The sequence below is a fragment of the Sphingomonas glacialis genome, from assembly GCF_006439055.1.
GTDB lineage: Bacteria > Pseudomonadota > Alphaproteobacteria > Sphingomonadales > Sphingomonadaceae > Sphingomonas > Sphingomonas glacialis_A.
In genome coordinates this window covers 508,224-561,726 of the sequence record NZ_RCZC01000003.1, presented here as the reverse complement: position 1 = coordinate 561,726, position 53,503 = coordinate 508,224, and the positions used below count along the sequence as shown (strand labels likewise).

Sequence of the window (53,503 nt, the reverse complement as noted above, 5' to 3'; positions counted from 1 at the left end):
GCCGTCTAGCCCGGTCGCCCAGTCGCCGGCTTGGAATTCCACGCGATCGGCAAGGCCGAGCGTGGCGGCGTTGCGCCTCGCATAAGCGAGCGCGTCTGGCGAAGCGTCGATGCCGAGCCCGGTCGCGCCCGGCCATTGGTCGAGCGCGGCGAGCAACAGCGTGCCCGGGCCGGTGCCGAGGTCGAGGATGCGGCGCGGCGCGCCCTTGCCGAAATGCGCGAGGGCGGCGTCGAGCAGCGTCTCGCTATCAGCGCGCGGCACGAGCACGCCGGGGCCGACCGCGAGTTCGATCGTCCAGAAGGCGCGGGCGCCGGTGATATAGGCGATCGGCTCGTGCGCGAGGCGACGCGCGAGCAGCGGGCCGAAGCTGTGCGGCGTCGCGGAGTCGAGGCGGTTGAGCAGGAGTTGCTCGCGCGCGATGCCGAGCGCGTGCGCCATCAGGAGCTCGGCGTCGAGGCGGGGCGTTTCGCTGACGCTGGCAAGAAAAGTCGTGGCGGCGGCGAGCGCCAACCGAATCCTCCCCTCCCCTTCAGGGGAGGGGTTGGGGGTGGGGGAGGCCTCGCAGAGCGCTGGCGTGCCGCACTTCCCCACCCCAACCCCTCCCCTGAAGGGGAGGGGCTTTTCGTCCTTCTCAGCCATCGAGGGCGGCCAGCCGCTCGGCCTCATCCTGCGCGATCAATGCGCCGACCAGCTCATCCATCTCGCCCTGCAAAATCTCGGGCAACCGGTGCAGCGTCAGGTTGATGCGGTGATCCGTCACCCGCCCCTGCGGGAAATTGTACGTCCGAATCCGCTCCGAGCGATCCCCCGACCCGACCATCGATTTGCGCGCACCCGCGCGCTCCTGATGCAACCGGTCGCGCTCGGCCTCGTACAGCCGCGTGCGCAGCACGCGCATCGCCTTGGCCCGGTTCTTGTGCTGCGACTTCTCGTCCTGCTGGATGACGGTGAGGCCGGTCGGGATATGGACGATCCGCACCGCCGAATCGGTGGTGTTGACCGACTGCCCGCCCGGCCCTGACGAGCGGTAGACGTCGATCCGCAGATCCTTGTCGTCGATCTTGACGTCGACCTCCTCGGCCTCGGGCAGCACCGCGACGGTTGCCGCCGAGGTGTGGATGCGCCCCTGCGCCTCGGTCGCCGGCACGCGCTGGACGCGGTGGACGCCGCTTTCGAACTTCAATTTGGCGAACACGCCCTTGCCTTCGACCGAGGCGATCGCTTCCTTGAAGCCGCCGCTTTCGGAGCTGGAGGCGGAGATCAGCTCGACCCGCCATCCCTGCGCTTCGGCATAGCGCTGGTACATGCGGAACAGGTCGGCCGCGAACAGCGCCGCCTCGTCGCCCCCGGTGCCGGCGCGGATTTCGAGCATCGCAGCGCGCTCATCGGCGGCGTCGCGCGGCAGCAGCGAGAGCGCGAGCGCACGCTCGGCATCGGGGAGCGTGTCGCGGATCGTCGCGATCTCCTCGCGCGCCATCAGCTTGATCTCGGGGTCGCTCTCCTCCTCCATCGCGGCGAGCACGTCGAGTTCGGCGCGGAGCCGCCGCACCTCGCCCGCCGCGCGCGCGATCGGTTCGAGCTCGGCATAGTCCTTCGAGACCTGGACGAAGCGGTCGGACGGGAGGTCGCCCGACGCCATCAGCGCCGACAGCTCGTCGCGCCGGGCCTCGATCTGCAGGATGCGTTCGGGGGAGATCGAGGTCATGCTATGGCGTTGTAAATGGGATCAAGGATAGTTCTGAAGCTCTCAGAATTGAACACGCCTCTATGGCCGCGTTCGACAAGGCTGGCTTCGCCGTCTTTCCGCGAGAGTACCACGGTCCATGCCGGATTCATCTTCAGAGCCTTATCGTAACGCTTCTTGGGGCTACCGGTCACCACTGACGCCGACGAATATCCAGCTCGGCGCAATTCCGCGGTCATTTTGAAAGCGGCAAGTTCAAACTCGTCAGCTTCAGCGACAACGACAACGTCCGGCGTCTCGACCGCAGGCTCTTCCAGCAGCATCGCCAACCGCTCGATCCCAGCCGCCCACCCGACGCCCGGCGTCTCGGGGCCACCGAGGCTCCCGATGAGGCCATCATAGCGCCCGCCTGCCAGCACGGTACCCTGCGAACCGAGCCGATCGGTGACGAACTCGAACGCGGTGTGGCGGTAGTAATCCAGCCCACGCACCAGCCGCGCGTTGCGCGTCCACGCCACGCCCGCCGCATCGAGCCCCGCCGTCACCGCGTCGAAGAAGGCGCGCGCCTCGGGCGTCAGATAGGCGTCGATGTCGGGCGCGCTATCGGCCACCGGCCGATCGCGCGGGTCCTTCGAATCGAGGATGCGGAGCGGGTTCTTGTCGAGCCGCGCGAGGCTGTCCTCGCTCAGCACGTCACGGTGCGCCTCGAAATGCGCGACCAAAGCCGCGCGCCACGCGTCGCGCGTCTCGGCGTCGCCGAGCGTGTTGAGCTGCAGCGTCACGCCATCGGCGATGCCGAGTTCGTGGAGCAACTGGTCGGCCAGCACGAGCAGTTCGACGTCCGCCGCCGGCTCGCCCGCGCCGATCACCTCGGCGTCGATCTGGTGGAACTGGCGGAAGCGCCCCTTTTGCGGGCGCTCGTAGCGAAACACCGGGCCGTGCGTCGCGATCTTGAGCGGCGCATATTGCTGCCAGCCCTCGGTCAGATAGGCGCGCGCGATGCCCGCGGTGAATTCGGGGCGCAGCGTCAGCGAATCGCCGCCGCGATCCTCGAAGGTGTACATCTCCTTCGACACGACGTCGGTCGTCTCGCCGAGCGAGCGTGCGAACACGGCCGTGCTCTCGAACACGGGGATATCGACGCGCTGGAAACAATAGAGCCGGCGGACGCGCTCGAACGTCTCGACGATGTGTGCAAAGCGGCGCTGCTCCTCGCCGAAGATGTCCTGCGTGCCGCGGATGCGTTTTGGGGTTTCTATACGGGCCATAAGGCTGCGTTCTCTATGCGAGCGTTGGGGCAAGCGCCAGATGGTTGTGCGTGGGCCCTGCCCTCCCTGAAACGGAAGGACTGCCCCTCTTCCTCCCCTCCCTGGAAGGGAGGGGTCGGGGGTGGGTCGGCCTAGGGCGGGCGTCGACCTCTCCGCGGGCGGACCTACCCCCAGCCCCTCCCTTCCAGGAAGGGGAGGTGCGAGCCGCTTGACACGTCCGGCTCCCGCACCGCAGCATGGGCGCAACGGGGGCGGTTACAGTTCCCTTTTCAGCATCTGCAGGATCTCACCGGCTCGTTTCGGAAAGGTCGCCATGCGTCTGTCTTCCATGTCCGTTTTCCTCTTGAGTGCAAGTGTATGAGCCTCGTCCTCGCCTGGGCTCCCGTCATCATCGCCATGCTCGCCGCCGGATTGTTCGCGGGCTTTGCCGCCGGACTGTTCGGGATCGGCGGCGGCTTCGTCGTCGTACCCGCGATGATCGCGCTGCTGCCGCTACTCGGCGGCGCGAAGGGCGAATATACGCATGTCGCGATCGGCACGTCGTTCGCGACGATCGTCGTCACCGCGCTCCGCTCGACGCTCAGCCACCACAAGCGCGGCGCGGTCGATTTCGAGATCCTCAAGACCTGGGCGCCGTGGATCATCCTCGGCGTCGGGATCGGCGTGCTGCTGGCACAGCGCATGACCGGGCAGACGCTGACCTTCATCTTCGCGGGCGGAATCGTGCTGATGTCGATCAACTTCCTCGTGCCGAAGCTCGCGCGGCGCCAGGTCAGCGACACGATGCCGACCGGCCTGCCGCGCGCGGCGATCGCCGGCGGGCTCGGCCTCTTCTCCTCGCTGCTCGGAATCGGCGGCGGGACGGTCGCGGTGATCGTGATGACGCTGTGCGGGCGCACGATCCACAAGGCGATCGCCACAGCCTCCGGGTTCGGCTTCATCATCGCCGTACCCGGCACGATCGGCTGGATCCTGATCGGGCTCGGCAAGCCCGGCCTGCCGGTCGGCTCGCTCGGCTATGTCAACGTGCTCGGCGCGGTCGTCATCACCTCGATGTCGATCCTCACCGCGCCGCTCGGCGTCGCCGCCGCGCATGCGCTGCCGGCCGAGCCGCTCAAGCGCGTGTTCGGCGTGTATCTGCTGTTCATCGCCGGGGTGATGGCGAACCGCGCGCTCCATATGTGACAGAAACGTTATGTTTTCGCGAGCATTTCGCGGTGCGCAAAAGCGCGGTAGCACGCGTCCATGAGCCTGAACCTCGGCAAGAAAGTCGCCCCGCCCCGCTTCATCCTGTTCGCGATCCTGTTCGCGGGCGGCCTGTTCGTGGCGATCCCCCCGCTCGGCTGGGGGCGCGGCGCGATGGCGGCGTTCGACGTCGCCGCCGCGGTGTTCCTGCTCGCCGTCTCGACGCTGCTCGGGCACGGCGAGGCCGACCGGATGCGCAAGTCGGCCGAGGACAATGACGCCAACCGCGTCGGGCTGCTCGTGCTCACCGGGGTGACGATGCTCGTCATCCTCACCTCGGTCGCCAAGGAATTGCAGGGCAAGACCGATATCGCCGCCACCGTGCTGGTGATCGTGACGCTGGTGCTGGCCTGGCTGTTTTCGAACACCGTCTATGCGCTGCATTACGCGCATCTCTTCTATTCGGATTGCGACGATGACGGGCAGGATTCGGGCGGGCTCGATTTCCCGAAATGCGCCGAGCCCGATTATTGGGACTTCCTCTATTTCAGCTTCACGCTCGGCATGACCTTCCAGACCTCCGACGTCGAAATCTCGTCGCGCCGGATGCGGCGCGTGTCGCTCGGCCAGTGTCTCGCGGCGTTCGTGTTCAACATCGGCGTGCTCGCCTTTACGATCAACGTGCTCGGCAGCAGCAGCGGATCGTAGCGCAATCCCGCGGCGAAGGGGTGGACGCGGAGCGAATCACCCGCTTAAACCACCACCACAGCCGCTCTTCCCAAGAAAGCTCCCCTGCATGATCCGTCGCGTCGCGTTCACCGCCCTGTTGCTCGCCACCACCGCATCGCCGGTGCTGGCCGAAAATTCCAAGCCGCAGCCGGTGCCGATCGTCGACACGATCCCGGCCGCGCGCGACACCCCGTTCCCCGGCACGATCAGCCTCGACATCGACGCGACCGACACGACGCGCGGCATCTTCACCACGCGCGAGACGATCAGCGGCGTGAGCGCGGGGCACATGGTGCTGCTCTTCCCGAAATGGCTGCCGGGCAACCATTCGCCGACCGGCCAGCTCGACAAGCTCGCCGGCCTGCACATCCGCGCCGGCGGCAAGGAAGTCGCGTGGACACGCGATCCGGTCGACGTCTATGCCTTCCACATCGACGTGCCGGCGGGCGCGAAGAGCCTCGACATCGATTTGCAGTTCCTCTCGGCGACCGCACCCGACCAGGGCTCGGTGGTAATGTCCCCGAACATGCTGCGACTGCAGTGGAATTCGATGAGCCTGTATCCGGCGGGCTATTTCACGCGGCAGATCCCGGTCAAGGCGGTGGTGAAGTACCCGACCGGCTTCACCGCCTCGTCGGGTCTGCCGTCGAAGGCGAACGGTTCGACCTACGCCTATCAGCTCACCAATTACGAAGTGCTGGTCGATTCGCCCGTCCTCGCCGGGCGTTATTACAAGCAGTGGCCGCTCTCGCCGCGCGTCAATCTAGACGTCTATGCGGATAACGCCGCCGAGCTCGTCGCGACCCCCGAGCAGATCGACGCGCACAAGCGGCTCGTCGACCAGGCGGTCAAGCTCTACGGCGCGCAGCATTACGACACCTACGAGTTCCTGCTGTCGATCTCCGACGTGATGGGCGGGATCGGGCTAGAGCACCACCGCTCGTCCGAGGACGGCGTGAAGCCCGGCTATTTCACCAAGTGGAAGGACGGCCCGGGTTCGCGCAACCTGCTGCCGCACGAATATAATCACAGCTGGGACGGCAAGTTCCGTCGTGGTGCCGACCTGTGGACCCCCGATTTCCGCATGCCGATGCGCGGCAGCCTGCTCTGGGTCTATGAAGGCCAGACGCAGTTCTGGGGCTATGTGCTGCAGGCACGCTCGGGGATCGTTTCGAAGCAGGACACGCTCGACGGTTATGCCGCGATCATGGCCGAGCTCGACAACCGTCCGGCGCGCAACTGGCGCGACATGGTAGACACGACCAACGACCCGACGATCTCGCAGCGCCGCCCCAAGGGCTGGACGAGCTACCAGCGCTCGGAGGATTATTACAACGAAGGCCTGCTGGTGTGGATGGAGGTCGATTCGATCCTGCGCCAGCAATCGGGTGGCAAGAAATCGATCGACGATTTCGGCCGCGCTTTCTTCGGCCTCGACGACGGCGATTATGGCGAGGTCACCTACACGTTCGACGACGTGGTGAAGACGCTCAACACGATCCAGCCCTATGACTGGGCCGGTCTGCTGACCAAGCGGCTGACCGAGACCGGCGCGCCTGCTCCGCTGAAGGGCTTCGAGGCGAACGGCTACAAGCTGATCTACACCGAGGAGCCGACGCTCGCCTTCAAGAACGCCGAGGCGGCGCGCAAGAACACCAACCTCACCTTCTCGCTCGGCCTGACGGTCGACAAGGACGGCAAGCTCACCGGCGTCGGCTGGGACTCGCCCGCATATAAGGCCGGGCTGACGATCGGCGACAGCATCGTCGCGATCGACGGCACCGCTTTCTCCGACAGCGCGCTGAAGGGTGCGGTCACCGCCGCCAAGACGCGCAAGACGCCAATCGTTCTACTGGTCAAAAGCAACGACCAGATCAGCCCGGTCAGCATCGACTATCACGGTGGTCTGCGCTATCCGCACCTCCAGAAGATCGGCAGTGGAGAGGGTGGGCTGGACCGTTTGCTGACACCGCGTTAAGGCCGATTCGATTCTATATTATCCAGTGTAGTTAAGGACTTACTATGCGTATCGACATGATCCCGGTCGGCAAGGGCCCGCCGGACGACCTCAACGTGATCATCGAAGTCCCGACCGGCGGCGAGCCGGTCAAGTATGAGTTCGACAAGGCGTCGGGCGCGCTGTTCGTCGACCGCATCCTGCACACGCCGATGCGCTACCCGGCGAATTACGGCTTCGTGCCGCACACGCTGTCGCCCGATGGCGATCCGCTCGACGCGCTCGTCGTCGCGCGTTCGCCCTTCATCCCGGGCTGCGTCGTGCGTGCGCGTCCGATCGCGGTGTTGAACCTCGAGGACGAAGCCGGCGGCGACGAGAAGCTCGTCTGCGTGCCCGTCGATTCGACCTTCCCTTACTATTCGAACGTCAACGAGCGCGGCGACATGCCCGAGATCGTGTTCGAGCAGATCGAGCATTTCTTTACGCACTATAAGGACCTCGAAAAGAAGAAGTGGGTCCGCGTCGGCAAGTGGGGCGACCGCGACGAAGCGCGCAAGGTCGTGATCGAGGCGATCGCGCGCTACGACGCCGCCAAGGCTGCGGGCGATCCCGCACCGGGCCTGGTCGCGCAGGAAGACTGAGCCGCTTGAGCCCCTCCCCTTCAGGGGAGGGGTTGGGGTGGGGCCGTCACGGGCGCCGGTCTCGGTGAGACACCCCCCACCCCCTGCCCCTCCCCTGAAGGGGAGGGGTGGAAGCATGTTAAGTCCGCTTCTTCTTAATCGGCGCGCGCATGCCTGCCGCCACGCCAAGGCTGGCCCATTCGCGCAGCGCATCGGCGTCATCGTACACATCATCAGGCGCGCGGCGATAGTTCATCGAGCCTTCGCGCCCCTCGCCCATCGTGTAGGTGAAACGCGGGCACCCGGCCTCGTCCCACACCGCATCGCTCGCCGCATCCGCCTTGATCCACAGCCCGTCCTCGAAGGCGATCGCGAAGATCGTGCCGTCGAGATAGAGCGTCGCCCCACCCATCATCGCGCGCTTGGTCACCGTGCCGATCGGTGCGAGCGCTTCCTCGATCCAGGCGAGCAGGCCCGAATCGACCGCCATCAGCCCTGCCCCGCCAGCTTGGCGAGCGCGTCGCCGGTGACGCGGTAGACGGTCCACTCCTCCATCGGCGCGGCGCCCATCGAACGGTAGAAAGCGATCGCCTTCTCGTTCCAGTCGAGCACCGACCATTCGAAGCGCGTGCAGCCGCGCTCGACCGCGAGTTTGGCAAGATGCTGTAGCAACGCCTTGCCGACGCCCGCGCCGCGTGCCTCGGGCGTGACGTAGAGATCCTCGAGATACAGCCCGCGCCAACCGGTCCAGGTCGAGAAATTGTGGAAGAACAGCGCCATCCCGACGGGCTTTCCGTCGAGCTCGGCGATCACCGCCTCGGCGGCCGGATGCGGCCCGAAGAGCGCGTCGTGGAGCAACGGCTCGGTCGCGACGACCTTGTCGGCGGCGCGCTCGAACTCGGCGAGCTCGCGGACGAGATGCAGGATCAGCGCGACGTCGGCTGGGGTGGCGGTACGGATCTCGATCATGCGGCGGCCTCGGTTTGTGGAGCGGGTGCGGCATGGCCGCGCACGGCGAGGACGCATCCCAGGATGATCAGCGCCGCGCCGAGCGCGGTGTAGAGCGAGACGACCTCATGGAAAACCCACCAGCCGAACAGCGACGCCCAGACGAACGCGGTATATTCGACCGGCGCGAGCACTTGCGCCTCGGCATGGCTGTACGCCCAGGCGAGCGCCATCGCCGAGATCGACCCCAGCACCGCCGCAGCCCCGATCGACGGGAGCTGCGCGGTGGTCGGCAGCCCGGCGAACCACGGCGCGCCGAGCAGCAGCAAGCCGCTCAGCACGACGCTGGTGAACAAGGCGACCTCGAGCGGATCGGCGACCTGCGCCTGCTGGCGCAGCAGGATCAGGCTGTAGGCATAGAAGATCGACGCGGCAAAGATCGCGAGCGAGCCGAGCACGTGGCTCGTCGAGGCATGCCCCTGCACCTCGCCCGCGGCGATGATCAACACACCGAGGCTCGCGACGATCGACCCGAAGATCGCCGCACGCCGGATCGTCTCGCCGAGCAGAGCGGCGGCGAAATAGAGCGCGATCAGCGGCGCGAGAAAGGTCAGCGCCACCCCCTGCGCCATCGGCACGCGCACCAGCCCCCAGAAGAACAGCAAGACCGAGAAACCCGCGGTGCCCCCGCGCAAGACATGCAGCCGGAGCGCCGCCCGCCCCGGAAACGGCCGCCGCCGCAGCACGAAGATCGTGCCGAGCAACGCCACCCCGACGAGCGACCGCCACAGCACCGCCGAATAGGCGCCGCTGGTGATGCTGAGGCCTTTCATCAGCACGTCCATCGCCGAATAGGTCGCGATGCCGGCGGCGGCGACCGAGAAAGCGAGAGCGGCGCCCACCTTCTTCGTAGTTGGCACAAGCATGTTCAGCGAATCAGACGAAGTTCGAGACCGATATCGACGCCAGCCAGTCGACGGTCTCCGGTGTAGACGGTCGCGCGCCGCTCGGCGGCAAGCGCCAGACAGGCGCGATCGCCGAGCGAAAGGCCCGCCGCCTTGGTAGCGGGGCGCAGATCGGCCGCAGCGATCGCATGATCCATCGTAAAAGGAGCGACTTCGATCTCGAGGCCCTGCAGCAATGCGAGAACGCGCTGCGTCTGGTGGCCCTTGTCTGCCGCACGCTGGAACGTCTCCGACGCGTTCACCGCCGACAGCGCGCTCCCTCGCATGACCGAGATCACCATCTCCGCACCCGGCTCATCCAACAGTACCGCGAGGAGCGCCGATGCGTCGAGAACGACGCTCACTCCTCGCGCCAGTCGCTCGCACGCTCGCGCAAGAACTGATCCACGGAATAGTCGTCACCGGTCATCGCGCGGAACGCCTGCTGCGCCTCCCGGACCACCTGCCCGTAGGTTTTCAGCGATATTCCCCCATCAATGCTCTTGGCGAGCACCAGCGAGTCACCGTCCGCAATCCCGAGTTCGCGACGCAATTCCGCGGGTATGACGATCTTGCCGCCAGCGATCACTTTGGCATGATAGGTCATGTCAGGCCTCCCGAGACCTGACACATACCACAAGACCTATTCCGCTGCCACCGCCACCGGAGCCGCTGCCGCCACCGCCGCATCATGCGCCTCGATCGACGCCGCCTTTTCCTCGACCAGCTTGACGATATGCTCGAGCATGTCCTCGGAATTCACCGTGTGATCGGTCACGCCCGACAGATACACCATATGCTTGCCGTTGCCGCCGCCGGTCAGGCCGATATCGGTCTCTCGTGCTTCGCCGGGGCCGTTGACGACGCAGCCGAGCACCGACAGCGACATCGGCGTGCGGATGTGCTGCAGCCGTTCCTCGAGCGCCTGGACGGTGCGGATCACGTCGAAGCCCTGGCGCGCACATGACGGGCACGACACGACGCGCACGCCGCGGTTGCGGATGCCGAGGGCCTTCAGGATCTCGAAGCCGACGCGGACCTCGTCCTCGGGCTCCGCCGAGAGCGAGACGCGGATCGTGTCGCCGATGCCGTACCACAGCAGCGAGCCGATCCCGATCGACGACTTGACGGTACCGCCGACAAACCCGCCCGCCTCGGTGATGCCGAGATGCAGCGGGCAATCGACCAGTTCGGCGAGCTGCTGATAGGCCGCCACCGCGAGGAAGAAGTCCGACGCCTTCACCGCGACCTTGAACTCGTGGAAGTCGTGATCCTGCAGAATCTTGATGTGATCCATCGCCGATTCGACCAGCGCATCGGGGCACGGCTCGCCATATTTCTCGAGCAGATGCTTTTCGAGGCTCCCGCCGTTGACGCCGATGCGGATCGCGCAGCCGTTCGACTTGGCGGCGTCGATCACTTCCTTCACGCGGCTCGCCGAGCCGATATTGCCCGGGTTGATGCGCAGGCACGCAGCACCGGCATCGGCGGCTTCGAGCGCGCGCTTATAGTGGAAGTGGATATCGGCGACGATCGGAACGCGGCTCGCGCGGACGATCTGCTTCAATGCCGCGGTGCTCTCCACGTCGGGGCACGACACGCGGATGATGTCGACGCCGGCATCCTCGCAGCGGCGGATCTGGTCGATCGTCGCCTTGACGTCGTCGGTCGGCGTGTTGGTCATCGTCTGGACGGTGACGGGCGCGTCGCCGCCGACCGGCACGTTGCCGACCATGATCTGGCGGCTCTGACGACGGTTGATGTCGCGCCACGGGCGGAGGGACATGGAAAACTTCCTCTGGTTGGTCGCGCCCATATAGCGACGATCCGCAGCTTCCGAAACCGCTAGAGTTTGCTCAGCCGCGCACATCGCATTAGGGCCACGCGATGGAACGCCATTATGGTCTGGACTGGTTGCGCATCGGCGCGTTCGCGCTGCTGATCCTCTATCATATCGGCATGGTGTTCGTACCATGGGGATACCACGCCAAGACCGCGCAGCCGCTGGCGTGGGTCGCGATCCCGATGCTCGCGGTCAACAGCTGGCGGCTGCTGCTGCTGTTCGTCGTGTCGGGCTATGCCAGCCGCGCGCTGCTGGTGCGCGGACCCGCCACGGGGCATTTCGCGGTCAACCGTACGTGGCGGCTGATCATCCCGTTGCTGTTCGGCGTGATCGTCGTCGTGCCGCTGCAGCCGTGGGTCGAGCTTATCACGCAGCGCGGCTACCGCCATGACTTCGGCTATTTCCTGCTCCACGATTATTTCAGCTTCCGTGTCGTCAACGGGCTCGCGCTGCCGACCTGGCAGCATCTGTGGTTCGTCGGCTATCTGTGGATCTACACGATGGTGCTCACATTGCTCGTCGCGGTGATGGGGCAGCGCAGCCTGCAGCGCGGCTTCGACCGGCTGTTCGGCGGGTGGCTGGTGTGGCTGCTCCCGGCGGCCTGGCTGGTGCTGGTCAGCGCCTGGCTGTTCCCCGGGATCGGGCCGAGCAACGATCTGGTCGGCGATTCGGTGAGCCATGTGCAATATCTCCCCGCTTTCCTATTCGGCTTCGCGCTTGCCGGATCCTCGCCGGCGCTGGCGACGATGCGGCGGCTGTGGCCCTGGGCGCTCGCAGTCGGGATCGCCTGCTACACGATCGTCGCGGCGACCGAGCTGCGCTGGCCCAACAGCACGACGCCGGCCTGGCCGTGGGGGATCCTGTTCGCGAGCGCGCGCGCGGTGCAGGGCTGGAGCATGATCGTCGCGCTGATCGGGTTCGCCGACAGCTATCTCAACCGCGACTTGCCGTGGCGCCGCGTGCTGACCGAGGCGGTGTTCCCCTTCTACATCATCCACCAGACGATCATCGTCGGGGTCGAAGGCGCGCTGCTGCCGTTCGGCCTGCCGCGCTTTGTCGAGTTCGGCGTGCTCGTGGTGACGACGCTGGTCGGATGCTGGCTGTTTTACGCGATCGGCCGCGAGATCGGCTGGCTGCGTCCGCTGATCGGGCTGCGGCCCTTCCCCCAGACGAAAGAGGCGTGATGACCTGGACCTTGGTACTCCATGGCGGCGCGGGGCAGATGACGCCCGACACCGTCACCCCGGCGCAGGCCGAGGGCGCACGCGCCGCACTCGGGCGCGCGCTCGAAGCGGGCGCGGCGGTGCTGGCGGCGGACGGCGCGGCGCTCGACGCGGTCGAGGCAGCGGTGCGCGTGCTCGAGGATGATCCGCACTTCAATTCGGGGCGCGGCGCGGCGCTGACGCATGCGGGCGTCGCTGAACTCGATGCCGCGATCATGGACGGGCGCGACCGGAATGCCGGCGCGGTGGCGGGGGTGACCGCGACGCGGCATCCGGTCAGCCTCGCACGCGCGGTGATGGCAGACAGCCCGCACGTGCTGCTGAGCGGTGCTGGCGCAGATGCGTTTTCAGTCGAGCAAGGCTGCGAGCCCGCGACGCAGGACTGGCTGGTGCTGCCCGAGCGGCGCGCGCAGCTCGACGAGATGCTCGAAGGCGGCGGGGCGTTCGACGTCGACATGAAATATGGCACGGTCGGCGCGGTGGCGTGCGACGTGCACGGCCATGTCGCCGCCGCCACTTCGACCGGCGGCGTGACGGGCAAGCGCTGGGGCCGGATCGGCGATTCGCCGCTGATCGGGGCTGGCACCTACGCCGATGATCGCGCCGGCGCGGTGTCGTGCACCGGCTCGGGCGAATTCTTCATCCGCGCGAACGTCGCGCATGAGATTTGCGCGCGCGTGCGGCTGGCGGGCGAGACGCTCGAGGCTGCGGTCGAGACGGTGCTCGCCGAAGTGACGGCGCTCGGCGGGACGGGCGGCATCATCGTCGCGGGGCCGCAGGGCGAGGCGCTGTGGCGCTTCTCGACACCGGGCATGTACCGCGCACGCATCGACGCCGCGGGACATCGTGAGGTCGGGGTGTTCGGCGACGAATAGCCCGAAGGCCAAAATCCTTCTTCTCTCCGCGTCCTCCGCGCCTCTGCGCGAACCCATCTTCTTTTCGCGCAGAGGCGCGGAGGACGCAGAGGTGGTTGCTTTCGCGCCTTCGCGCCTTCGCGTGAGCACCCCTTCTTTTTCTCACGCGAAGCCGCGAAGGCGCGAAGGCGCGAAGGCGCGAAGGCGCGAAGGCGCGAAGGCGCGAAGATCGGGCGTGAAGGCGACGGAACGTGTTCTTTCGGCACCGGGCTTTAGAGTCCCGCTTTCGCGGGAAGAGCAACGTCGCTAAGGCCGGAGGCCATGACCAGTCTCCGTCGCGTTCGCCCCGGCCTTGCCGTTGCCGCCACCCTGCTCGCCGCGGCGACCGCCGCGCCCGCGTCGGCCTATTGGGAATATGGCCATCAGACGATCGCGCAGATCGCCGATGCCAATGTCCGCCCCAAGACACGCGCCGCGATCCGCGCGCTGCTCGCGCATTCGGAGCTGCTCGGCACGCCCGAATGCAAGGCCTCGAACATCTCCGATGCCGCGGTGTGGGCCGATTGCATCAAGCCGCTCAAGGGCCCCGACGGCAAGGCGCGCTTCGGCTATGCCTATAGCTGGCACTATCAGGATGTGAACATCTGCCACCCGTTCGACCTGGTCGCGGCGTGCAAGGACGGCAATTGCGTCTCGGCGCAGATCACCAAGGACGTCGCGCTGCTCAAGAACAAGCGCGCCCCGCTGCACGACCGGGTGCAGGCGCTGGCCTTCCTGGTCCACTTCGTCGGCGATCTCCATCAGCCGTTGCATGCCGGCGAGAAGGACGACCAGGGCGGCAACAAGGTGCTCGCCAGCTATGGCGGCTACGGCACCGCGCGGCTGAACCTGCACAGCATCTGGGATGGCTATCTCGCCGAGCGCGCGATCACCAGCGGGCCGCCGATCGTGCGGCGCTACCCCGCCGCCGTGCGCGCGAAGATCGCCGCGGGCGACGTCACCGACTGGAGCCGCGAAAGCTGGCAGGTCGCGCACGACGTGACCTATGCGAGCGTCATGGCCGATCCGTGCGCGCCGACGCCTGCGCACGTCACGATGGACGAGGCGACGATCGAGAAGGACGTGCCGATCGCGCGGCTCGAGGTCGAGCGTGGCGGGCTGCGCCTGGCGAAACTGCTCGACCAGGCGCTCGGCTGACGAGTCCAGAACGCCGGTGGAGGCGCGCGCTTAGTCGCGCGTTCCCCAGCGCCAGCGCACGCCGCCCCTGGTCTTGCGCACCGCGATCGCGGTGAACATCACGACCAGCGCAATACCGATCCCGACCTGCGCGATCCGCTCGTGCACCAGGCGGATGTCGGCGATCAGCACCGCTGCGAAGCCGATCGTTATCGCCCAGCCCTGCCATGTCGCCGGCTTTACGCCGATGCCGAACATCTTGGGCACGAACCAATAGTCCGCTTCGCCGAGACTATGGTCGATCGCGTCACGCGTCGTCGTCCGCATTGTCGTCCTCCTTGGGTGGCCGCCCGCGCCGGGGCGGATTGGGTGCTTCGAGCTTCACGCCCCGCTTCGCGAGCGCCTCGCGCAGCAGGCATTCGAATTGGGCGTTGACGCTCCGCAGATCGGCAGCCGCGATCCGCTCGACCGCCGCGTAGAGTGCGGGATCGAGGCGCAGCGCGAACGCTTTCTTGGGAGGAGCCGCCACCGTCCTGCCCGTTACTGGTAGAGCGAGCCGGCATTGACGACCGGCTGCGTGTCGCGCTCGCCGCACAGCACGACCATCAGGTTCGAGACCATCGCGGCGCGGCGCTCGTCATCGAGTTCGACGACGTTCTTCTCGCTCAGCAAGGCGAGCGCCATCTCGACCATCCCGACCGCGCCCTCGACCAGCGTTTTCCGCGCGGCGACCACTGCTTGCGCCTGTTGGCGCCGCAGCATCGCGCCGGCGATTTCGGAGGCATAAGCGAGGTGCGTGAAGCCGCATTCGTCGACGGTGATCCCCGCGGTCGCGAGGCGCGCGATCAGCTCGGCGCGCAGCTCGGTCGCGACCTGATCGTGATTGCCGCGCAGCGTCACTTCCTGATGCTCGAAATCGTCATAGGGATAGCGCGCGCCGATCGTGCGCACTGCGGCCTCGATCTGGACGATCACGAACGCCTTGTAATCGTCGATGTCGAACAGCGCCTGCGCGGTGTCCGTGACGCGCCACACGACTTGGGCTGCGATCTCGATCGGGTTGCCGCGCAGGTCGTTGACCTTCAGCCGCTCGGAAATCATGTTGTTCGCGCGCAGCGACACCTTTTTGCGCGCGAGCCACGGGAGCAGCCAGCGCAGGCCGGTGTTGCGATCGGTGCCCTTATACGCCCCGAACAGCGTGATCGCGGTCGCCTGGTTGGGCTGCTGCATGTAGAAACCGCAGGCGATGAAGGCGAAGGCCAGGCTCGCCACGGCGATGACCGTGCCGCCAAGCGCCGGATCGTCCTGCAGCAAGCTCGCCCCGAACAGCCCGAAAGCGAGCGCCACGAGCATCGCGAGCAGCATCAAATACCCGCTCGAGGTGGCCGCGCTGCGCTCGTGCGACAGCGTCAGCGCGGTGTTGCGTGTCGGCGACTCGACCATCAATGCCTCCCGTTAATATGATATCACATTTATATCGGATTTTGACAGGCGGCAACTGAAATCCCTCTCCCTCAGGGAGAGGGAGGAAGGAGCGCAGCGACGGAAGGGTGAGGGTGAGGGTGAGGGTGAGGGTGAGGGTGAGGGTGAGGGTGAGCAGACATAGGAAGGGCGACGCCAGCAAAGCCAGCGTCGCCCCTGAATCCAATCTTCGTCACCCCGGCCCCGTGCCGGGGTCCACCGTGCCACACATTCTACGGGCGTAGGGCGTGCATCCCAGTGGACCCCGGGACAAGCCCAAGGTGACGGATCCGTTAGTTCAGAACGATCGTCACCGCGCGACGGTTCTGCGCCCAGCTGGCTTCGTCCGAACCCAAAGCGATCGGGCGTTCCTTGCCGTAGCTGATCGTCGAGATCCGCCCCGGCGCGACACCGCGTGCCGCCAGATAGTTCTTCGCCGACAGCGCGCGACGATCACCGAGCGCGAGATTGTATTCGCGCGTGCCGCGTTCGTCGGCATGGCCTTCGAGGCTCACCGGCACGTTGGCATAGCGCGCCAGCCACGTCGCCTGGCTGTCGAGGATCGACCGCGCGCGGTCATCGAGGCTGTAGCTGTCGAGCGCGAAATTGACGGTGTTGCTCGTCACCGAACGCTCGAAATCGGCGCGCGAGCCGGGAACGATGGCGCCCTGTCCGCCCGAGCCGTTCTGGTCGGTCACCGGGCCTGGTGCCGGCGGCAGCTCGGCAGGGCGCTTCTTGCTGCACGCGGAGGTCGCGAGCAGGGCAGTGGCAATCAGCAGCGTCGTGGTCAGTTTCGCCATGGCGGCTTCTCCCAGAGGTAAAAGGTCGTTTCGAACCCGTGCCAGATCAAGCCCTTGGCTTTGCCCGGCACGACCGAAGAGTCAAACACTTCGCAAAGTGTCAGGGGCGTAACGGTCCCCAGGCAGGATCGGATCCATCGAGCACCGTCGGAACCCGCCGGACATTGACGCCGGTGAGATCGACCGACCACAGATCGGCGCGCCCGCCGCCGCCCATGCCCGAGCGGAAGAACATGATGACGCGGCCGTTGGGCGACCAGCTCGGGCCTTCGTCCTGTGCGCCGTCGGTGAGCAACTGCTCGTTGCCGCCCGCCGGGCTCATCACGCCGATGCGGAACGATCCGCCGATCTTGGTATAGGCGATGAGATTGCCGCGCGGGCTCCACACCGGGGTCGCATAGCGCCCGCTGCCGAAGCTGATGCGCTGCTGCGACGATCCGTCGGCGTTCATCACATAGAGCTGCTGCGTGCCCGAGCGATCGCTCTCGAACACGATCCGTCCGCCATCGGGCGAATAGGTCGCGCCCGTGTCGATCCCGGGCGAGTCGGTCAGCCGCTGCGGGCTGCCGCCCGAGAAAGCGACCCGGTAGATGTCGGTATTGCCGCCGACCGCCATCGAGAACAGCACCCAGCGGCCATCGGGCGAGATGCGCGGCGCGAAGGTCAGGTTCGCGCTCGACACGAGCAGCCGCGACGATCCGCTTGCGAGGTCATAGACGTAGATCGCCGGGCGATCCTTGAGATAGCTCATATAGACGATCGAGCGCTGGTCGGGCGAGAAGCGCGGGGTCAGCGAGATCGCCTGACCGTTGGTCAGGAAGCGGTGATTGCCGCCGTCCTGGTCCATGATCGCGAGCCGCTTGATACGCTTGCCCTTGGGGCCGGTCTCCGAAATGTAGACGACGCGGCTGTCGAAATAGGGGCCTTCGCCGGTCAGCTTCGAATAGACCATGTCGGCGCATTTGTGCCCGGCGCGACGCCATTCGCTCGGCGGCACGACGAAGCCCTGCCGCGCGATCTCGGCGCGCGACGAGACGTCGTAGAGGTAGCAGCCGACCGTCAGCGTGCCGTCGCCATTGGCACGGACGAAGCCCTGGACCAGCGCGGAGGCGCCGGCCGGGCCCCAATAATCGAAGGTCGGCGCGGTGACTTCGGGATAGGCGATCGGATGCAGCGCGTCGCCGCCGAGCGGCTTGAACAGCCCCGAATTGCGCAAATCGGTGGTGACGATCTGCGACAATTGCCGGCCGAGCTCGTCGGTGCGGCCGGCGGGCGTGCTGACCGCCTCGGACGTCGGCATCACGGGAATCGCGATGCCGAGCGGTGCGGACACGCCGCCGACGACATCGACGACAAGCTCGCCCTGCTGCTGCGGGTTGGTCGCACCCGCCGGGCCGCCAGCCTGCGGCGCGCTCGGTGGGCTGTTCGGAAAGGGCACCGGCAGCGGCGCCGATCCCGCTTGCGCCAGGGTCGCCGCGGGGACCGCGGCCAGAGCAAGCGCGAGGATCGTCTTGGGGAGCATCATCGTCTTTCCTCAGCCGGGAAGTTTGTAGCGCAGGATAAAGGTCTTCCACCCGCGTGGCACGTCGTAAAGCTCGGGCGGAAGCCCACGCAGCGGCGCGCAGCCCGAGAAGGTCGCGATCGCGTTGCGATCGACCGTGTCGACATAGCGGCGATTCTCGTCATCGACGCCGCCATGATCGTCCGCCACGGTCGGCCGCCCGGCGAGCGATCCGTCGCGGTTGAGCGACAGCCGGATCGTCACGACGATGCGCGACGCGCCGGGGCCGGGATTGACCTGCCGATCGGCGCACGGCTGAACCTGGCGCCGGATCGCCGAGCCGATATCGGCGGCGGCCTTGGCGTCCATCGTTGCGCCGGGCGCGGCTTCGGAGGCCTTCGCCTTGGAGGGCGACTGCGTCAGACCTTTACGGAAATCGTCGTCGAGCAGCGAGCCGGTCGGCTTGGCCTTGGTCGCCTTGGGATTGGTGCCGTTCGCCTTCGCCGTTGCGGCCGGCTTGGCCGACGCCGCGCTCTTCGCGGGCGCGGCTTTGGCTGGCGCAGCCTTGGCGGGTGCGGGCTTGGCAGCGGGCTTGTCGGCCTCCTCCGATTTCTCGGCGGCGGGCTTCTTGGGCGCAGGCTTGGGCTTCGGCGCGGGCTTGGGCGGCGGCACCGCGTCGGGCTTGGGTGCCGGCTTCGGCGCCGGCTTGGGCGCGGGTTTGGGGGGCGCGGGCTTTGGCGGCACGATCGGTGCGGGCTTGGGCGGCGCCGGCTCGGGCGCGACTTCCTCGGCTTCGGGCGGCGGCGCGTCTTCGGGTGGCCCCGGATCGGGCGCGGCCGATTGCGCGGGCGGCTCGGGCGCTGCGGGGGCATGCTGGTCGAGCGCGACATCGTCGACCAGCGAGACTTCGATCGGCTTGTTGGTCGGCGGCGGGGTGGGCGCGCTGCTCCAGGCAAGCGACAGGAGCGCGAACAACGCGACATGGCCGAGCACGGCCGCCCCGAGTCCGTATTGCTCCGACCGCGTCATTGCCCGTCCTGGCCCACCGTCACCAGCGCCACGCGGTTATAGCCGGCGCGGTTGAGCTCGCCCATCACGCGCATCACATGCCCGTAATCGAGCTTGCGGTCGGCGCGCAGGAAGACCTGCGGCGGCTTGGCCGGATCGCCCTTGGCGGCAAGCTGCGCGAGCACATCGGGGAGCGTTGCTTCGCTCAACGGATCCTTGTCGAGGAACAGCTTGCCCTCGCCGTCAAGCGACAGGACGAGCGGCTTCTGGTCCTGGTCGAGCGCTTTCGCGCGGCTGTCGGGCAGCGTCACGGGCACGCCCGCGGTGAGCAGCGGAGCGGTCACCATGAAGATGATCAGCAGCACGAGCATCACGTCGACCAACGGGGTGACGTTGATCTCCGCCATCGGCGCGCGCCGCCCGCGGCCGCGCTGCGACGGGAGGTTCAGCGCCATGACCTACTCCCCTCCCGCATGCGAAAGGGCAGTGCAGCAGAGGGCAGCGCCTAAGGCACGCCCCTCCCCTAGCCCCTCCCGCAAGCGGGAGGGGGATAAGAAACGGGAGGGGGATACAGCAACGCCCCTCACCGGCGCACCTCGCTCTCGAGCTGGCGGCTGAGCGTCGCGTGGAAGCCGTCGGCGAAGCGGTTGAGGCGGGCTTCGATGCGGTTGATGCCGTGGCTGAAGCGGTTGTACGCGATCACCGCCGGGATTGCCGCGAACAGGCCGATCGCGGTCGCGAACAGCGCCTCGGCGATCCCCGGCGCGACGACGGCGAGCGAGGTGTTCTGCGCCTGCGCGATGCCGGTGAAGCTGCGCATGATGCCCCACACCGTGCCGAACAGACCGACGAACGGCGCGACCGAGCCGACCGTCGCGAGGATGTTCAACCGGTCGGACAGCTGGTCGATCTCGTTGGCGACCGCAGCGCCCATGGCCGTCGCAAGCCGCTCGCGCGTGCCGCCGCGATCGACCTGCCCGCCGACGGTCGAGCGGCGCCATTCCGCGACACCCGCGGTGAACACTCGCGCGATCGGCAGGTCGCTCTCGTTGTGCAGCCGGTGGAACGCGTCGATATCCTCGGCCTTCCAAAAATCGCGCTCGAACGTTGCGATTTTCCGCCGCGTGCTGCCGAGCCGGAAGAAGAAACCGAGGATCACCGCCCAGGTCCAGACGCTCGCCGCCAACAGGCCGAGCATCACCGTCTTCACCACCAAATCGGCCTGGAGGAACAAGGCGATCGGCGACAGCGTCGCCGCATCGGTGTTGAGCATGATTTCGTTCACGTGGCGCTATCCCCTGATTCCATCGCGCGTTCGCCCATGACTAGGCTGAACGCCGCGATCCATTCCTTGGGCTGGCGCAGCGGCCGGCCCGTTGCCGCGACCAAGGCCGCAGTCACATCTGCTTCGGTCAATATCGTGTCGCCGCGCATGACTCGTTGCTGAATATCGACCGACGCCGCACGGATTTTGTTGAGCGTCGTCAGCACGATCAGCGCATCGTCGAGCTTCGCCGGCGCGCGGTAGCGAATGTTCAAGGCAGTCACTGCATAGGCCCCGCCCCCGCCTTCCTGATGCGCGCGCTGGTCGATCCCGACGACGCGCAACATGTCCGAGCGGGCGCGCTCCATGTAGCGCAGGTAATTGGCGTGATAGACGATGCCCGAAAGATCGGTGTCCTCGAAATAGACACGCAGCGGAAACCGGTGGACGGTTCCGACGATGCGGCCTTGCGCGGGCTGATCGAGGTCGCTGGCCGTCGTCATGCCCGCGCTGTTAATCTAACCGGGCAAGCGAGGGAACCCTTAACGGCGCTTGCGGTGATGTAACGCTCAGGTTACATGTAACCCGTAGGTTACGAATCGAAGGGGGATTTCAGATGAGCTTGATCGAACTCGCCGAACGCAAGGCGCACGCCCGCGCGCTTGGCCTCTACGTTTTTGCCGGGCTCACCGTGGTGATGCTCGGGCTGACTTTCTCGACCTGGCGGCCGTCCTTCTTCGAGGGGATGTGGCTGGGCTTCACGCTCGTCTCGACGCTCTATCTCTCGCCGCTGGCGACGCGGCTGAAGAGCGGCCCGCTCGCGCAATTGCTCGAGGACGAGGTGACACGCGACCATCGGCGAACCAGCAGCGCGATCGGCTTCTGGGCCGGCCTGCTCGCCGCCGCCGCGATGCTCGCGGTCGGCAGCGTTCCCGGACTGCTTTCGGCGAGCGACAGTGCGCGGATCATCTTCACCGCCGCGATCGTGGTGGCGCAGGTCCGCCTCGCCACGCTCGAACTGCAGGCCGCGCGCTGAATGGCCGAAACGCTCCGCAATACGCTCAAGGCCGAACGCGAGCGGCTCGATCTGACGCAGGCCGCGCTTGCCGAACGCGTCGGCGTCAGCCGCAAGACGATCAACACCGTCGAGAACGGGGTGTTCGTCCCCTCTACGATCCTCGCACTCAAGCTTGCGACAGCGCTCGATCGTCCGGTCGAGGCTTTGTTTCAACTAGACGATTCGGGTGTATCGCCTAAACAGGACACATGACCCAATCCGCGCTGCGCATCCGGGGCCTGGCCAAGGCGTTCGACAAGCCCGTCATCGCCGGGCTCGACCTCGATATCGCCGGGGGCCAGCTCTATGCGCTGCTCGGCCCCAACGGCGCGGGCAAGACGACGACGCTGCGGATGGTTGCCGGGCTAGCCAAGCCCGATACCGGGTCGATCGAGATCTTCGGCGTCGATGCGCGGCACGATCCGCTCGGTGCCAAGGCGATCACCGCGTGGCTGCCCGACGAGCCGATGCTCTACGACAAGCTCAGCCCGCTCGAATATCTCGCCTTCGTCGCCGGGCTGTGGCGGATGGATCCGGGCCAGGCGGCGCAGGAGGCCGACCGGCTGCTCCACTGGCTCGATCTGTGGGAGCAACGCGACACGCGCTGCGAAGGCTTTTCGCGCGGGATGCAGCAGAAGGTCGCGCTCGCGGGGGCTTTGATCCACGATCCCAAGCTGCTCATCCTCGACGAACCGCTGACCGGGCTCGACGCGAGCATGGCGCGTTCGGTCAAGGACGCACTCCGCGCGCAGGTCGATGCCGGCAAGACCGTGATCGTCACCACGCACATCCTCGAGGTCGCCGAGCGGATGGCCGACCGGATCGGGATCATCGGTGGCGGCAAATTGCTCGCCGAGGGTACGCTCGACGAACTGCGCGACCGTGCCGGCACCGAGGGCATGACGCTCGAGGATACGTTCATCCGCTTGACCACTCCGAGCACGCCCGCCGCGTGAACTGGGCGATGCGTCAGCTGCCGCCGGGCTCGTTCGGCTGGCTCGCGCTGAACGAGGTGCGGCTGGCGGTGCGCGCGCGCAAGGGGGCGGGGCGGACCAGCGCGACACAGCTGATCGGCTATCTGCTGGTCGCGGCCTGGGTGGTGATCGGCTGTGCGATCGGCTGGGGCTTGCGCGACACCGCGATCCCGATCGTACCCGAAGTGCGGATCGCGGTGCTCGCGGTGAGCATCGTCATGCTGAGCTTCATGACCGCGCAGGCGATGCTCGGGAGCCAGCGGAGCCTGTACGACGTCGGCGACCTTGCCCTGCTTTTCTCGGCGCCGATCCGCGAGGCCAATGTGCTGCTCGCCAAGATGCTCGGCATCGCCGCGACGATCGCGCTGACCTATGCCGTGCTGCTGTTGCCGATCGTCGTGCCCGTCGCCGCGCTCGGCCATCCGCGGCTGTTCGGGCTGGTGGCGCTGCTCGTCGCGCTGGCGTTGAGCGCGACCGCGCTGGGCCTGGCGTTGACGCTCGCCGTCGCGACGCTCGTCGGCCCGCGCGCTGCGCGCACCTTCGGGCAGATCCTGGCGGCGCTGCTCGGCGGCGCGGTGTTCCTCGGCTCGCAGCTGCTTCCCCGCGCCGACCACAAGGGCAGCGCGATGCTGGCTTTGTTCGAGCGGCTGCAGACCGACGGCGTCGGGACGCGCGGCCTGAGCAGCCTGCCGGGCCGCGCCGCGTTGGGCGACCCGCTGGCGATCGCGATCGTGCTCGGCGTGGCGCTGTTGCTCTTCGCCGGCGCGGGGCTGACGCTCCAGCGGCTGTTCCTGTCGGGCTATCAGGACGGCGGCAACCGCCTGTCGCGCAGCAAGCCGACCGGGCGCGCGAGCGCTCGACTGTTCCATCCCGGTCTGACGCGCACGATCTTCGCCAAGGAATGGCGGCTGCTCGCGCGCGACCCGGCGCTCGCCTTCCAGATCGTGATGCGGCTGATCTATATGGCGCCGCTCGTGCTGGCGATGGCGGGCAGCCGCCATGCCGTACCGATCCCCGCAGCGATCGCCTTTGCGAGCGTGCTGATCGCGAGCCAGCTCGTCGGCAGCTTCGCCTGGCTGACGGTGTCGGCCGAGGACGCGCCCGACCTGCTCGCGGTCGCTCCCGTCGCCAAGGCACAGATCGATCGCGCGAAAGTACTCGCCGCGCTGGCGATGGCGGCGCCGTTCGCGCTCGTCCTGCCGATCGGGCTGGCGACGCGCACCCCGATCGGCGCGCTGATCACGCTGGTCATGACCGGGCTTGGTGGCTTCGGCGCGGGCTATGTCGAACTCAAGCTCGGCAAGCCAAACCCGCGCAGCAGCTTCGCGCGACGGCGCCAGGGCGGCTTCGTCGCCGGCCTGGCATCGCTGGCGATCGCCTTGGTGTTCGGCGGCGGGGCCGCCATCGCGGTCTATTGCCTCGACGGCGGCCCCGCGCTGAGCGGGCTCATCGGCCAGCGTTAATCGGCGAAGGCGATCGTCATCGGCCGCGGCGCCGTGCTGCCCCCGACACCGCTACTGACGAGCGACGCGACCTGAAGCGGCACCGCCGGATGGACCTCGATGGTCTCGAAAACCGGCGCCGAGGCCACCACCTGGAACGGCGCCTCTAGCCGCGCGAGCGCAGCTGCTGCGAAATTGGAGAAGTCCGACGGTTCGACGCTCGCGATCCCGCGCAGCACCCCATGCGCCGTCGCACAGAACGCCTCATGCCCGTTTTGCGCGGCAAAGCCGTTATAGAGCCGGGTCATCGCCCCATCCTCGGCCTCTTGCCACTGCGATGCGAAGTGCGTGCGATAGGCGCGCTCGGTTCCGGCGGCCGCCTCTGCCAGCGGCGCCGCGGCGTCGTGCAGCATCGCATTGTAGAGCCGGACGGTCTCCTCGCCTTCGGCACCGCGACACGCCAGCGCGGCGACATTCAGCGCAGCGCGCATGTGCCAGACCGTTTCCGCCGCCGACAGCGGCTCGGTCCTGGCAGAATTTCCTACCCCGGCCACCTGAGACGAAACCGGTACGGAGATCAGACACGCGCCGACGATCGGCGCGACATACCGCAACTTTCCCAACATGTTTGAAGCCCCCACTTTTCCCAAGTGGAGTTCTACGCAAACGCCCTCACCAAGAGTTTGCGCAACACGCCGAACCCGGCGCTAACGATCCGCTATCGTACTGATCTCGATCAGGTGGTCGCGCCGACCGCCTAGCGGCTCGACGGTGCCGCGAACGGGCGCGGTGGGCCGGCATGGACTTCGCGTCCCGTCGGATCGGGCAACAATGCGACCTGTTCCAGCTGGATTCGCGGCGTGGATCGCGCAAGCGCTGGCTTGGCGCGGGGCGACGCGGTCCGCAGCGCGACGATCGGCGGCGGCGCCGGTGTGGCGACCGCGGTCGGCGCCGCGGTGGCGCGCCAACGATCATAGCGCGCGTAGAAATCGGTAAAGGCTGCGTCGAGCATCGGCAGCCGTGCCGCGGCGAAGGCCGGGAAACCGGCCGGCGTCACCGTCTCGCTCTCGGCCAGGATCTGCGACGCGGCCGAACAGAAGGCCGGATGCGCAAAGCCTTGCGAGAAGAAATTGTAGAGCACGGTCATCGCGTGATCATAACCGCCACGGCTGCGATATTCCTTGGCAAGGCTTGCTTCGGCATCGCGCAACACGCTGCGTTGCCGCGCGAGGATCGCATTATAGCGCGCCGCGACAACCGCATCGCCGGGACCGCGACACGCCAGTGCGGCGACGTTGAGCCCGGCGCGAAAATGCCACACGACCGCGGCGGGCGTCAGCGTGCGATTGGGCGTATCGTACGATCCATCGGCCAGCCGCTGCGGAATTGGCATACCCGGATAGCTGCCCGCGGGCGGCGCCGTCGCGACGATCGCCACGGGCGGTGGCGCGACGGTGGCGACCGATGGCAAGCGGTGCGACGCGCACCCGTCGATCAGCGCGACGCCAGCCAACAACAGTGCGGACGCCGAAAGTCGAATCGATCTCATCACGCAACTCCAATCCGGAAGCTTGGTGTCGCATGATAGGGTTAACGTCGCGTTACCCGGATGCTGGCGGGCGATGCTGGTCCGGAATGAAGCCCGACCTCAAGCGAACGGCGAACGGCGAACGGCGAACGGCGGGCGGCGGCCGGCGAGCAGCGAACGGTGAGCGGTGAGCGGTGAGCGGTGAGCGGCGACCGTCGACCGTCGAACGGCGACCGTCGATCGTCGATCGTCGAACGACAACCGACACGCGACACGCGACAAGCAGCGGGCGGCGAACAGGACAACGCGGCCCGCGTGGCGCGCTTGAGCAAGCGCTGGACGGCGAGGCCCGTCACGCTTCGATCTGGTTCCCAACCCTCGGAACGTGCGCGAAGACCGGCCCGCCCGTCGCCGGCAAACCGGTTATCGGCCACCGCGCGGCAAGGAATCGTTCGCGCGGTTTGCCGATGATTGACACGGCGTTGCCCTGGTTACCGCCCAGGATCAGGAAATTCCTGTCCTGGTCCTCGCCGACATAGAATCCGACATGCCCCTTCCCGCTCTCCAGTGACTCGCGCCAGAACACCACGACCGCACCCGGCTGCGGCGAGATCGGCTTGCCGAACGTCTGATACGCACGCGCGCCGAGCGGATTGGCGGGAAGCGGTTCGCGCGGCAGTTGCGACGCGATGCAATGGCTGACGAACAGCCCGCACCAGGGGACATCGTCGTCATGGTAGGAAATGTGCTGCTCGAGTGCCCATTGCAGGATCTGCTCGTTGCTACCCGCGCTGGTATCCTCCTTCAGCCCGATCAGCGTGTGCGCCTCGGCGAGCCAGGGAATCGCCGATGCAATCGTGAGCGCTGCGGGATTGGCGCCGGGGATCAGCTTGGCGAGCGTCTGCCGCCCGACGATCCCGTCGGCCGGGAGACCTGCGGCGGCCTGGAACGCGAGGATCGCCGCGATCGTCTTTCGCCCGCGCACGCCGTCGGTCGGCCCCGGATCGAACCCCTTTGCCTGCAGCGCCTCCTGCACGTCCAGCACGCTCGTCATCATCGGCCTACCCCATCAAGAGTATCGATAGCAACTGTACGACGGAACACAGTATCCGATAGATCGACGGCCGAAGCCGACGACTCGATACCGACTCTTTGTGGCATATTTTTCGGATTTACGCCAGCAACCCGAACAATAGCGGCGCTTCTTGGCCCTTTTTACAGGCGAACCAATCCGATGGACAAAGACCCGAGCGGCAAGGGCATGACGATATTGGCGGCCCGTCCAGATGACGACAGTATAAGTCTAACGTGGATATTTAACCTGAGCGAGCCAAGCCCGCCGGCCGGCGCGCCCCGCCGCTACGCCGCGCGCTGCTCGAGCGCCGCCGCGGCCTCGGTCATCAGCAAGGCGATGATCTCGGCGACCGGTTCTTCCTTGGTCACCATCCCGACCGACTGGCCCGCCATCAGGCTGCCATGCTCGACATCGCCGTCGATCACTGCGCGGCGCAAAGCGCCCGCCCAATAATGCTCGATCTGCAACTGCGCCTCGGCCATCTCGACCTGCCCCGAATCGAGCAGCTGCGCGACTTCGCGCTGCTTGGCGGTGAACAGATCGCCGCCGGCATTCTTCAGCGCGCGCACCGGGATGACGGGCAGGCGTGGGTCGATCTGCACGCTGGCGACCGCATCGCGCGCCGACGCGCGCAGGAACGCCTTCTTGAAATTGGCATGCGCGATGCTCTCGGTCGCGCAGACGAAGCGCGTGCCAAGCTGCACGCCCGCCGCGCCCATGTCGAGATACGCCGCGATCCCCTCGCCGCGGCCGATCCCGCCCGCCACGAACACCGGCACCTTGTCGGCGACTTCGGGAAGGATTTCCTGCGCGAGCACGCTGGTCGAGACCGGGCCGATATGGCCGCCGGCCTCCATCCCCTCGACTACGAGCGCATCGACGCCCGAACGGATCAGCTTCTTGGCGAGCGACAGCGCGGGCGCGAAGCAGATCAGCTTGGCGCCATTCGCCTTGATCGCATCGATCGACCCGGTCGGCGGAAGCCCGCCTGCCAGCACGACATGGCCGACGCCGTGGCGGTTGCACACTTCGATCAGGTCGAACAGCGCCGGGTGCATCGTGATCAGGTTCACGCCGAACGGCTTGTCCGTCAGCGCCTTGGTCGCGGCGATCTCGCGGTCGAGCAACTCTGGCGTCATCGCGCCGCACGCGATCAGCCCGAAGCCGCCGGCGTTCGACACCGCGGCGACGAGATTGCGTTCGGACACCCACGACATCGCGCCGCACAGGATCGCGACCTCGGAGCCGAGAAAGGCGGAACCGCGCGCCATGCGCCGGGCGAGGCGCGTGGCGCCGATCGAGGAGATTTCGTTCATGCGCCGGGCCTAGCCTTGCGCGGGGCTTTGGGGCAAGCCCGCGTCATGCGACAGGCTATAACCGAACTGGCGATTGCGACGCCCGGGCAGGGGCTCCACGAGATCACCGATCCGGTCGAGCGCTGGGTCGCGGACAGCGCGATCGAGACGGGGCTGCTGACGCTGTTCGTCCGCCACACTTCGGCTTCGCTGCTGATCCAGGAAAATGCCGCCCCCGCCGCGCGACGCGATGTCGAACGCTATTTCGCGAAGATCGCGCCCGAGAGCGCGGGGTATGAGCATGACGACGAGGGCCCCGACGACATGCCCGCGCATCTGCGCGCGGCGCTGACCGCGACGAGCCTGTCGATCCCGGTCGCCGGCGGGCGGACGGTGCTGGGGACGTGGCAGGGGATCTATCTGTTCGAGCATCGCCGGGTGGGGCATCGGCGGCGCGTGGCTGCGCATTTGATCGGGGGTTAGAAGGAGAAGGCCCTCACCCAACCCTCTCCCGTGAAGACGGGAGAGGGCTAAGAAAGAGGCAGGCCGCCCGCACCGCGCAAGCCCTCTCCCGCCCTTCGCGGGAGAGGGTTGGGTGAGGGTCTTCTTTCCTATCCCGAAACACCCCCTCCCCGGAACCTCCCTCCCCGCCAAACGCTTGCGCTTGCGACTTCTCCAGACAGGAAACATCCCATGCAGATCGGTTTCATCGGGCTCGGCAAGATGGGCAGCGCCATGGCCGTCAACCTCGCCAAGGCGGGCCACCAGGTCCACGCCTGGAACCGCTCGCCGGTCGACCCCGCCGAAATCCCCGGCGTCACGATCGTCGACAGCGTCGCCGCCGCGCTCGACACCGAAGTCGTTTTCACGATGCTCGCCGACGATGCCGCGATCCGCAGCGTGCTGCTCGACTCGGGCGTGCTGGACTCCGCCCGCGCCGGGCTGATCCATATCGTCACCGCGACGATCTCGGTCGCCTTCTCGAAGGCGCTCGCCGCCGACCATGCCAAGCGCGGCCTCGCTTATGTCGCCGCGCCCGTCTTCGGCCGCCCCGATGCCGCCGCCGCAGCGCAGCTCAACGTGGTCGTCGCAGGGCCCGACGACGCCGTCGCCACCGTCACCCCCTTGCTCGAGACGCTCTCGACCAAGGTCTGGCCGCTCGGCAGCGAACCCAGCCAAGCCAATGCCGCCAAGATCGCGGGCAACATGATGATCACCATGGCGATCGAGGCGATGTCCGAGGGCGTGGCACTCGCGGGCGACAATGGTGTCGCGGCCGACACCTTCCTCGACCTGATGACCGGCACGCTGTTCGGCGCGCGCGCCTATCGGAGCTATGCGCCCAAGATCGTCTCGGGCGATTTCACGCCGGGCTTCAAGATGAAGCTCGGGCTCAAGGATCTGCGGCTCGCGACCGAACTGGCCGATGCGGCGCACGTCACGCTACCGGTCCTCGACGCGGTGCGGACGCGGATGAGCGCCGCGGTCGATGCCGGGATGGGCGAGCAGGATTGGTCCGGCATCGCGAGCCGACCCTACGCGCCCAAGGGTTGATCGGACGGGAAGGACGGGGCGGGCCTGACGCTCGCGCCGCCCCCCCCACCGAAATAGCCGCGCTTCGGCAAGGGCTTGCCATCGTTCCGCCGCTATCTGCGGTCACCCCGTACGGATTGCGGGGGATGGCCGATGTCGGTGGTGTTGATGCTGATCCTCCAGAGCGCCGGCGCCGCGCTACCGATCGACTTCGATCTCGCGCATCTGCCCGCCGCCGATCGCCTCGCCATCCTGCGCCGCTGCGGCACGGCCTCGAATTCCACCGACATCATCGTCTGCGGGTCGCGCCACGATCGGACTGCGGTGCCCGCCGCCGACGGCTGGACCAACCCCGACGACACGCCCGACGACGCCCGCGTCACGCGCGGGACCGGCATGGCAGCGCTGACCCCGGTCGGCGCGTGCGGCATGTTCGCCGGCCAGCGCGATTGCAACAAGGCCGAGATGCGCCACTTCGGCTATGGCCGCGGGCGCGATCCAGTGACCTTCGTCGGCAAGCTCGCGACGAAGCTGCTCGGCCGCGACTGAACGCGCCGCAGCGCAGTTCAGGCCGCGACGTCCTCCGCGTCGAGCCCGTACGCCGTGTGCAACACGCGCACCGCGAGCTCGGTATAATCCTCCTCGATCAGCACCGAGACCTTGATCTCGCTGGTCGAGATCGCCTGGATGTTGATCCCGCGCTCGCCGAGCGTGGTGAACATCGTCGAAGCGACGCCGGCATGGCTGCGCATCCCCACGCCCACTACCGAGATCTTCGCCACGCGCGTGTCGTGGACGAGTTCGGCGAAACCGATCGCATCCCGGCCCTGGTTGAGCACTTCGATCGAGCGCGCCAGGTCGGCGGCGGGAACGGTGAAGGTCACATCGGTCGAGCGCGCGGCGTGCGCGATGTTCTGGATGATCATGTCGACGTTGATGTTGGCGTGTGCCAGCGGCGCGAAGATCGCGGCGACCGCGCCGGGCTTGTCGGGCACGGCGATCAGCGTGATCTTGGCTTCGTTCTTGTCGTGCGCGATGCCGGTGATGAGCTGGCTTTCCATGTCGTCAATCTCCTCCCAAAACTCATCCTCGCCCACGATCATCGTGCCGGGCAATGTATCCGCCATCGGTGCATCCTCGCCGGTGAAGGACGACAGCACCTGGACGCGGACGCCTTCCTTCATCGCGAGGCCGACCGAGCGGGTCTGCAACACTTTCGCGCCGACCGAGGCCAGCTCGAGCATTTCCTCGTACGTCACCTTCTTCAGTTTGCGCGCACGCGGCACGATGCGAGGATCCGTCGTGTAGACGCCGTCGACATCGGTATAGATGTCGCAGCGGTCTGCCTTCATCGCCGCCGCCATCGCGACCGCCGAGGTATCCGACCCGCCGCGGCCGAGCGTGGTGACGCGGCCGTGTTCGTCGACGCCCTGGAAACCCGGGATCACCGCGACTTCGCCCGCGGCGAGGCTCGCCTCGAGTGCCGCCATGTCGATGTCCTGGATCCGCGCCGAGGCATGCGCGTCCGAGGTCGAGATCGCGAGCTGCCAGCCGAGCCAGCTGCGCGCAGGGACACCCGCCGCCTGCAGCGCGATCGCCAGCAGGCCGCTGGTGATCTGTTCGCCCGCCGAGACGACGACGTCATATTCCTTGGGGTCGTAGAGCGACGACGCCTCGCGGCAGAAGCCGACCAGCCGGTCGGTCTCGCCCGCCATCGCCGAGACGACGACGGCAACCTGATTGCCCGCCGCAACCTCGCGTTTCACCCGCGCGGCGACCGAACGGATCCGTTCGATCCCGGCCATCGAGGTGCCGCCGAATTTCATCACGATACGGGCCATAGGAGGCAGAAGTCCTTGGGGTGGGGCTTGGGCTATTGGGGCGGTCCTGATAGAAAGCGACCATGAACAGCGCAACCGTAACGTCTGCAACTAGTCGGACCACGACCATCGACCCCGCCGAGGCCGCGCATTTCGGCACGATGGCGGCGGAATGGTGGGATCCCAAGGGCTCGTCGGCGATGCTCCACCGGCTCAATCCGGTGCGGCTGCGCTATCTGCGCGATCGGATCGACGCGCACTGGCTCGGCGACGACACGGGCTTCACGCCGCTCGCCGGCAAGCGCGCGCTCGATGTCGGGTGCGGGGCAGGGCTGCTGTGCGAGCCGCTTGCGCGGCTGGGCGCTGCGGTGACCGGGCTCGATGCGGCGGCGGAGAATGTCGCGGTGGCGGCGACGCACGCCGCGCAATCGGGGCTGGCGATCGACTATCGGACCGGCAGCGTCGAGGACCTCGCGGGCGAGACGTTCGATCTGGTGACCAGCCTCGAGGTGATCGAGCATGTCACCGATCCGGCAGGGTTCATCGCCGGGCTGGCGGGGGCGCTCGCGCCGGGCGGGCTGCTCGTGCTGTCGACGCCGAACCGTACGGCGCTGTCGCGGTTGGCGCTGATCACCTTTGCCGAAGGGACGGGCACGATCCCGCGCGGGACGCATGACTGGGACAAGTTCCTGACGCCGGATGCGCTGACCGAGCTGGTGGTCGCTGCCGGGTTGAAGGTGGTCGATGTGCGGGGCTTGGGCTTCTCGGTGGCGAAGGGCTTCGTGCTCAGCGACGACACCAAGCTCGATTATTTCGTGACCGCCACCCGCTAACGCCTCCCCTCCCTGAAAGGGAGGGGTCGGGGGTGGGTCGGCCCATGGCGCGGCTAACGCCAGCACGAAAGCGACGGAATACCGCGTTATTAAGCGTCCCGCGCCCGGGAGGCCGACCCACCCCCAGCCCCTCCCTTCCAGGGAGGGGAGCAGCGCCGCGCTACAATCCGACCTTGCGCTCCAACCACCGTGCTGCGGCATCGGGCGTCGCCTTGTCGGCATCGCGATCGACCTGATAGTTCGCCGCGCGCATCGCCTCGACCGGAATCCGCCCGACCATCGGCTGCAACGCGGCGACGAGCTTCGCATCCTTCGCCCGCCCCGGTGCCACCATCAGGATCGCGTCATAGCCCGGGATCGCATGCCGCGGGTCGCTCAGCACGGTGAGATGCTGCGCCGCGATCCGCCCGTCGGAGGAGAAGGCCGAGATCACATCCGCCTGCCCGCTCGCCAGCGCCTGATACATGAAGGTCGGGCTATAAGCGTGCGACGCGCCGAACTTGAGCGGATAGGCGCGCTGCACCGCCGCCCATTCGGGCCGCTCGAGAAATTCGAGATCGGCGCCGAGCGTCAACTGCGGCGCGACCCGCACGAGATCATCGAGCGACGCGACGCCCTTCGCCTTGGCCGCCGCGTCCTTCATCGCAAAGGCATAGGCGTTCTCGAAACCGAGCGCGCCGAGCAGCCGCACCTGCGCCGTCTTCGCCGCCCAATCCCCGATCGCCGCGACCATCGCGGGGCGTGCCGGGATGTCGCGGCGCTTCATCTCGTTGGTCCAGATCGTGCCCGCGTAATCGACATAGACGTCGATCGCGTCGGTCTTGAGTGCGCCGAACACCACGGCCGAGCCGAGCCCGTCGCGATATTGCACATGGTATCCGGCACGCTCGAGCCGATGCCCGATGACGCGCGCGAGGATATATTGCTCGCCGAAATTCTTCGCGCCGATCGTGATCGTGTCGCCCGAGCGCGGCCACAGCGGCGTCAGCGCGAGCAGCACGCCGACAAGCAACACGCCGCTCGCCGCCCACACCCGCCCGCGCTTGCGCTGCGCGATGCCGCGCTCGATCAGCCCGAGCAGCGCATCAACCGCAAGCGCGAGCGCCGCCGCACTGAGGCAGCCGGCGAGCACCAGCGCCCAATTCTGCGTCTGGAGTCCGGCAAAGATCATGTCGCCAAGGCTCGGCTGGCCGACCGTGGTCGACAGCGTCGCAGCACCGATCGTCCACACCGCGGCAGTCCGGATCCCCGCCATCAGCACCGGCGCGACGAGGGGCGCCTCGACCAGCCGGAGCTTCTGCCACGACGTCATCCCGACGCCATCGGCCGCCTCGATCACCGCCGGGTCGAGCCCGAGCAGCCCGGTCACGCCATTGCGCAGGATCGGCAGCAACGCATAGAGCGTCAGCGCGAGCAGCGAGGGCAGGAACCCAAGCGCAGGGATCCCGCCACCGACCAGCCCCGACACGAACAGCAGCAGCGGATAGAAAAGCGCGAGCAAGGCAAGGCTCGGCACCGTCTGGACGAGGCTCGCAAACCCCAGCGCAACCCGCGCCACGCCCGACCGTCGCGCCGACCAGATCGCCAACGGCAAACTGATCGCGAGCCCGAGCAGCAACGCCGACGCCGCCAGCAGCAAATGCGCCGCGAGCAAAGGGGGCACGCGGGTGAGCGCTTCGACGAACGGGCTCATGCGCCTCGCTCCAGCGCCTGCAACTTCCGCGCTTGTTCGCGTGGCACCGCGACCAAAGCCGCGGCGACCGGCCCGCCCTCACCCGCGAGCAGCGCCTTGGGGGTGGCATCGGCGACGATCCGCCCAGCGTCCATCACCAGCACGCGATCCGCAAGGATCAGCGCCTCGGCCATGTCGTGGGTCACCATGATCGTCGTCAGCCCGAGCCGGTCGTGGAGTTGCCGGATCGCGGTCCCCAACTGATCGCGCGTCACCGGATCGAGCGCGCCGAACGGCTCGTCGAGCAGCAGCAGCCCCGGCGCGGTAGCGAGCGCGCGGGCAACGCCGACGCGCTGGCGCTGCCCGCCCGACAGCGCATCGGGGCGGCGCATTGCGAATTCGCGCGGCAGCTCGACCAGATCGAGCAGTTCGGCGACGCGCTCGGCATTCGCCCGCTCGCCCGCCAGCCGCAACCCGATCGCGATATTCTCGGCGACGCTCATATGCGGGAACAGGCCGATATTCTGGAAGACATAGCCGATCCGCCGGCGCAGCACGTGCGCTGGCTCGTCGCCGACGCCCACGCCGCCGATGCGGACCTCGCCCGCACTCGGTGCGATCAGGCGGTTGATCATCTTGAGCAAGGTCGACTTGCCCGACCCCGAACTGCCGACCAGCGCGACGAAACTGCCGCCCGCGATTTCGACCGACACGCCGTCGACCGCGATCGTGCCACCGGCATAGGCTTTGGTGACGCCGGCAAAGGCGACGGCGGGGCCGGGGGACTGGACTGACATCGCACGCTTTGTGCGGGAGCTTTGCGGGAGCGTCAAACCATGGTTCGCCCGGGCTTGTCCCAAGCGCGCGCGTATCGCACACTCGCCGCCAACGCCTGAGCGGCCCGGTGCATGTCGGGGCGACCCCGGCATGACGGATAGGATGCACGATGACCGACACCGCAAAGGCAATTTTCATCACCGGCGGGGGATCGGGGATCGGCCAGGCGACCGCCAAGCTGTTCGCGGCGCGCGGCTGGCGCGTCGGGCTCGCCGACGTCAACACCGCCGGGCTCGCCGCCACCGCCGCGATGCTGCCCGCAGGCATGGTCGAGACCTATACGATGGACGTGCGCGACCGCGAGGCGTGGGTCGCGCATCTCGACGCCTTTACCGCGACGACCGGCGGCCGGCTCGACGTGCTGTTCAACAATGCCGGGATCGGCACCGGCGGTCCGATCGCCGATATGAGCTTCGACGATCTCGACCGCGTCGTCGCGATCAACCTCGTCGGCGTGCTCAACGGCGCGAAGATCGGCTATCCCTATCTCGCGCGCACGCCGGGCTCATGCCTGCTCAACACCGCGTCGGCGTCGGCGATCTATGGCTCGTCGGGGCTGCCGGTCTATTCGGCGACCAAGTTCGGCGTGCGCGCGCTGACCGAGGCGCTCGACGGCGAATGGTATGGCGCCGGGATCAAGGTGCGCGACCTCGTCCCGAGCTTCATCGACACGCCTTTACTCGCGACGCCCGCGGGCAACAGCAATTACTCCATTAAGCAGGTCGTCACCAACGCCGGGCTCGAGCTGACCAACGTCGATGCGGTCGCGCAAGCGGCATGGGACGCGGTCCACGGCGACAAGGTCCACACCTATGTCGGCAAGACCGCCGACCGCATGGCGTTCGCCGCGCGCTGGATGCCAGGCAGCTTGCGCAAGCGGATGCGCCGCGGGACGATCGGGTCAGCCCAATAATCAGCCAAGTAGCGCGTCGATCGCCTCGGCCAGCGCGACGTCCTTGTGCGACAGCCCGCCCGCGTCATGCGTGGTGAGCAGCACGTCGACGCGGTTCCACACGTTCGACCATTCGGGATGGTGATCGGCCTTCTCCGCCAGCAACGCGACGCGCGTCATGAAGGCGAACGCCTCGCTGAAATCGGCGAAGGTGAAGGTCCGCGTGATCGCGTCGCGCGCTTCGTCATAATCCCACTCGTCGAGCGTATCGAGCGCCTCGGCGCGGCCTTCGTCGTCCAGCGGTTCGACCTTCATTCCTGCTCTCCTGCTGGCGCGCGCGCCGCCTTCGCCGTAAGGCATAGCCAATGCCGCCCGCCGATCAACCGCGTAACCCGCCCGACGCCGACACGATCGAAGCGATCGCGCGCGCGACGATCGCGGGGCTCCCCGCGGAGTTCCGCGCGCATCTCGGCGATGTCGTGCTGATCGTCGAGGATTTGGCCGATGACGAGACGCTCGACGCGCTCGGCATCGAGCATCCGCTCGATCTGACCGGGCTGTATCATGGGCGTCCGGTCGGCGAGAAATCGTCGATGGACAGTGGCGGCCTGCCCGACCGGATCCATCTCTATCGCCGGGCGATCCTCGACGAATGGATCGAGACCGGGGTCGATCTCAACGCGCTCGTCGCGCATGTCACGATCCACGAGATCGGGCATCATTTCGGGCTGTCGGACGACGATATGCACGCGCTGGAAGATGCGGCGGGGCCTGCGTGACCCCTGTCTTCGCCTTTCGCGACGTGCGCTGCGTCCGAGGCGGGCGGATGCTGTTCGAGCACATCTCTTTCGAAGTCCCGCCAGGCGGGGCGGTGTCGGTCTCGGGGCCCAACGGCGTCGGCAAGTCGAGCCTGATCCGCATCGCGGCGGGCTTGCTGCGTCCGGCCGACGGCGAGGTCACCTGCCCGCCGCACCGCGCGCTGATGGCGGAAGCCGCCGCGCTCGACGCTGCGCGGCCGCTTGGCGCCGCGTTGCACTTCTGGGCGACGCTCGACCCCGCCCCCGCCCCCTCCTCCGCCAGCGCGACCGCGCGTGTTGCGAAGGCACTCGAAGCCGTCGGGCTCGCGCCGATCGCCGCGGTGCCGGTTCGCCTGCTCTCGACCGGACAGCGGCGTCGCGCCGCGCTCGCCCGCGTCGTCGCGAGCGACGCGCCGCTATGGTTGCTCGACGAACCCGCCAACGGCCTCGACGTGGCCAGCGTGGCGATGCTCGAACGGCTGATCGCGACGCATCGCGCGGGCGGCGGCGCGGTCGCGGTGGCGACGCATCTGCCGATCGCGCTGCCCGATGCGATCCCGGTCGTGCTCGGATGAGCGGGTTGCTCGCCCTCATCGCGCGAGACGTGCGGATCGCCTGGGCGAGCGGCGGGATCGTCAACGCGCTTGCGTTCTTCCTGCTCGTCACGATCCTCTTTCCGTTCGCGGTCGGCCCCGACACCGCGTTGCTCGCGCGGATCGGCGGCGGGGTGATCTGGGCGGCGGCCTTGCTCGCGGCGCTGATGCCGGTCGAGCGGCTGATCGGCCCCGATGCCGAAAGCGGCGTGCTCGATCAGCTCGCGGTGCGCGGGATCAGCATGGCAGCGGCGGCGGCGGCCAAGATCGTCGCGCATTGGCTCGGCTTCGGCCCGCCGCTGATGATCGCCGCCGTGCTCGCCGCGGGGCTGCTCGGCCTGCCGCCGCAGACGCTCGGCGCGGTCGAACTCGGGCTGCTGATCGGCACGCCCGGCCTCGCCGCGCTCGCGGTGGCGACCTCGGCGCTGGTCACGGGCTTGCGCGGTGCGGGCGCAGTCGCGGGGCTGGTGATGCTGCCGCTCGCGGTGCCGCTGCTGATCTTCGGCGCCGGGTCGATCGACGGCGGCGCGCAGGCGGTCAAGCTGCTCGGCGCGGTCAGCCTCGTATTGATCGCCGGCGCGCCGTTCGTCGCGGGCGCAGCGATGCGCGCCGGGATGGAGTGAGCCGGCCCGCTGGCGGCTGTGCGCGGGCAAGAAACCGGCTATGACGTCAGAGGCTTACGGGATCGCCCGACACAGCCGCGAACGAATCGGAGTACAGCGTATCAAACGGTCCGCGACCATGACCGAGCCACCCGGTGCCGCTGCACCGAAGTCACCCCGGCTGACGCCGCGCGAAATGGACTGTCTGCGCGGCGTGCGTGCGCTGAAGAGCTCGGACGAGATCGCGCGCGACCTGGGCATCGCGAGCGGCACGGTCGATTCCTATATCCGCGACGCCATCACCAAACTCGGCGCGCGCGACCGCCGCGATGCCGCCAAGCTGTTCGCGGTGATCGACCGCGACGCCCCCAATCTATCGGGGGGCGAATCTCTTGGGATGGAAACCACCCCGGCCATCCCGGCAGGGACCGCTCAGCCCGACGCCGGCCGCGAGGAGTTCGAACTCCACGATTCGGCGTCGGAGCAGTGGCGGTTCGCCGAACCGCCCCATGCGCAGTCGGGGTTCCGGATGCTCGTGAGGGAGGTGTTGGACGGCACGCGGCCGGACGATTTGACGATGGTGAAACGGGCGTGGCTCACGCTCGCCGCGGCGGTTGCGATCGGCTTTTGCTTTTTCGCGATCGCGGCCGGTGCGGGCATGCTCTTCGGCATCGCCAGTTTTCTGCGCTGGCTCGCGGCCTAGACCTCCCGCCTTTTGAAACATCAAAAGTCGTTCCGGCGCGCAGCGTCGGGCGGGGGAGAGAGTCATGCCGACACGGCCACAAGACCATCCGCAGTATGCGGCGATCCTTGCCGTCGCCGCCGCGATCCAGAGCGCCGAGCAATCCGCCGATGCCGGGATCCGCGCAACCGCCGCGCTGATCGTCAAGACGCTCGACGTGCAGAGCGAACAGGGGCTGGCGCCGCATACCGTCGAGCCTGTGCTGGCCGGACTGAAGCGCGCGATCACCGCGCATATGGAGGGCCGCAGCGCGATCGTCGAAAGTCACCAGGCCTATGGCCGCATCGCCGCCGGCCTCGGCGCGACTGCGGAGGATTGGGGACCGAGTTGGCCGTGTGCCGATGCGCGGGTTTCAGCACCACGCCGCGACACGCTCCGTGCCGTCGCGTGACCTCCACGATCGGCTGCCTGGAGAATGGCGGCATAATCTGCCACCAATCGCCGATGATCCTCTTGGCCTTTCTTCTAGCGACGCTGCTGACCTGTGGCTTTGCGCTGATTCGGGGGGGCGCGCCCGAGCGGCTCATCGCGGTCACCTTCCTTGTGGGGGCGGTCGCGTCGGTCCTGGTGTCGATCCATGCGAAACCCATGCCGGGTGGCTTTCAGCTCGGCATCTTCTGTGTCGATGTCGTGATGCTGTTCGCGATTGGTGGCGTGATGCTGAAAGCCGATCGCTATTGGCCGATTGCGGTGGCGGCCTTGCAGTTCCTGAGCGTGCTCGGGCATCTGATCAAGCTGCTCGACCCGAACGTCGTGACCGTGCTGTACTGGATCGCCAACGCATTCTGGGCGGTGCCGCAGATCGTGATCCTCGCGATCGCGACAGTCCGCCATTCGCACCGGGCGCGGCGCCCCGGCGGGGACCCGGCCTGGGCCAACCCTTCGCGCTCGACCAAGCGCTGAGCGACCATCTGGTCGCGACGATCGGGCGGTGCGCGATCGAACGGGTGCGCGTGTTCTTCGTCGATCGGCAGGGACGTTTGCTGCGGGACGCCGTGGTCAGCGAAGGCGATGGGCAATCGGTCACCCTGCCGATCGCGACGATCGTCCGCCAGGCACTCGCGGTGCGCGCGGCGGGCATCCTCGTCGTGCACAACCATCCGTCGGGTGCGCTCGCGCCCAGTTCGGGCGACCGGATCGCGACGCGCGCGTTGCGCCGCCGCGCCGACGCGGCGGGGATCGCGCTGATCGAGCATCTGATCGTCGCGCGGACGGGATGTTCGGGCATCCTCGCGGCCTCGCTGGCGGCGTCATGACGGAGCGGGCGTCCGGGAGCGCGCTGCTCAACGTGCTGGTGGTCGAAGACGATCGCCACATCGCCGCGATCATCGAGGTGTCGCTGCGGCTCGACCCGGGGATCGCGGTGCAGGTGGTCGATACCGGGACCGACGCGATCGAGGTGCTGACCCACGGGGTGATAAGGTTCGATCTTATCCTGCTGGATGGCACGCTGCCCGATATGTCGGGGCAGCAGCTAGCGCAGATCATCGCGCGCCACCCCGGGCTTGCGAGCGTGCCGATCATTATCCTGACCGCGGCCCTGTCGACCGAGGGGCTCGACGCCTATCGCGCGACCGGGGTCCTGGCGGTGATGACCAAGCCGTTCAATCCGCTCACGCTCGCGCGCGATCTTCGCTCCCGGATCACGCATGGCACGGTCGGCCCCCGCCCGATCGTCTGAGCAGCGCGCCGATTTCCGATGGACTGCACCACGATCGGGCGTATCCTGCGCCGTCACCATGCCGGGCAGCGTGATGGCGTTCGAGTGGCGTGGGGCAAGCCTCCCCGATTTGGACAGGTTCGCGAGTGTCTGATCCCATCGACGATTTCGTGCGGCATCTCACCGCGCGCTTTGGAGCGCAGGCGCATTCGATCGCGCTGTCGCAAGCGACGCTTGCCGCAGGTTTGGGCGGAACCGTCGCGGAGACCTGGACGCGGATCGCCGACCGGATCGGGACAGGCGCCGACGCCGCCGAGCATGGCCAGGCAACCGACTGCTGCCCGCTCGACTGACCTGACCTAGTCTGATCTCTGCGGCGTCGCGCCGATGCGCGGGCGGTTGCACATCCGGCGATCGCGAGCCCGCGGCCCTCTCCTATTTTTCGCTATGTATTGCTGATATACTACACTATATCACATGTGCCGATGAACCGTACGGAATAGCGACCATGCCCCACCTTGCGCTGCCGAGCCTCGCATGAGCTTCCGCAACATCTCGGCTTGGTCGATCCGCAATCCCATTCCCGCGCTGGTGCTGTTCGCGATGCTGACCGTCGCGGGCATGGTCAGCTTCGCGCGGATGCAGGTCAACGACAATCCCGACATCGATTTCCCGGTGGTGATCGTCTCGGTCAGCCAGCCCGGCGCGGCGCCGAGCGAGCTCGAGAACCAGGTCACGCTTAAGATCGAGGCGGCGGTGCGCAGCCTCGCCGGGATCGACCAGATCAATTCGACCGTGTCGGAGGGCCAGTCGACCACCGTCATCCAGCTCGCGATCGGCACGCCGATCGACCGCGCGGTCGAGGACGTCCGCGGCGCAGTGCAGCAGGTGCGCAGCGCCTTGCCCGACGGTATCCTCGAGCCGCAGATCGCGCGCGCCGACACGACCGGCAACGATCTGGCGAGCTATGCCGCAATCGGCACCGACATGACGATCGAACAGCTCAGCTGGTATATCGACAATACCGTGGCGAAGGAGCTGCTGTCGGTCCCCGGCATGGCCAACGTCGACCGCAACGGCGGGGTCAATCGCGAGATCCGCGTGATCCTCGATCCGCTCAAGCTGCAGGCGCAGGGGCTGACCGCAGGCGACGTCAATCTGCAGTTGCGCCAGATCAACCTCAACGCCGCCGGCGGCCGCGCGCAACTCGCCGGATCCGAACAGGCGGTGCGCGTGCTAGGCAACGCCCACACCGCGTCCGAGCTCGGACGCACGCTGATCAGCGCTGGCAACGGGCGGACGGTCAAGCTCGACGATCTCGGCGTGGTGCGCGATCTCTATGCCGAGCAACGCTCGGCCTCGGCGCTCGACGGGCGGCCGGTGCTGAGCTTCGATTTCCAGCGTGCCAAGGGCGGGTCGGACGTGTCGGTGTTCCACGGCGCCGAGGCCAAGCTCGCAGCCCTCGAGAAGCGCTATCCCAAGGTGCATTTCCAGCTGATCTTCAACCAGGTCAAATACACCGAGATGCAATATCACTCGGCGATCGACACGATGATCGAGGGCGCGGTGCTCGCCGTCATCGTCGTGTTCGTCTTCCTGCGCGACTGGCGCTCGACCGTGATCTCGGCGCTCGCCATCCCGCTCTCGGCGATCCCGACCTTCTGGGTGATGGACCTGATGGGCTTCACGCTCAACGGCATCAGCCTGCTCGCGCTGAGCCTCGTCGCAGGCGTGCTGGTCGACGATGCGATCGTCGAGATCGAGAATATCGTGCGCCACATGCGGATGGGGAAATCGGCGTATCAGGCGGCGATCGACGCCGCCGACGAGATCGGCCTCGCGGTGCTCGCCACCACCATGGCGATCGTCGCGGTGTTCCTGCCCGTGGGACTGATGCCGGGGATTTCGGGCCAGTTCTTCAAGAATTTCGGGCTGACGATCGTCGTCGCGGTGCTGATGAGCCTCGCCGTCGCGCGACTGATCACCCCGATGATCGCGGCCTATTTTCTCAAGGCGCAAGGGAGCCATGCGCATGGCGAGGGGCGGATCATGGACGTCTATATGGCGGTGTTGCGCTGGACGCTGATGCACCGCTGGTCGGCGGTGGTCGGCGGGATGGCCGCGCTCGCGCTGACGGTGGTGTGCGCGGGCGCGCTGCCGATGACCTTCCAGCCCGACCAGGACAGCGATGCCTCGACCGCGACGATCGAACTCGTCCCCGGCTCGACGCTCGCGCAGACCGAGGCGGTGGTCGATCAGGTCGCGCAGCTGCTGCAAAGCCAGCCCGATGTCGCGACGACCTACCAGCGCGCGAGCGTCGGCAGCGGGCGCGTCACCGCGATCTTCAAGCCCGACAAGACGCAGTCGAGCAACGCTTTCGAGCGCGCGCTCGCCCCGCGGCTGGCGCAGATCGCCGATGCGCGCGTCTCGTTCCGCTCGAGCAACGGCGGCAGCAGCGGGCGCGATTTGTCGATCACGTTGGCGGGCTCGGATCCCGATCTGCTGCGCAAGACCGCGGTAACGCTGGTCGGCCAGATGGGCCGCCTCCCGACGATCACCGCGCCGCGGATCATCGGCGACCTGCAGCGCCCCGAGATCGTCATCACGCCGCACATGGATCTCGCGGCGAGCATGGGCGTCACCACCGCAGCCCTGTCGAGCGCGATCCGCGTCGCGACGCTGGGCGACATCGACCAGAACAGCGCCAAATTCTCGCTCAGCGACCGGCAGGTCCCGATCCGCGTCGCGCTCGACCAGAGCGCGCGCACCCGCCTCTCGACGATCCAGAACCTACCGGTGCAGACCGCGAGCGGCGGGTCGGTCCCGCTCGGGCTGCTCGCGGCGATCAGCTTCGGCGCGGGGCCGACCAAGATCGAACGCGTCGCGCAGCAGCGCCAGATCACGATCGGCGCCGATCGCGCGCCGGGCGTCGTCAGCGGCACCGCGATGGCGCAGATCAACGCGCTGCCGATCCTGCGCAACCTGCCGATCGGCGTCGGCAAGCTGACACTCGGCCAGCAGAAGTTCGAGACCGAGATGATCAACAATTTCATCGCAGCGGTGGTGTCGGGCATCCTGCTGGTCTTCGCGGTGCTGGTGCTGCTCTACCGCCGCATCCTCGCGCCGTTCGTCAATCTCGGCTCGTTGATGCTCGCGCCGCTCGGCGGGTTGCTCGCCTTGCTGGTGACCGGCAACCCGATTTCGATGCCGGTGCTGATCGGCTTGCTGATGCTGCTCGGCATCGTCGCCAAGAACTCGATCCTGCTGATCGACTTCGCGCTCGAGGAGATGGCGAAGGGGGTCGATCCGTTCGTCGCGATCCTCGATGCCGGGCACAAGCGCGCGCAGCCGATCGTGATGACCACGGTAGCGATGGTCGCCGGCATGATACCAACAGCACTGTCCCTCGGCGGCGACGGATCGTGGCGCGCGCCGATGGGGATCACCGTGATCGGCGGGCTGTTGCTCTCGACCGTGCTGACGCTGGTGATCGTGCCGGCGAGCTTCAGCCTGGCGATGGGGATCGAGCGCTGGATCGGCCCGCGGCTCGGGCGCCGGCTGCTGACCTATCGGCCCGAGGAGACGGCGCTGGCGATGCGATCGACCACCGTCCAGCACGCGCACCTGCAATAGCCGGGGATCAGGCGGCGGCGGGGCTCAGCCCTCCGTCGCCGCGATCGCGCGATATTTCGCGCGGATCGCGACCTTGTCGATCTTCTCGGTCCCCAGCCGCGGCAGCGCTTCGCCCGCGAACCAGATGCGCGCCGGCACCTTGAACGCCGCGATATGCTCGAACAGGAACGCGCACAGATCCTCGGTGCTCAGCGCCTCGCCTTCGCGCAGCAGGACAACGGCACCGGGCACCTCGCCGAAACGCTCGTCGGCGAGCCCGAACACCGCCGCCTCGGCGACCGCGGGATGCTGGTAGATCGCCGCCTCGACTTCCTGGCACGAGATGTTCTCGCCGCCGCGGATGATGATGTCCTTCTTGCGGTCGACGATGAACAGATAGCGGTCCTCGTCGAGATAGCCGATGTCGCCGGTCAGGAAATAGCGATCGGCCGTGAACGCCGCCGCGGTCGCATCGGGGCGGCCGTAATATTTGGTGAAGTTGCACACCGAGCGTATCGCCACCTCGCCGCGCTCTCCTTGCGCGACGGGCTTGCCGTTGCCGTCGACGATCGCGAGGTCGATCAGCGGCAGCGAGGCGCGGCCGGTCGAATTGGGCTTGGCGAGGTAATTGTCGCGGAAATTGCCGCAGCCCGCGCCGTTGGTCTCGGTCAGGCCATAGCCGAGCAGCGGCTTGGGCCCACCCATTTCCTCGGAGATGCGGCGGACATGCTCGATCGGGCGCGGCGCGCCGCCGGCGGCGAAATCAGACACGCTCGACAGGTCGTAGTGCGCGCGGTTGGGGTGGGTCAGGATCTCGAAGCTCATCAGCGGCACGCCGACGAAATAGGTCACCGTCTCGGCCTGGATCAGCCGCATCGCTTCCTCGGCATCCCATTTCGGCATGAGGACGAGCTTGCGCCCCATGGCGAAACTCTGGAGGAACACCGGCACCTCCGCGGTCACATGGAACAGCGGCACGTTGAGCAAGGTCGCATGCTGCGTCGGCGGTGCGACCCCGTCCGCGGTCGAGATCGACAGCATGACGAGGGCCTGCGCCAGATAGTTGTAGACCGCCTGCGTCACCGCGCGGTGGTTGCTGATCGCGCCCTTCGACTGGCCGGTCGAGCCCGAGGTGAACAGGATCGTCGCGGAATCGGTCGGTGCGACGCTCGGCAAGGCGGCATCGCTCGCCCCCAGCAACGCGGCCAGCGCGACGGCGAGCGGCTGGCTGTCCTCGACCGTCACCACCTCAACGTCGAGATCGGCGATCGCGGCGAGCCGCTTGGTGCGCGGCGGATCGGCGAAGACGAGGCTGCATTCGACATCCGCCATCGCCGCGGCAAGTTCCTCGGACTGCCACCAGCCGTTGAGCAGCGTGGCGACGCCGCCGGCCATCGTGATGCCCATGTAGAGCACGATCCACGACGGCGAATTGCGCATCGCGATGCCGATCCGGTCCCCCGGCGCAACACCATGGCCGCCAACCAGCGTCGCCGCGACGCGTGCGGCGGCGGCATAGACCTCGGCGAAGGTCAGCCGCTCGTCGCCCGCGACGAGGAAGGTCTTGGCGGCATGCTCGTTGCAATAATGCGCGAAATAGGGCGGCAGCGTCTGCGGCACGCCGGTGATCAGCGGGAGATCGTTCCCGTCGACGCTGACGCTGCCGAGCGCGAGCGGGCCGCCGGCGCCGGTCAGCTGCGCGAGCGCGGAATCCATCCGTTGATCGAGTTTGCTCGGCATTCACGCTCTCCACTTGGTCTTATCGCCTGGGGCCATTATGGAGGCGCAAATTCCAGGGGAAAAGCCTTGTTCCTACCCTCCGCCCTTCCCTTGCTCGCTGCCGCTACGGCAGGCGTCGATCCGCATCTGCATTTTAGCGATCTGCACCTCAATCCAGTGGCGATCGACCTGCATTTCTTCCAGATCAAATGGTATTCGCTCGCCTATATCAGCGGGATTCTGCTCGGCTGGTGGTATCTGCTCAAGCTGATCGCGCAGCCCGGCAGCCCGATGGCGCGGCGCCACGCCGATGATCTGGTGTTCTACGCGACACTCGGCATCATCCTCGGCGGGCGGCTCGGCTATGCGATCTTCTACGCGCCGCATCTGCTGACCTCGCTCGGGCTGTTCAAGCTGTGGGATGGCGGCATGTCGTTCCATGGCGGGATGATCGGCACGTCGATCGGCATCATCCTGTTCGCGCGATCGCAGAAGCTCGATTGGCTGCGGATCCACGATTATTTGGCGTGCGCGGTGCCGTTCGGGCTTTTCTTCGGGCGGATCGCCAATTTCGTGAACGGCGAATTGTGGGGCAAGCCCGCCGACGTGCCGTGGGCGATCGTGTTTCGCGACACGGTGCAGACGGGCATGATCGAACCCGCGCGGCATCCGAGCCAGCTGTACGAGGCGGCGCTCGAGGGGATCGCCTTGTTCCTCGTCCTGTGGTTCGCCTTCTGGAAGACCAAGGCGCGCTACGAGCCGGGCAAGCTCGTCGGGCTGTTCCTGCTCGGCTACGGCCTCGCGCGCTTCATCGTCGAATTCTTCCGCGAGCCCGATTCGCAGTTCAGCGGGACCTTCTTCGCGACGACGATCCATATGGGCCAGGTGCTGACGCTGCCGATGATCGTCGGCGGGCTGTATCTGGTCCTCACCGCCAAGGGCCGCCGCCACCGCATCGAGCCGATCGCGGGCGGGCAGAGCGTGGCGTAACCTTCGTTCTTACTCCCTTCTTACTCCCCTCCCGCTTGCGGGAGGGGCTGGGGGAGGGCAGTGCGTATCCTACGATGACCAAGCCCGTTTCAGACTCCCCTCCCCCAACCCCTCCCGCAAGCGGGAGGGGGGAAGAAGAAGCCTCCCTCGCCGATCGCCTCGCGCGCGCGATCACCCTCGCCGGGCCGATCTCGCTCGCGCAGTTCATGGCGACCGCCAACGCGCACTATTACGCCACGCGCGATCCGCTCGGCACCGCGGGCGATTTCACCACCGCGCCCGAGATCAGCCAGATGTTCGGCGAGCTGATCGGCCTGTGGTGCGCCGACCTATGGGACCGCGCCGGCCGCCCCGACGTCGCGTGGGTCGAACTCGGCCCAGGACGCGGGACGCTCGCCGCCGATGCGTGCCGCGCGATGGCCAAGGCCGGTTTCACCCCGCCGGTGCATTTCGTCGAAACGAGCCCGGTGCTGCGCGCCGCGCAAGCGACCCGCGCACCCGGTGCAACCTGGCATGATTCGATCGACACGCTGCCGACCGACGTGCCGCTGCTGATCGTCGCCAACGAATTCTTCGACGCGCTGCCGATCCGCCAATTGGTCAAGGGCGCGCAAGGCTGGTTCGAGCGGCTCGTCGCCTGCCAGGACACGCTGTTCCTGCCGATCGCGGGAAAGCAGATCCCCGACGCGGTCGTCCCCGAGACGCTGCGCCATGCGACGCCAGGGTCGGTGATCGAAACCTCCCCCGCCAGCGTCGCGATCCTGCGCGGGCTCGCCCAGCGCATCGTCGCGCAAGGCGGCGCGCTGCTCGCGATCGACTATGGCTATGACGGCCCCGCGCTCGGCGACACGCTCCAAGCGGTGCGCGGCCACCAATATGCCAACCCGTACGAAAACCCCGGCGAGCAGGATCTCACCGCGCATGTCGATTTCGGCACGCTCGCCGCCGCCGCCTTGGTCGAGCGCGCGGCAGTCGCCGGGCCGATCGGCCAGGGCGCATTCCTCACGGCACTCGGGATCGACGCGCGCGCCGCCGTTCTGTCCAAGGCCGCGCCCGACCGCACCGAGGAAATCACGCTCGACAAAACGCGGCTGACACAGGAAATGGGCGACCTTTTCCAGGTCCTCGCCGTATCAGCGCCGGGTTGGCCCAACCCGGCAGGTTTCGCATGATCTCCTATCGCGACGCACGCACGATCGACGGCCCGGCGCTCGCCGCAATGGCGCGCCAATCGTTCGTCGAGACCTTCGGCACGCTCTACAGCGCGTCCGACCTGTCGGCGTTCCTCGACGAAGCGTTCGGCCCCAACGGGCTGCCATCGCAGCTGTCCGATCCCGATTTCACGATCCGCGTCGCGCTCGCGGGCGAGGAGATCATCGGCTATGTGAAGATGGGTCCGGTCACCTTTCCGGGCGAATGGCGACCCGATGCGATCGAGCTCTACCAATTCTACGTGCTCGCCGACTGGCACGGCCAGGGCGTCGCGCAGACGCTGATGGCGTGGGCGCTCAATTTCTCGCGCGAACATGGCGCGCGCGAGGTGATCCTCAGCGTCTATGTCGACAATCACCGCGCGCACCGTTTCTACGAAAAATACGGGTTCGAGGATATCGGCCGGATCGCGTTCCGCGTCGGCGCCACGGTCGACGACGACAATCTGATGCGGCTGGTGCTGTGAGCGTGCCCGTCGAGGTCATCACCGCCGCAACGCTCATCGGTGTGTCGCATGGCTTTCTCGGCCGGATCGGCGGGGTTTCGCGCGGAGTCCATGCCGGGCTGAACGTCGGGATCGGCTCGGACGACGATGCCGCCGCGGTCGCCGAGAATCGCGCGCGGGCGAGCGCGGCGGTCATGCCAGGCGCGACGCTGGTGACGCCGTATCAGGTCCATTCGGCCGAATGCATCACGGTGCGCGCGCCGTTCGACGAGCGCCCGCGCGGCGATGCGCTGGTGACCGATCGGCCGGGCCTCGCGCTCGGCATCCTCACCGCCGATTGCGCGCCGGTGCTGCTTGCCGACCGCGCGGCGGGCGTGGTCGGCGCGGCGCATGCCGGGTGGAAGGGCGCGCTGGGCGGGGTGACCGATTCAACGCTGCTCGCGATGGAAGCGCTCGGCGCCAAGCGCGAGCGGATCGCCGCGGCGATCGGCCCGTGCATCGCGCGCGCCAGTTATGAGGTCGATACCGCCTTCGCGCAGCGCTTCGAGGCTGACGATCCCGCGAACGAGCGGTTCTTCGCTGAAGGACGCGATGGGCATTTCCAGTTCGACCTCGAAGCCTATGTCGCGCACCGGCTCGCCGCGGCGGGGGTGATGCGCGTCGCGATGCTCGGGCTCGACACCTATGCCGACGAAGCGCGCTTCTTCAGCTTCCGCCGCGCGACGCATCGCGGCGAGCCGGATTATGGGCGGCAGATCTCGATCATCGGGCTGTAGCTTCCCCCCCTTTCTCCTCCCCTCCCTTCCAGGGAGGGGAGGAAAAAGCAGCTACCGCGTGCGAAACTCCTCCGGCGCGGTCAGTTGGGCCAGTACCAGCCCGTTGCCATCGGGGTCGTTCAACATCGTAAACCGCCCCCACGGCTGCGCATCGACCGGCGACAGCATCACGCCCAGCGCGCCGATCCGCGCATACTCGGCATCGACATCCTCGACCCCCAGCATCAGCCCCTGCACCCCGCCCGGCGGCATCGCGTCGAACCACGTCACCAGCGCGATCGTCGCACCACCATCCTTGGGCTGAAGCTGGATCCAGCGCATCTCGGGCCCCATCGGCTCGTCGCGCAGCACCGCGAGCCCGATCACTTCGCTATAAAACGTCAGCGCCGCCGCCGGATCGCTCACCGGTACAGAAACCACCGCAACCGCCATGTCGTGTCCCCCCGTCGCTCTACCGCGCAGATGGTTTCAATTGACACTATCGCGCGTTACACGATCCTACCCTATTTTTAGCGAGGACGCAGCATGGCCGACAAACTCGAAACCGAAGCCGATCTGACCGGCGTCGCGCCGCGCACCAAGCCCAAGCCGTCGATCGAGAAGATCGGCGACCGCAAGCTGAAGCCGTCGACGCTGATGATGGGCCATGGCTACGATCCGGCGCTGTCGGAAGGCTCGCTGAAACCCCCGATCTTCGCCACCTCGACCTACGTCTTCCCCAATGCCGCGGCAGGCAAGCGCCATTTCGAGGGCGTGACCGGCAAGCGTCCGGGCGGCTCGGAAGGGCTCGTCTATTCGCGCTTCAACGGCCCCAACCAGGAGATCCTCGAGGATCGCCTCGGCGTGTGGGAAGAAGCCGAAGACGCGCTCGTCTTCTCGAGCGGCATGTCGGCGATCGCCACGCTGTTCCTGTCGATGGTCAAGCCCGGCGATACGATCGTCCATTCGGGCCCGCTTTATGCCGCGACCGAGACGCTGATCGCACGGATCCTCGGCCGCTTCGGCGTGAAGTGGCTCGATTTCCCGGCGGGCGCGACGCGTGAGGAAATCGACGCGGTGATGACCCAGGCCGCGGCCGGCAACGTCGCCTTGATCTATCTCGAGAGCCCCGCCAACCCGACCAACGCACTGGTCGACATCCAGGCAGTGGCGGCGAGTCGCGATGCGATCTTCACCGGCGACACCAAGCCGCCGATCGCGATCGACAACACCTTCCTCGGGCCGCTGTGGCTCAAACCGCTCCAGCATGGCGCCGACATCGTGGTCTATTCGCTGACCAAATATGCCGGCGGGCATAGCGATCTCGTCGCCGGCGGCGTGTTGGGCTCGAAGGCGCACATCAACACGATCCGGCTGATGCGCAACACGATCGGCACGATCTGCGACCCCAACACCGCCTGGATGCTGATGCGCAGCCTCGAGACGCTCGAACTGCGGATGAGCCGCGCCGGCGAGAATGCGGTCAAGGTGTGCGGCTTCCTGCGCGGCCATCCCAAGGTCGAGCGCGTCGGCTATCTCGGCTTCCTCGCCGACAGCCCCGGGATGGAGCGCCAGGCCGACATCTATGCGCGGCACTGCACCGGCGCGGGCTCGACCTTCTCGCTGATCGTCAAGGGTGGCGAGAAGGAAGCGTTCGCCTTCCTCGACGCGCTGAAGATCGCCAAGCTGGCCGTGTCGCTCGGCGGCACCGAGACGCTCGCCTCGCATCCCGCGGCGATGACGCATCTGTCGGTCGCCGACGAGCGCAAGCAGGCGCTCGGCATCACCGACAATCTCGTGCGCATCTCGATCGGGGTCGAGGATGCCGACGATCTCATCGCCGATTTCGCGCAGGCGCTCGACGCGATCTGACGCGTTCAACGCAGGGACAGGTCTGCGGCGGTAAAGCGCCGCAGACTCCTCTTGCGAAAGGTCCGCGATGCGACCGACGATGATGACGATAGCCGCCGCCGCGCTGGCCCTGCTCCCTTCAGCGGCGCTGGCGGCGCCGCCCAAGGGCCTGTGGACCAACCCGCAAAAGTCGGTCCGCGTCGTGTTCCAAGACTGTGGGCGGGCGATGTGCGGCAAGATCGTCTGGGCGAGCCCCAAGGCGCAGGCCGACGCGGCGCGCGGTGGTGGCGGCCAGCTGGTCGGCGCGATGCTGTTCAGCGATTTCGTCGAGCAGCGCCGCGGGCTGTGGAACGGCAGCGTGCTGATCCCCGATATCGGCCAGACGGTGTCGGGAACGATCGAACAGACCGGGCCCGACACGCTGGTCGGCGAAGGCTGCCTGGTCGCCGGGTTCGGCTGCAAGCGCCAGACCTGGACGCGGACACGCTGAACGCTTGCCGCAGCGCAGCGATCGGGCGATGATAGCGGCATGACCACATCCGACTTCATCGCCGGCCTGCCCAAGGCCGAACTGCATCTCCATATCGAGGGCAGCCTCGAGCCCGAGCTGATGTTCGCGCTCGCCAAGCGCAACAACGTCGCAATCCCCTTCGCCAGTGTCGAAGACGTGCGCGCCGCCTATGCCTTCTCGCGGCTGCAGGATTTTCTCGACATCTATTATGCCGGCGCCGACGTCCTACGCGAGGCCCAGGATTTCCACGATCTCGCCGCCGCCTATTTCGATCGCGCCGCCGCCGACGGCGTCGTCCATGCCGAGATCATGTTCGACCCGCAGACGCACACCGCGCGCGGCGTGGCGTTCGACACGGTGATCACCGGGCTGCTCTCGGCGATCGACGAAGCACAGGCCAAGCACGGCATGTCGGTCCAGCTGATCCTGTCGTTCCTGCGCCATCTCGACGAGGCCGATGCCTTCGTGACACTCGAGGCGGCGCGTCCCTGGCTCGACCGGATCGCCGCAGTCGGGCTCGATTCGTCCGAGCTCGGCCATCCCCCCGAAAAGTTCGCACGCGTCTTCGCCGCCGCACGCGCACTCGGCCTCAAGCTCGTCGCGCATGCCGGCGAAGAAGGCCCGCCCGAGTACGTCTATCAGGCGATCGACCTGCTCGGCGTCGACCGGCTCGATCATGGCAATCGCAGCCTCGAGGATCCGGTGCTGACCGCCCGCCTCGCGCGCAGCGGCATGACGCTGACGGTGTGCCCGCTATCGAACCTCAAACTGTGCGTGGTCGATGATCTCGCCGCGCATCCGATCGACCGGATGCTGCGCGAGGGGCTGCGCGCGACGATCAATTCGGACGATCCGGCCTATTTCGGCGGCTATATCGCCGACAATTACCGCGCGGTGGCGGCGGCACGCGGGCTCGACCGCGACGATCTCGCGCTGCTTGCGCGCAACAGCTTTCTCGGGTCGTTCCTGCCCGACGATGCGGTCGCCGGGCATCTGGCGGCGCTCGATGCCTATGTGGCGGGCGCCCCGGCGGGTTAACCGTCGCCGACGCGCTCGATATCGGCCCCGACCGCGCTCAGTTTCTCCTCGAGCCGCTCATAGCCGCGGTCGAGGTGATAGACGCGGCTGACCTGGGTCTCGCCCTCGGCGACGAGCCCGGCGATGATCAAGCTCATCGATGCGCGCAGATCGGTCGCCATCACTTGCGCGCCGGTCAGCTTGGGCACGCCGCGGACCACCGCGGTGCGGCCATGCACTTCGATGTTCGCCCCCATCCGTGCCAGCTCGGGCACGTGCATGTAGCGATTCTCGAAGATCGTCTCGGTCAGCACGCTGGCGCCGTCGGCCATGCACAGCATCGCCATGAACTGCGCCTGCATATCGGTGGCGAAGCCGGGGAACGGCGCGGTCGACAACGTCAGCGGCTTGATCCCGCCCGATGCCGAAACGAGCAGATTGTCGCCGCGCTCCTCGAGCGTCACGCCCGCGTCGATCAGCGCGGCGGTGGTCGCGCGCATGTCGTCCATCTTGATCCCGACCAGCTCGACCGAACCGCCGGTAATCGCGGCCGCGCAGGCATAGCTGCCCGCCTCGATCCGGTCGGGCATCACGCGATAGGTCGCGCCGTGGAGCCGATCGACGCCTTCGATCTCCAGCGTCTCGGTGCCGATCCCGCTGATCTTGGCGCCCATCGCGACGAGCAGATTGCACAGATCGACGATCTCGGGCTCGCGCGCCGCATTCTCGATCCGGCTGCCGCCCTTGGCGAGCACGGCCGCCATTACGACATTCTCGGTCGCGCCGACCGAGACGATCGGGAAGGTGTATTTCCCGCCCGACAGCCGCCCGCCCGGCGCGATCGCCTTGACATAGCCCGCCGCCATTTCGAGCTGCGCGCCGATCGCTTCGAGTGCCTTCAAATGCAGGTCGATCGGACGATTGCCGATCGCGCAGCCACCGGGCAGCGACACCGTCGCCTCGCCCGCACGGCCGATCAGCGGGCCGAGCACGAGGATCGACGCGCGCATTTTCCGCACGATGTCGTACGGCGCTTCGGTCGCGGTCAGTTTGCCCGCGCGGATCGTCATCACACGGCCGAAATCCTCCGGGCGCGCGCCCTCGATCCGCGTCGAGCAACCGAGCTGGTTGAGCAGATGCCCGAAACTGTCGACATCGGCGAGCCGCGGCAGGTTGCGCAGCGTGACGGGTTCTTCGGTCAGCAGCGCGCACGGCATCAGCGTGAGCGCGGCGTTCTTCGCCCCGGAAATCGGAATGCGGCCAGAAAGGCGGTTGCCGCCACGAATGAGAATACGGTCCATAACTTCGTTTATCGCCTCGCCTGAAACGCGCAAGCACGTTACACCTTGTGAACGAGGTCCGACCCGCTTCTCGCCCGGTTGATCGACTTTAATGCATTGTTTCTTGCGCGCTGCTTTGTGCATCTAATCAAAGGGGACTTTTCGCGCGTGCCAGGAAGTTGTTTCGCCGACCGTTTGGCCGGGATGGTAGTGTTGAGCGAAAACGAACGGCTTGCGCTGGAACGGCTGGAGGAGCGTGAGCGGCCGATCCGACGCGGGATGACGCTGCACCGC

The 53,503-nt window shown here is 67.5% G+C and carries 63 protein-coding genes (2 of these 63 only partly in view); 34 read left to right on the top strand and 29 right to left on the bottom strand.

Annotation, left to right across the window (positions count from 1 at the left end; translation table 11 throughout):
* The 3 genes from prmC to hisS form a co-directional block, all read right to left on the bottom strand.
* Positions 1–516: the 5' portion of a peptide chain release factor N(5)-glutamine methyltransferase gene (gene prmC, locus EAH76_RS14495; RefSeq protein ID WP_431357993.1), read on the bottom strand. It extends 336 nt beyond the left edge of the window; the window shows 516 of its 852 coding nt (coding positions 1–516); its start codon is at positions 514–516; the stop codon falls past the left edge of the window.
* A gap of 115 nt (positions 517–631) precedes the next feature.
* On the bottom strand, positions 632–1,705 hold the full coding sequence (gene prfA / locus EAH76_RS14490) for a peptide chain release factor 1 (protein WP_140850964.1): 1,074 nt from the start codon (positions 1,703–1,705) through the stop codon (positions 632–634).
* Positions 1,702–2,952, bottom strand: a complete 1,251-nt coding sequence (gene hisS / locus EAH76_RS14485) for a histidine--tRNA ligase (protein ID WP_140850963.1) — start codon at positions 2,950–2,952, stop codon at positions 1,702–1,704. Before hisS ends, prfA begins: the two co-directional genes overlap by 4 nt.
* Positions 2,953–3,309: 357 nt before the next feature.
* Between hisS and EAH76_RS14475 the strand changes: the two genes are divergently transcribed.
* The 4 genes from EAH76_RS14475 (at position 3,310) to ppa (ending at position 7,464) form a co-directional block, all read left to right on the top strand.
* Positions 3,310–4,137 (top strand): sulfite exporter TauE/SafE family protein, encoded by an 828-nt coding sequence (locus EAH76_RS14475; RefSeq protein WP_140850962.1) that lies wholly within the window; start codon positions 3,310–3,312, stop codon positions 4,135–4,137.
* Positions 4,138–4,197: 60 nt separating this feature from the next.
* Positions 4,198–4,845: a DUF1345 domain-containing protein gene (locus EAH76_RS14470; protein WP_140850961.1), complete on the top strand. Its 648-nt coding sequence runs from the start codon at positions 4,198–4,200 to the stop codon at positions 4,843–4,845.
* Between the two features lie 88 nt (positions 4,846–4,933).
* Positions 4,934–6,844 (top strand): M61 family metallopeptidase, encoded by a 1,911-nt coding sequence (locus EAH76_RS14465; RefSeq protein WP_140850960.1) that lies wholly within the window; start codon positions 4,934–4,936, stop codon positions 6,842–6,844.
* Between the two features lie 44 nt (positions 6,845–6,888).
* Positions 6,889–7,464, top strand: coding sequence for an inorganic diphosphatase (gene ppa, locus EAH76_RS14460; protein WP_140850959.1), 576 nt, complete (start codon positions 6,889–6,891; stop codon positions 7,462–7,464).
* Positions 7,465–7,582: 118 nt separating this feature from the next.
* On the opposite strand, the gene EAH76_RS14455 is transcribed toward ppa, so the two are convergent.
* From EAH76_RS14455 to ispG, 6 genes are read right to left on the bottom strand one after another with little or no spacing between them, the layout of a single operon-like run.
* Entirely contained in the window at positions 7,583–7,933 is a 351-nt protein-coding gene (locus EAH76_RS14455) for a TfoX/Sxy family protein (protein ID WP_140850958.1), read from the bottom strand.
* A complete protein-coding gene (locus tag EAH76_RS14450) occupies positions 7,933–8,412 on the bottom strand; it encodes a GNAT family N-acetyltransferase (protein WP_133191575.1) in 480 nt (159 codons plus the stop codon). The genes EAH76_RS14455 and EAH76_RS14450 overlap by 1 nt, the downstream gene beginning before the upstream one ends.
* Entirely contained in the window at positions 8,409–9,317 is a 909-nt protein-coding gene (locus EAH76_RS14445; RefSeq protein WP_140850956.1) for a DMT family transporter, read from the bottom strand. The genes EAH76_RS14450 and EAH76_RS14445 overlap by 4 nt, the downstream gene beginning before the upstream one ends.
* A 2-nt stretch (positions 9,318–9,319) precedes the next feature.
* The gene (locus EAH76_RS14440) at positions 9,320–9,700 is read right to left on the bottom strand and encodes a type II toxin-antitoxin system VapC family toxin (RefSeq protein WP_161989039.1); all 381 of its coding nucleotides are present in this window, start codon (positions 9,698–9,700) and stop codon (positions 9,320–9,322) included.
* Positions 9,697–9,942: an AbrB/MazE/SpoVT family DNA-binding domain-containing protein gene (locus EAH76_RS14435; RefSeq protein ID WP_140850954.1), complete on the bottom strand. Its 246-nt coding sequence runs from the start codon at positions 9,940–9,942 to the stop codon at positions 9,697–9,699. Before EAH76_RS14435 ends, EAH76_RS14440 begins: the two co-directional genes overlap by 4 nt.
* Positions 9,943–9,978: 36 nt before the next feature.
* Positions 9,979–11,121 (bottom strand): flavodoxin-dependent (E)-4-hydroxy-3-methylbut-2-enyl-diphosphate synthase, encoded by a 1,143-nt coding sequence (ispG, locus tag EAH76_RS14430; protein WP_140850953.1) that lies wholly within the window; start codon positions 11,119–11,121, stop codon positions 9,979–9,981.
* Positions 11,122–11,222: 101 nt separating this feature from the next.
* Here ispG and EAH76_RS14425 point away from each other — a divergent pair, with 101 nt between their 5' ends.
* The 3 genes from EAH76_RS14425 (at position 11,223) to EAH76_RS14410 (ending at position 14,452) form a co-directional block, all read left to right on the top strand.
* Positions 11,223–12,362 carry an acyltransferase family protein gene (locus tag EAH76_RS14425; protein WP_140850952.1) on the top strand — a complete coding sequence of 380 codons (1,140 nt, stop codon included), beginning with the start codon at positions 11,223–11,225 and terminating at the stop codon, positions 12,360–12,362.
* On the top strand, positions 12,362–13,276 hold the full coding sequence (locus EAH76_RS14420; RefSeq protein ID WP_140850951.1) for an isoaspartyl peptidase/L-asparaginase family protein: 915 nt from the start codon (positions 12,362–12,364) through the stop codon (positions 13,274–13,276). Before EAH76_RS14425 ends, EAH76_RS14420 begins: the two co-directional genes overlap by 1 nt.
* Before the next feature lie 300 nt (positions 13,277–13,576).
* Complete coding sequence (locus EAH76_RS14410) at positions 13,577–14,452, top strand: S1/P1 nuclease (RefSeq protein WP_140850950.1); 876 nt, start codon at positions 13,577–13,579, stop codon at positions 14,450–14,452.
* 30 nt (positions 14,453–14,482) lie between these two features.
* Here the strand turns inward: EAH76_RS14410 and EAH76_RS14405 are convergent, their stop codons facing one another.
* The 9 genes from EAH76_RS14405 to ybgC all read right to left on the bottom strand — a co-directional run bounded on the left by EAH76_RS14405 (position 14,483) and on the right by ybgC (position 20,968).
* A complete protein-coding gene (locus EAH76_RS14405) occupies positions 14,483–14,758 on the bottom strand; it encodes a hypothetical protein (protein ID WP_140850949.1) in 276 nt (91 codons plus the stop codon).
* Positions 14,739–14,960, bottom strand: a complete 222-nt coding sequence (locus EAH76_RS14400; protein WP_140850948.1) for a toxin-antitoxin system HicB family antitoxin — start codon at positions 14,958–14,960, stop codon at positions 14,739–14,741. Before EAH76_RS14400 ends, EAH76_RS14405 begins: the two co-directional genes overlap by 20 nt.
* A gap of 11 nt (positions 14,961–14,971) precedes the next feature.
* Positions 14,972–15,874, bottom strand: coding sequence for an SPFH domain-containing protein (locus EAH76_RS14395; RefSeq protein WP_140850947.1), 903 nt, complete (start codon positions 15,872–15,874; stop codon positions 14,972–14,974).
* Positions 15,875–16,185: 311 nt separating this feature from the next.
* Positions 16,186–16,692, bottom strand: coding sequence for a peptidoglycan-associated lipoprotein Pal (gene pal, locus EAH76_RS14390; RefSeq protein ID WP_140850946.1), 507 nt, complete (start codon positions 16,690–16,692; stop codon positions 16,186–16,188).
* Between the two features lie 100 nt (positions 16,693–16,792).
* Positions 16,793–18,217, bottom strand: a complete 1,425-nt coding sequence (gene tolB / locus EAH76_RS14385; protein ID WP_140850945.1) for a Tol-Pal system beta propeller repeat protein TolB — start codon at positions 18,215–18,217, stop codon at positions 16,793–16,795.
* A gap of 9 nt (positions 18,218–18,226) precedes the next feature.
* Positions 18,227–19,222: a cell envelope biogenesis protein TolA gene (locus EAH76_RS14380; protein ID WP_140850944.1), complete on the bottom strand. Its 996-nt coding sequence runs from the start codon at positions 19,220–19,222 to the stop codon at positions 18,227–18,229.
* Entirely contained in the window at positions 19,219–19,656 is a 438-nt protein-coding gene (tolR, locus tag EAH76_RS14375) for a protein TolR (RefSeq protein ID WP_140850943.1), read from the bottom strand. The genes EAH76_RS14380 and tolR overlap by 4 nt, the downstream gene beginning before the upstream one ends.
* Positions 19,657–19,784: 128 nt before the next feature.
* Positions 19,785–20,474, bottom strand: a complete 690-nt coding sequence (gene tolQ, locus EAH76_RS14370) for a protein TolQ (RefSeq protein ID WP_194151015.1) — start codon at positions 20,472–20,474, stop codon at positions 19,785–19,787.
* Between the two features lie 8 nt (positions 20,475–20,482).
* Positions 20,483–20,968, bottom strand: coding sequence for a tol-pal system-associated acyl-CoA thioesterase (gene ybgC, locus EAH76_RS14365; protein ID WP_170208029.1), 486 nt, complete (start codon positions 20,966–20,968; stop codon positions 20,483–20,485).
* 113 nt (positions 20,969–21,081) lie between these two features.
* Between ybgC and EAH76_RS14360 the strand changes: the two genes are divergently transcribed.
* From EAH76_RS14360 to EAH76_RS14345, 4 genes are read left to right on the top strand one after another with little or no spacing between them, the layout of a single operon-like run.
* A complete protein-coding gene (locus EAH76_RS14360; RefSeq protein ID WP_140850941.1) occupies positions 21,082–21,501 on the top strand; it encodes a hypothetical protein in 420 nt (139 codons plus the stop codon).
* Positions 21,502–21,735, top strand: a complete 234-nt coding sequence (locus EAH76_RS14355; protein ID WP_140850940.1) for a helix-turn-helix transcriptional regulator — start codon at positions 21,502–21,504, stop codon at positions 21,733–21,735. It abuts the gene before it with no gap.
* The gene (locus EAH76_RS14350) at positions 21,732–22,478 is read left to right on the top strand and encodes an ABC transporter ATP-binding protein (protein WP_140850939.1); all 747 of its coding nucleotides are present in this window, start codon (positions 21,732–21,734) and stop codon (positions 22,476–22,478) included. The genes EAH76_RS14355 and EAH76_RS14350 overlap by 4 nt, the downstream gene beginning before the upstream one ends.
* Before the next feature lie 8 nt (positions 22,479–22,486).
* Positions 22,487–23,959, top strand: a complete 1,473-nt coding sequence (locus tag EAH76_RS14345; RefSeq protein ID WP_241659699.1) for a hypothetical protein — start codon at positions 22,487–22,489, stop codon at positions 23,957–23,959.
* Here EAH76_RS14345 and EAH76_RS14340 read toward each other — a convergent pair.
* The 4 genes from EAH76_RS14340 to EAH76_RS14325 all read right to left on the bottom strand — a co-directional run bounded on the left by EAH76_RS14340 (position 23,956) and on the right by EAH76_RS14325 (position 27,857).
* Entirely contained in the window at positions 23,956–24,564 is a 609-nt protein-coding gene (locus tag EAH76_RS14340) for a hypothetical protein (protein WP_140850937.1), read from the bottom strand. The two genes, EAH76_RS14345 and EAH76_RS14340, sit on opposite strands and share 4 nt — an antisense overlap.
* 131 nt (positions 24,565–24,695) lie before the next feature.
* On the bottom strand, positions 24,696–25,487 hold the full coding sequence (locus EAH76_RS14335) for a hypothetical protein (RefSeq protein WP_140850936.1): 792 nt from the start codon (positions 25,485–25,487) through the stop codon (positions 24,696–24,698).
* A gap of 331 nt (positions 25,488–25,818) precedes the next feature.
* Positions 25,819–26,523 (bottom strand): TIGR02594 family protein, encoded by a 705-nt coding sequence (locus EAH76_RS14330; protein WP_241659698.1) that lies wholly within the window; start codon positions 26,521–26,523, stop codon positions 25,819–25,821.
* A gap of 302 nt (positions 26,524–26,825) precedes the next feature.
* On the bottom strand, positions 26,826–27,857 hold the full coding sequence (locus tag EAH76_RS14325) for an NAD(P)H-dependent flavin oxidoreductase (protein WP_194151007.1): 1,032 nt from the start codon (positions 27,855–27,857) through the stop codon (positions 26,826–26,828).
* A gap of 45 nt (positions 27,858–27,902) precedes the next feature.
* On the opposite strand from EAH76_RS14325, the gene EAH76_RS14320 reads away from it, so the two are divergent.
* From EAH76_RS14320 to EAH76_RS14310, 3 genes are all read left to right on the top strand, one after another.
* Positions 27,903–28,319 carry a secondary thiamine-phosphate synthase enzyme YjbQ gene (locus EAH76_RS14320; protein ID WP_140850935.1) on the top strand — a complete coding sequence of 139 codons (417 nt, stop codon included), beginning with the start codon at positions 27,903–27,905 and terminating at the stop codon, positions 28,317–28,319.
* 210 nt (positions 28,320–28,529) lie between these two features.
* Positions 28,530–29,390 (top strand): NAD(P)-dependent oxidoreductase, encoded by an 861-nt coding sequence (locus EAH76_RS14315; protein ID WP_140850934.1) that lies wholly within the window; start codon positions 28,530–28,532, stop codon positions 29,388–29,390.
* Positions 29,391–29,522: 132 nt separating this feature from the next.
* A complete protein-coding gene (locus tag EAH76_RS14310) occupies positions 29,523–29,918 on the top strand; it encodes a hypothetical protein (RefSeq protein ID WP_140850933.1) in 396 nt (131 codons plus the stop codon).
* Between the two features lie 17 nt (positions 29,919–29,935).
* Here the strand turns inward: EAH76_RS14310 and EAH76_RS14305 are convergent, their stop codons facing one another.
* Positions 29,936–31,210, bottom strand: a complete 1,275-nt coding sequence (locus EAH76_RS14305) for an aspartate kinase (RefSeq protein ID WP_140850932.1) — start codon at positions 31,208–31,210, stop codon at positions 29,936–29,938.
* Between the two features lie 62 nt (positions 31,211–31,272).
* Between EAH76_RS14305 and ubiG the strand changes: the two genes are divergently transcribed.
* A complete protein-coding gene (gene ubiG / locus EAH76_RS14300; RefSeq protein ID WP_140850931.1) occupies positions 31,273–32,022 on the top strand; it encodes a bifunctional 2-polyprenyl-6-hydroxyphenol methylase/3-demethylubiquinol 3-O-methyltransferase UbiG in 750 nt (249 codons plus the stop codon).
* A gap of 160 nt (positions 32,023–32,182) precedes the next feature.
* Here ubiG and EAH76_RS14295 read toward each other — a convergent pair whose 3' ends face one another.
* Both EAH76_RS14295 and EAH76_RS14290 read right to left on the bottom strand, forming a co-directional pair.
* Positions 32,183–33,715 carry an ABC transporter permease/substrate-binding protein gene (locus EAH76_RS14295; RefSeq protein WP_140850930.1) on the bottom strand — a complete coding sequence of 511 codons (1,533 nt, stop codon included), beginning with the start codon at positions 33,713–33,715 and terminating at the stop codon, positions 32,183–32,185.
* Positions 33,712–34,491: an ATP-binding cassette domain-containing protein gene (locus EAH76_RS14290; protein ID WP_140850929.1), complete on the bottom strand. Its 780-nt coding sequence runs from the start codon at positions 34,489–34,491 to the stop codon at positions 33,712–33,714. Before EAH76_RS14290 ends, EAH76_RS14295 begins: the two co-directional genes overlap by 4 nt.
* A 149-nt stretch (positions 34,492–34,640) precedes the next feature.
* On the opposite strand from EAH76_RS14290, the gene EAH76_RS14285 reads away from it, so the two are divergent.
* Positions 34,641–35,444: an SDR family oxidoreductase gene (locus EAH76_RS14285; RefSeq protein WP_140850928.1), complete on the top strand. Its 804-nt coding sequence runs from the start codon at positions 34,641–34,643 to the stop codon at positions 35,442–35,444.
* On the opposite strand, the gene EAH76_RS14280 is transcribed toward EAH76_RS14285, so the two are convergent.
* On the bottom strand, positions 35,445–35,738 hold the full coding sequence (locus tag EAH76_RS14280) for a 4a-hydroxytetrahydrobiopterin dehydratase (RefSeq protein ID WP_140850927.1): 294 nt from the start codon (positions 35,736–35,738) through the stop codon (positions 35,445–35,447).
* Positions 35,739–35,788: 50 nt separating this feature from the next.
* Between EAH76_RS14280 and EAH76_RS14275 the strand changes: the two genes are divergently transcribed.
* From EAH76_RS14275 to EAH76_RS14230, 10 genes are all read left to right on the top strand, one after another.
* Complete coding sequence (locus EAH76_RS14275) at positions 35,789–36,202, top strand: metallopeptidase family protein (protein ID WP_140850926.1); 414 nt, start codon at positions 35,789–35,791, stop codon at positions 36,200–36,202.
* Positions 36,199–36,795 carry a heme ABC exporter ATP-binding protein CcmA gene (ccmA, locus tag EAH76_RS14270; RefSeq protein ID WP_140850925.1) on the top strand — a complete coding sequence of 199 codons (597 nt, stop codon included), beginning with the start codon at positions 36,199–36,201 and terminating at the stop codon, positions 36,793–36,795. Before EAH76_RS14275 ends, ccmA begins: the two co-directional genes overlap by 4 nt.
* Positions 36,792–37,436 (top strand): heme exporter protein CcmB, encoded by a 645-nt coding sequence (locus EAH76_RS14265; RefSeq protein WP_170208028.1) that lies wholly within the window; start codon positions 36,792–36,794, stop codon positions 37,434–37,436. The genes ccmA and EAH76_RS14265 overlap by 4 nt, the downstream gene beginning before the upstream one ends.
* Before the next feature lie 118 nt (positions 37,437–37,554).
* Complete coding sequence (locus EAH76_RS14260) at positions 37,555–38,118, top strand: helix-turn-helix domain-containing protein (RefSeq protein ID WP_241659697.1); 564 nt, start codon at positions 37,555–37,557, stop codon at positions 38,116–38,118.
* 64 nt (positions 38,119–38,182) lie between these two features.
* Complete coding sequence (locus tag EAH76_RS14255) at positions 38,183–38,548, top strand: hypothetical protein (protein ID WP_140850923.1); 366 nt, start codon at positions 38,183–38,185, stop codon at positions 38,546–38,548.
* Positions 38,549–38,601: 53 nt separating this feature from the next.
* On the top strand, positions 38,602–39,060 hold the full coding sequence (locus EAH76_RS14250) for a hypothetical protein (RefSeq protein WP_140851011.1): 459 nt from the start codon (positions 38,602–38,604) through the stop codon (positions 39,058–39,060).
* Positions 38,943–39,413 carry a JAB domain-containing protein gene (locus EAH76_RS23940; RefSeq protein ID WP_277754284.1) on the top strand — a complete coding sequence of 157 codons (471 nt, stop codon included), beginning with the start codon at positions 38,943–38,945 and terminating at the stop codon, positions 39,411–39,413. The genes EAH76_RS14250 and EAH76_RS23940 overlap by 118 nt, the downstream gene beginning before the upstream one ends.
* On the top strand, positions 39,410–39,838 hold the full coding sequence (locus EAH76_RS14240; protein WP_161989037.1) for a response regulator: 429 nt from the start codon (positions 39,410–39,412) through the stop codon (positions 39,836–39,838). The genes EAH76_RS23940 and EAH76_RS14240 overlap by 4 nt, the downstream gene beginning before the upstream one ends.
* A 125-nt stretch (positions 39,839–39,963) precedes the next feature.
* Positions 39,964–40,170 (top strand): hypothetical protein, encoded by a 207-nt coding sequence (locus EAH76_RS14235; RefSeq protein WP_140850920.1) that lies wholly within the window; start codon positions 39,964–39,966, stop codon positions 40,168–40,170.
* A 184-nt stretch (positions 40,171–40,354) separates the two neighbouring features.
* Entirely contained in the window at positions 40,355–43,450 is a 3,096-nt protein-coding gene (locus tag EAH76_RS14230) for an efflux RND transporter permease subunit (RefSeq protein ID WP_140850919.1), read from the top strand.
* 24 nt (positions 43,451–43,474) lie between these two features.
* On the opposite strand, the gene EAH76_RS14225 is transcribed toward EAH76_RS14230, so the two are convergent.
* The gene (locus EAH76_RS14225) at positions 43,475–45,169 is read right to left on the bottom strand and encodes a class I adenylate-forming enzyme family protein (protein ID WP_194151006.1); all 1,695 of its coding nucleotides are present in this window, start codon (positions 45,167–45,169) and stop codon (positions 43,475–43,477) included.
* A gap of 66 nt (positions 45,170–45,235) precedes the next feature.
* Between EAH76_RS14225 and lgt the strand changes: the two genes are divergently transcribed.
* The 4 genes from lgt to pgeF all read left to right on the top strand — a co-directional run bounded on the left by lgt (position 45,236) and on the right by pgeF (position 48,571).
* Positions 45,236–46,138 (top strand): prolipoprotein diacylglyceryl transferase, encoded by a 903-nt coding sequence (lgt, locus tag EAH76_RS14220; RefSeq protein WP_140850918.1) that lies wholly within the window; start codon positions 45,236–45,238, stop codon positions 46,136–46,138.
* 74 nt (positions 46,139–46,212) lie between these two features.
* Positions 46,213–47,310: a class I SAM-dependent methyltransferase gene (locus tag EAH76_RS14215; RefSeq protein WP_431357991.1), complete on the top strand. Its 1,098-nt coding sequence runs from the start codon at positions 46,213–46,215 to the stop codon at positions 47,308–47,310.
* Complete coding sequence (locus EAH76_RS14210; protein WP_140850917.1) at positions 47,307–47,816, top strand: GNAT family N-acetyltransferase; 510 nt, start codon at positions 47,307–47,309, stop codon at positions 47,814–47,816. The genes EAH76_RS14215 and EAH76_RS14210 overlap by 4 nt, the downstream gene beginning before the upstream one ends.
* Positions 47,813–48,571: a peptidoglycan editing factor PgeF gene (gene pgeF / locus EAH76_RS14205; RefSeq protein ID WP_140850916.1), complete on the top strand. Its 759-nt coding sequence runs from the start codon at positions 47,813–47,815 to the stop codon at positions 48,569–48,571. Before EAH76_RS14210 ends, pgeF begins: the two co-directional genes overlap by 4 nt.
* A gap of 51 nt (positions 48,572–48,622) precedes the next feature.
* Here pgeF and EAH76_RS14200 read toward each other — a convergent pair whose 3' ends face one another.
* Positions 48,623–49,003 carry a VOC family protein gene (locus EAH76_RS14200; protein WP_140850915.1) on the bottom strand — a complete coding sequence of 127 codons (381 nt, stop codon included), beginning with the start codon at positions 49,001–49,003 and terminating at the stop codon, positions 48,623–48,625.
* A 93-nt stretch (positions 49,004–49,096) separates the two neighbouring features.
* Between EAH76_RS14200 and EAH76_RS14195 the strand changes: the two genes are divergently transcribed.
* From EAH76_RS14195 to EAH76_RS14185, 3 genes are all read left to right on the top strand, one after another.
* Complete coding sequence (locus EAH76_RS14195) at positions 49,097–50,422, top strand: cystathionine gamma-synthase family protein (RefSeq protein ID WP_140850914.1); 1,326 nt, start codon at positions 49,097–49,099, stop codon at positions 50,420–50,422.
* A gap of 67 nt (positions 50,423–50,489) precedes the next feature.
* The gene (locus EAH76_RS14190) at positions 50,490–50,891 is read left to right on the top strand and encodes a DUF2147 domain-containing protein (protein ID WP_140850913.1); all 402 of its coding nucleotides are present in this window, start codon (positions 50,490–50,492) and stop codon (positions 50,889–50,891) included.
* A gap of 39 nt (positions 50,892–50,930) precedes the next feature.
* Positions 50,931–51,950: an adenosine deaminase gene (locus EAH76_RS14185; protein WP_140850912.1), complete on the top strand. Its 1,020-nt coding sequence runs from the start codon at positions 50,931–50,933 to the stop codon at positions 51,948–51,950.
* On the opposite strand, the gene murA is transcribed toward EAH76_RS14185, so the two are convergent.
* Positions 51,947–53,230, bottom strand: coding sequence for a UDP-N-acetylglucosamine 1-carboxyvinyltransferase (gene murA, locus EAH76_RS14180; RefSeq protein WP_140850911.1), 1,284 nt, complete (start codon positions 53,228–53,230; stop codon positions 51,947–51,949). The two genes, EAH76_RS14185 and murA, sit on opposite strands and share 4 nt — an antisense overlap.
* Before the next feature lie 183 nt (positions 53,231–53,413).
* Here murA and EAH76_RS14175 point away from each other — a divergent pair, with 183 nt between their 5' ends.
* On the top strand, positions 53,414–53,503 hold the beginning of the coding sequence (locus tag EAH76_RS14175) for a Crp/Fnr family transcriptional regulator (protein ID WP_140850910.1). It continues 606 nt past the right edge of the window; only the first 90 of its 696 coding nucleotides appear in the window; its start codon is at positions 53,414–53,416; the stop codon falls past the right edge of the window.

Excerpts from the sequence above, each read along its gene's own strand:
- prfA (WP_140850964.1), bottom strand. The coding sequence starts at position 1,705 with ATGACCTCGATCTCCCCCGAACGCATCCTGCAGATCGAGGCCCGGCGC.
- hisS (WP_140850963.1), bottom strand. The coding sequence starts at position 2,952 with ATGGCCCGTATAGAAACCCCAAAACGCATCCGCGGCACGCAGGACATC.
- EAH76_RS14475 (WP_140850962.1), top strand. The coding sequence starts at position 3,310 with ATGAGCCTCGTCCTCGCCTGGGCTCCCGTCATCATCGCCATGCTCGCC.
- EAH76_RS14470 (WP_140850961.1), top strand. The coding sequence starts at position 4,198 with ATGAGCCTGAACCTCGGCAAGAAAGTCGCCCCGCCCCGCTTCATCCTG.
- EAH76_RS14465 (WP_140850960.1), top strand. The coding sequence starts at position 4,934 with ATGATCCGTCGCGTCGCGTTCACCGCCCTGTTGCTCGCCACCACCGCA.
- ppa (WP_140850959.1), top strand. The coding sequence starts at position 6,889 with ATGCGTATCGACATGATCCCGGTCGGCAAGGGCCCGCCGGACGACCTC.
- EAH76_RS14455 (WP_140850958.1), bottom strand. The coding sequence starts at position 7,933 with ATGGCGGTCGATTCGGGCCTGCTCGCCTGGATCGAGGAAGCGCTCGCA.
- EAH76_RS14450 (WP_133191575.1), bottom strand. The coding sequence starts at position 8,412 with ATGATCGAGATCCGTACCGCCACCCCAGCCGACGTCGCGCTGATCCTG.
- EAH76_RS14445 (WP_140850956.1), bottom strand. The coding sequence starts at position 9,317 with ATGCTTGTGCCAACTACGAAGAAGGTGGGCGCCGCTCTCGCTTTCTCG.
- EAH76_RS14435 (WP_140850954.1), bottom strand. The coding sequence starts at position 9,942 with ATGACCTATCATGCCAAAGTGATCGCTGGCGGCAAGATCGTCATACCC.
- ispG (WP_140850953.1), bottom strand. The coding sequence starts at position 11,121 with ATGTCCCTCCGCCCGTGGCGCGACATCAACCGTCGTCAGAGCCGCCAG.
- EAH76_RS14425 (WP_140850952.1), top strand. The coding sequence starts at position 11,223 with ATGGAACGCCATTATGGTCTGGACTGGTTGCGCATCGGCGCGTTCGCG.
- EAH76_RS14420 (WP_140850951.1), top strand. The coding sequence starts at position 12,362 with ATGACCTGGACCTTGGTACTCCATGGCGGCGCGGGGCAGATGACGCCC.
- EAH76_RS14410 (WP_140850950.1), top strand. The coding sequence starts at position 13,577 with ATGACCAGTCTCCGTCGCGTTCGCCCCGGCCTTGCCGTTGCCGCCACC.
- EAH76_RS14405 (WP_140850949.1), bottom strand. The coding sequence starts at position 14,758 with ATGCGGACGACGACGCGTGACGCGATCGACCATAGTCTCGGCGAAGCG.
- EAH76_RS14395 (WP_140850947.1), bottom strand. The coding sequence starts at position 15,874 with ATGGTCGAGTCGCCGACACGCAACACCGCGCTGACGCTGTCGCACGAG.
- pal (WP_140850946.1), bottom strand. The coding sequence starts at position 16,692 with ATGGCGAAACTGACCACGACGCTGCTGATTGCCACTGCCCTGCTCGCG.
- tolB (WP_140850945.1), bottom strand. The coding sequence starts at position 18,217 with ATGATGCTCCCCAAGACGATCCTCGCGCTTGCTCTGGCCGCGGTCCCC.
- EAH76_RS14380 (WP_140850944.1), bottom strand. The coding sequence starts at position 19,222 with ATGACGCGGTCGGAGCAATACGGACTCGGGGCGGCCGTGCTCGGCCAT.
- tolR (WP_140850943.1), bottom strand. The coding sequence starts at position 19,656 with ATGGCGCTGAACCTCCCGTCGCAGCGCGGCCGCGGGCGGCGCGCGCCG.
- tolQ (WP_194151015.1), bottom strand. The coding sequence starts at position 20,474 with ATGCTCAACACCGATGCGGCGACGCTGTCGCCGATCGCCTTGTTCCTC.
- ybgC (WP_170208029.1), bottom strand. The coding sequence starts at position 20,968 with ATGACGACGGCCAGCGACCTCGATCAGCCCGCGCAAGGCCGCATCGTC.
- EAH76_RS14360 (WP_140850941.1), top strand. The coding sequence starts at position 21,082 with ATGAGCTTGATCGAACTCGCCGAACGCAAGGCGCACGCCCGCGCGCTT.
- EAH76_RS14355 (WP_140850940.1), top strand. The coding sequence starts at position 21,502 with ATGGCCGAAACGCTCCGCAATACGCTCAAGGCCGAACGCGAGCGGCTC.
- EAH76_RS14350 (WP_140850939.1), top strand. The coding sequence starts at position 21,732 with ATGACCCAATCCGCGCTGCGCATCCGGGGCCTGGCCAAGGCGTTCGAC.
- EAH76_RS14345 (WP_241659699.1), top strand. The coding sequence starts at position 22,487 with ATGCGTCAGCTGCCGCCGGGCTCGTTCGGCTGGCTCGCGCTGAACGAG.
- EAH76_RS14340 (WP_140850937.1), bottom strand. The coding sequence starts at position 24,564 with ATGTTGGGAAAGTTGCGGTATGTCGCGCCGATCGTCGGCGCGTGTCTG.
- EAH76_RS14335 (WP_140850936.1), bottom strand. The coding sequence starts at position 25,487 with ATGAGATCGATTCGACTTTCGGCGTCCGCACTGTTGTTGGCTGGCGTC.
- EAH76_RS14330 (WP_241659698.1), bottom strand. The coding sequence starts at position 26,523 with ATGATGACGAGCGTGCTGGACGTGCAGGAGGCGCTGCAGGCAAAGGGG.
- EAH76_RS14325 (WP_194151007.1), bottom strand. The coding sequence starts at position 27,857 with ATGAACGAAATCTCCTCGATCGGCGCCACGCGCCTCGCCCGGCGCATG.
- EAH76_RS14320 (WP_140850935.1), top strand. The coding sequence starts at position 27,903 with ATGCGACAGGCTATAACCGAACTGGCGATTGCGACGCCCGGGCAGGGG.
- EAH76_RS14315 (WP_140850934.1), top strand. The coding sequence starts at position 28,530 with ATGCAGATCGGTTTCATCGGGCTCGGCAAGATGGGCAGCGCCATGGCC.
- EAH76_RS14310 (WP_140850933.1), top strand. The coding sequence starts at position 29,523 with ATGTCGGTGGTGTTGATGCTGATCCTCCAGAGCGCCGGCGCCGCGCTA.
- EAH76_RS14305 (WP_140850932.1), bottom strand. The coding sequence starts at position 31,210 with ATGGCCCGTATCGTGATGAAATTCGGCGGCACCTCGATGGCCGGGATC.
- ubiG (WP_140850931.1), top strand. The coding sequence starts at position 31,273 with ATGAACAGCGCAACCGTAACGTCTGCAACTAGTCGGACCACGACCATC.
- EAH76_RS14295 (WP_140850930.1), bottom strand. The coding sequence starts at position 33,715 with ATGAGCCCGTTCGTCGAAGCGCTCACCCGCGTGCCCCCTTTGCTCGCG.
- EAH76_RS14290 (WP_140850929.1), bottom strand. The coding sequence starts at position 34,491 with ATGTCAGTCCAGTCCCCCGGCCCCGCCGTCGCCTTTGCCGGCGTCACC.
- EAH76_RS14285 (WP_140850928.1), top strand. The coding sequence starts at position 34,641 with ATGACCGACACCGCAAAGGCAATTTTCATCACCGGCGGGGGATCGGGG.
- EAH76_RS14280 (WP_140850927.1), bottom strand. The coding sequence starts at position 35,738 with ATGAAGGTCGAACCGCTGGACGACGAAGGCCGCGCCGAGGCGCTCGAT.
- EAH76_RS14275 (WP_140850926.1), top strand. The coding sequence starts at position 35,789 with ATGCCGCCCGCCGATCAACCGCGTAACCCGCCCGACGCCGACACGATC.
- EAH76_RS14265 (WP_170208028.1), top strand. The coding sequence starts at position 36,792 with ATGAGCGGGTTGCTCGCCCTCATCGCGCGAGACGTGCGGATCGCCTGG.
- EAH76_RS14260 (WP_241659697.1), top strand. The coding sequence starts at position 37,555 with ATGACCGAGCCACCCGGTGCCGCTGCACCGAAGTCACCCCGGCTGACG.
- EAH76_RS14255 (WP_140850923.1), top strand. The coding sequence starts at position 38,183 with ATGCCGACACGGCCACAAGACCATCCGCAGTATGCGGCGATCCTTGCC.
- EAH76_RS14250 (WP_140851011.1), top strand. The coding sequence starts at position 38,602 with ATGATCCTCTTGGCCTTTCTTCTAGCGACGCTGCTGACCTGTGGCTTT.
- EAH76_RS14240 (WP_161989037.1), top strand. The coding sequence starts at position 39,410 with ATGACGGAGCGGGCGTCCGGGAGCGCGCTGCTCAACGTGCTGGTGGTC.
- EAH76_RS14230 (WP_140850919.1), top strand. The coding sequence starts at position 40,355 with ATGAGCTTCCGCAACATCTCGGCTTGGTCGATCCGCAATCCCATTCCC.
- EAH76_RS14225 (WP_194151006.1), bottom strand. The coding sequence starts at position 45,169 with ATGCCGAGCAAACTCGATCAACGGATGGATTCCGCGCTCGCGCAGCTG.
- EAH76_RS14215 (WP_431357991.1), top strand. The coding sequence starts at position 46,213 with ATGACCAAGCCCGTTTCAGACTCCCCTCCCCCAACCCCTCCCGCAAGC.
- EAH76_RS14210 (WP_140850917.1), top strand. The coding sequence starts at position 47,307 with ATGATCTCCTATCGCGACGCACGCACGATCGACGGCCCGGCGCTCGCC.
- EAH76_RS14200 (WP_140850915.1), bottom strand. The coding sequence starts at position 49,003 with ATGGCGGTTGCGGTGGTTTCTGTACCGGTGAGCGATCCGGCGGCGGCG.
- EAH76_RS14195 (WP_140850914.1), top strand. The coding sequence starts at position 49,097 with ATGGCCGACAAACTCGAAACCGAAGCCGATCTGACCGGCGTCGCGCCG.
- EAH76_RS14190 (WP_140850913.1), top strand. The coding sequence starts at position 50,490 with ATGCGACCGACGATGATGACGATAGCCGCCGCCGCGCTGGCCCTGCTC.
- EAH76_RS14185 (WP_140850912.1), top strand. The coding sequence starts at position 50,931 with ATGACCACATCCGACTTCATCGCCGGCCTGCCCAAGGCCGAACTGCAT.
- murA (WP_140850911.1), bottom strand. The coding sequence starts at position 53,230 with ATGGACCGTATTCTCATTCGTGGCGGCAACCGCCTTTCTGGCCGCATT.